The 53,604-nt window shown below is 70.6% G+C and carries 64 protein-coding genes (1 of these 64 only partly in view); 26 read left to right on the top strand and 38 right to left on the bottom strand.

What is annotated here, in order from left to right:
* The 5 genes from ACTOWY_RS29710 to ACTOWY_RS29690 form a co-directional block, all read left to right on the top strand.
* A protein-coding gene (locus tag ACTOWY_RS29710) for a hypothetical protein (RefSeq protein ID WP_441312909.1) crosses the window boundary here: on the top strand, positions 1-215 show its 3' portion. The gene continues 199 nt to the left of window position 1, outside the view; 215 of the gene's 414 nt are visible here — the last part of the coding sequence; its start codon lies beyond the left edge, outside the window; the stop codon is at positions 213-215.
* 3 nt (positions 216-218) lie between these two features.
* On the top strand, positions 219-896 hold the full coding sequence (locus ACTOWY_RS29705; RefSeq protein ID WP_441312908.1) for a hypothetical protein: 678 nt from the start codon (positions 219-221) through the stop codon (positions 894-896).
* 76 nt (positions 897-972) lie between these two features.
* Complete coding sequence (locus ACTOWY_RS29700; protein ID WP_441312907.1) at positions 973-1,335, top strand: hypothetical protein; 363 nt, start codon at positions 973-975, stop codon at positions 1,333-1,335.
* A 129-nt stretch (positions 1,336-1,464) separates the two neighbouring features.
* Entirely contained in the window at positions 1,465-1,779 is a 315-nt protein-coding gene (locus tag ACTOWY_RS29695; RefSeq protein ID WP_441312906.1) for a hypothetical protein, read from the top strand.
* Positions 1,776-2,513: a hypothetical protein gene (locus ACTOWY_RS29690; RefSeq protein ID WP_441312905.1), complete on the top strand. Its 738-nt coding sequence runs from the start codon at positions 1,776-1,778 to the stop codon at positions 2,511-2,513. The genes ACTOWY_RS29695 and ACTOWY_RS29690 overlap by 4 nt, the downstream gene beginning before the upstream one ends.
* Positions 2,514-2,575: 62 nt before the next feature.
* On the opposite strand, the gene ACTOWY_RS29685 is transcribed toward ACTOWY_RS29690, so the two are convergent.
* Positions 2,576-2,821, bottom strand: a complete 246-nt coding sequence (locus ACTOWY_RS29685) for a hypothetical protein (protein WP_441312904.1) — start codon at positions 2,819-2,821, stop codon at positions 2,576-2,578.
* A complete protein-coding gene (locus ACTOWY_RS29680; RefSeq protein ID WP_441312903.1) occupies positions 2,806-3,165 on the bottom strand; it encodes a DUF6247 family protein in 360 nt (119 codons plus the stop codon). The genes ACTOWY_RS29685 and ACTOWY_RS29680 overlap by 16 nt, the downstream gene beginning before the upstream one ends.
* 104 nt (positions 3,166-3,269) lie before the next feature.
* Here ACTOWY_RS29680 and ACTOWY_RS29675 point away from each other — a divergent pair, with 104 nt between their 5' ends.
* Positions 3,270-4,031 carry a phage antirepressor KilAC domain-containing protein gene (locus ACTOWY_RS29675; RefSeq protein ID WP_441312902.1) on the top strand — a complete coding sequence of 254 codons (762 nt, stop codon included), beginning with the start codon at positions 3,270-3,272 and terminating at the stop codon, positions 4,029-4,031.
* A 91-nt stretch (positions 4,032-4,122) separates the two neighbouring features.
* On the opposite strand, the gene ACTOWY_RS29670 is transcribed toward ACTOWY_RS29675, so the two are convergent.
* From ACTOWY_RS29670 to ACTOWY_RS29630, 9 genes are all read right to left on the bottom strand, one after another.
* Positions 4,123-4,488 (bottom strand): hypothetical protein, encoded by a 366-nt coding sequence (locus ACTOWY_RS29670; RefSeq protein WP_441312901.1) that lies wholly within the window; start codon positions 4,486-4,488, stop codon positions 4,123-4,125.
* Positions 4,489-4,491: 3 nt separating this feature from the next.
* Positions 4,492-4,818, bottom strand: coding sequence for a hypothetical protein (locus ACTOWY_RS29665; RefSeq protein ID WP_441312900.1), 327 nt, complete (start codon positions 4,816-4,818; stop codon positions 4,492-4,494).
* 138 nt (positions 4,819-4,956) lie between these two features.
* The gene (locus ACTOWY_RS29660; RefSeq protein WP_441312899.1) at positions 4,957-5,238 is read right to left on the bottom strand and encodes a hypothetical protein; all 282 of its coding nucleotides are present in this window, start codon (positions 5,236-5,238) and stop codon (positions 4,957-4,959) included.
* Positions 5,235-5,822, bottom strand: coding sequence for a hypothetical protein (locus ACTOWY_RS29655; RefSeq protein ID WP_441312898.1), 588 nt, complete (start codon positions 5,820-5,822; stop codon positions 5,235-5,237). Before ACTOWY_RS29655 ends, ACTOWY_RS29660 begins: the two co-directional genes overlap by 4 nt.
* On the bottom strand, positions 5,819-5,944 hold the full coding sequence (locus tag ACTOWY_RS29650; RefSeq protein WP_441312897.1) for a hypothetical protein: 126 nt from the start codon (positions 5,942-5,944) through the stop codon (positions 5,819-5,821). The genes ACTOWY_RS29655 and ACTOWY_RS29650 overlap by 4 nt, the downstream gene beginning before the upstream one ends.
* Positions 5,941-6,168 carry a hypothetical protein gene (locus ACTOWY_RS29645; protein WP_441312896.1) on the bottom strand — a complete coding sequence of 76 codons (228 nt, stop codon included), beginning with the start codon at positions 6,166-6,168 and terminating at the stop codon, positions 5,941-5,943. Before ACTOWY_RS29645 ends, ACTOWY_RS29650 begins: the two co-directional genes overlap by 4 nt.
* A 90-nt stretch (positions 6,169-6,258) precedes the next feature.
* Complete coding sequence (locus tag ACTOWY_RS29640; protein ID WP_441312895.1) at positions 6,259-7,488, bottom strand: helix-turn-helix domain-containing protein; 1,230 nt, start codon at positions 7,486-7,488, stop codon at positions 6,259-6,261.
* 393 nt (positions 7,489-7,881) lie between these two features.
* Complete coding sequence (locus ACTOWY_RS29635) at positions 7,882-8,133, bottom strand: hypothetical protein (RefSeq protein WP_441312894.1); 252 nt, start codon at positions 8,131-8,133, stop codon at positions 7,882-7,884.
* Between the two features lie 94 nt (positions 8,134-8,227).
* The gene (locus tag ACTOWY_RS29630; protein WP_441312893.1) at positions 8,228-9,418 is read right to left on the bottom strand and encodes a helix-turn-helix domain-containing protein; all 1,191 of its coding nucleotides are present in this window, start codon (positions 9,416-9,418) and stop codon (positions 8,228-8,230) included.
* Positions 9,419-9,568: 150 nt separating this feature from the next.
* Here ACTOWY_RS29630 and ACTOWY_RS29625 point away from each other — a divergent pair, with 150 nt between their 5' ends.
* Positions 9,569-10,165: an acid phosphatase gene (locus ACTOWY_RS29625; protein WP_441312892.1), complete on the top strand. Its 597-nt coding sequence runs from the start codon at positions 9,569-9,571 to the stop codon at positions 10,163-10,165.
* Between the two features lie 18 nt (positions 10,166-10,183).
* Positions 10,184-10,669, top strand: a complete 486-nt coding sequence (locus ACTOWY_RS29620) for a GNAT family N-acetyltransferase (protein WP_441312891.1) — start codon at positions 10,184-10,186, stop codon at positions 10,667-10,669.
* Between the two features lies 1 nt (position 10,670).
* Here the strand turns inward: ACTOWY_RS29620 and ACTOWY_RS29615 are convergent, their stop codons facing one another.
* The gene (locus tag ACTOWY_RS29615) at positions 10,671-10,868 is read right to left on the bottom strand and encodes a hypothetical protein (RefSeq protein ID WP_441312890.1); all 198 of its coding nucleotides are present in this window, start codon (positions 10,866-10,868) and stop codon (positions 10,671-10,673) included.
* Positions 10,869-10,884: 16 nt separating this feature from the next.
* Between ACTOWY_RS29615 and ACTOWY_RS29610 the strand changes: the two genes are divergently transcribed.
* The gene (locus ACTOWY_RS29610; RefSeq protein ID WP_441312889.1) at positions 10,885-11,181 is read left to right on the top strand and encodes a DUF2695 domain-containing protein; all 297 of its coding nucleotides are present in this window, start codon (positions 10,885-10,887) and stop codon (positions 11,179-11,181) included.
* Here ACTOWY_RS29610 and ACTOWY_RS29605 read toward each other — a convergent pair.
* Together ACTOWY_RS29605 and ACTOWY_RS29600 are read right to left on the bottom strand one after the other, a co-directional pair.
* Positions 11,124-11,834: a tRNA-dependent cyclodipeptide synthase gene (locus ACTOWY_RS29605; protein WP_441312888.1), complete on the bottom strand. Its 711-nt coding sequence runs from the start codon at positions 11,832-11,834 to the stop codon at positions 11,124-11,126. The genes ACTOWY_RS29610 and ACTOWY_RS29605 overlap by 58 nt on opposite strands.
* A gap of 53 nt (positions 11,835-11,887) precedes the next feature.
* Positions 11,888-12,811: a LysR family transcriptional regulator gene (locus tag ACTOWY_RS29600; RefSeq protein ID WP_441312887.1), complete on the bottom strand. Its 924-nt coding sequence runs from the start codon at positions 12,809-12,811 to the stop codon at positions 11,888-11,890.
* A gap of 72 nt (positions 12,812-12,883) precedes the next feature.
* Here ACTOWY_RS29600 and ACTOWY_RS29595 point away from each other — a divergent pair, with 72 nt between their 5' ends.
* Positions 12,884-13,813 carry an EamA family transporter gene (locus tag ACTOWY_RS29595; RefSeq protein ID WP_441312886.1) on the top strand — a complete coding sequence of 310 codons (930 nt, stop codon included), beginning with the start codon at positions 12,884-12,886 and terminating at the stop codon, positions 13,811-13,813.
* Here the strand turns inward: ACTOWY_RS29595 and ACTOWY_RS29590 are convergent.
* Positions 13,779-14,555 carry a DUF2382 domain-containing protein gene (locus tag ACTOWY_RS29590; RefSeq protein ID WP_441312885.1) on the bottom strand — a complete coding sequence of 259 codons (777 nt, stop codon included), beginning with the start codon at positions 14,553-14,555 and terminating at the stop codon, positions 13,779-13,781. The two genes, ACTOWY_RS29595 and ACTOWY_RS29590, sit on opposite strands and share 35 nt — an antisense overlap.
* A 130-nt stretch (positions 14,556-14,685) precedes the next feature.
* Positions 14,686-15,105, bottom strand: coding sequence for a hypothetical protein (locus ACTOWY_RS29585; RefSeq protein ID WP_441312884.1), 420 nt, complete (start codon positions 15,103-15,105; stop codon positions 14,686-14,688).
* Positions 15,106-15,268: 163 nt separating this feature from the next.
* On the opposite strand from ACTOWY_RS29585, the gene ACTOWY_RS29580 reads away from it, so the two are divergent.
* Together ACTOWY_RS29580 and ACTOWY_RS29575 are read left to right on the top strand one after the other, a co-directional pair.
* Positions 15,269-16,183, top strand: a complete 915-nt coding sequence (locus ACTOWY_RS29580; RefSeq protein WP_441312883.1) for a diacylglycerol/lipid kinase family protein — start codon at positions 15,269-15,271, stop codon at positions 16,181-16,183.
* A 231-nt stretch (positions 16,184-16,414) separates the two neighbouring features.
* Entirely contained in the window at positions 16,415-16,669 is a 255-nt protein-coding gene (locus ACTOWY_RS29575) for a WhiB family transcriptional regulator (protein ID WP_185001773.1), read from the top strand.
* Positions 16,670-16,809: 140 nt separating this feature from the next.
* On the opposite strand, the gene ACTOWY_RS29570 is transcribed toward ACTOWY_RS29575, so the two are convergent.
* Both ACTOWY_RS29570 and ACTOWY_RS29565 read right to left on the bottom strand, forming a co-directional pair.
* Positions 16,810-18,312 carry a sensor histidine kinase gene (locus ACTOWY_RS29570; protein WP_441312882.1) on the bottom strand — a complete coding sequence of 501 codons (1,503 nt, stop codon included), beginning with the start codon at positions 18,310-18,312 and terminating at the stop codon, positions 16,810-16,812.
* Positions 18,300-18,539 (bottom strand): biotin/lipoyl-binding carrier protein, encoded by a 240-nt coding sequence (locus ACTOWY_RS29565; protein ID WP_441312881.1) that lies wholly within the window; start codon positions 18,537-18,539, stop codon positions 18,300-18,302. The genes ACTOWY_RS29570 and ACTOWY_RS29565 overlap by 13 nt, the downstream gene beginning before the upstream one ends.
* A 93-nt stretch (positions 18,540-18,632) precedes the next feature.
* On the opposite strand from ACTOWY_RS29565, the gene ACTOWY_RS29560 reads away from it, so the two are divergent.
* Entirely contained in the window at positions 18,633-18,707 is a 75-nt protein-coding gene (locus ACTOWY_RS29560; RefSeq protein ID WP_143174383.1) for a 50S ribosomal protein bL37, read from the top strand.
* A gap of 83 nt (positions 18,708-18,790) precedes the next feature.
* On the opposite strand, the gene rsrA is transcribed toward ACTOWY_RS29560, so the two are convergent.
* Positions 18,791-19,150, bottom strand: coding sequence for a mycothiol system anti-sigma-R factor (gene rsrA, locus ACTOWY_RS29555; RefSeq protein ID WP_441312880.1), 360 nt, complete (start codon positions 19,148-19,150; stop codon positions 18,791-18,793).
* Positions 19,147-19,845 (bottom strand): sigma-70 family RNA polymerase sigma factor, encoded by a 699-nt coding sequence (locus ACTOWY_RS29550; RefSeq protein WP_247764216.1) that lies wholly within the window; start codon positions 19,843-19,845, stop codon positions 19,147-19,149. The genes rsrA and ACTOWY_RS29550 overlap by 4 nt, the downstream gene beginning before the upstream one ends.
* A gap of 184 nt (positions 19,846-20,029) precedes the next feature.
* Here ACTOWY_RS29550 and ybaK point away from each other — a divergent pair, with 184 nt between their 5' ends.
* Positions 20,030-20,509 carry a Cys-tRNA(Pro) deacylase gene (gene ybaK, locus ACTOWY_RS29545; protein ID WP_441312879.1) on the top strand — a complete coding sequence of 160 codons (480 nt, stop codon included), beginning with the start codon at positions 20,030-20,032 and terminating at the stop codon, positions 20,507-20,509.
* A 36-nt stretch (positions 20,510-20,545) separates the two neighbouring features.
* The gene (locus ACTOWY_RS29540; protein WP_441312878.1) at positions 20,546-21,376 is read left to right on the top strand and encodes a PPK2 family polyphosphate kinase; all 831 of its coding nucleotides are present in this window, start codon (positions 20,546-20,548) and stop codon (positions 21,374-21,376) included.
* Here ACTOWY_RS29540 and ACTOWY_RS29535 read toward each other — a convergent pair.
* From ACTOWY_RS29535 to ACTOWY_RS29520, 4 genes are read right to left on the bottom strand one after another with little or no spacing between them, the layout of a single operon-like run.
* Entirely contained in the window at positions 21,373-21,984 is a 612-nt protein-coding gene (locus ACTOWY_RS29535) for an alpha/beta hydrolase family protein (RefSeq protein ID WP_441312877.1), read from the bottom strand. The two genes, ACTOWY_RS29540 and ACTOWY_RS29535, sit on opposite strands and share 4 nt — an antisense overlap.
* Positions 21,981-22,796: an SOS response-associated peptidase gene (locus ACTOWY_RS29530; RefSeq protein ID WP_441312876.1), complete on the bottom strand. Its 816-nt coding sequence runs from the start codon at positions 22,794-22,796 to the stop codon at positions 21,981-21,983. The genes ACTOWY_RS29535 and ACTOWY_RS29530 overlap by 4 nt, the downstream gene beginning before the upstream one ends.
* Positions 22,797-22,822: 26 nt before the next feature.
* Positions 22,823-23,971: an HAAS signaling domain-containing protein gene (locus tag ACTOWY_RS29525; RefSeq protein ID WP_441312875.1), complete on the bottom strand. Its 1,149-nt coding sequence runs from the start codon at positions 23,969-23,971 to the stop codon at positions 22,823-22,825.
* The gene (locus ACTOWY_RS29520) at positions 23,968-24,306 is read right to left on the bottom strand and encodes a PadR family transcriptional regulator (protein ID WP_441312874.1); all 339 of its coding nucleotides are present in this window, start codon (positions 24,304-24,306) and stop codon (positions 23,968-23,970) included. Before ACTOWY_RS29520 ends, ACTOWY_RS29525 begins: the two co-directional genes overlap by 4 nt.
* 94 nt (positions 24,307-24,400) lie before the next feature.
* On the opposite strand from ACTOWY_RS29520, the gene aroA reads away from it, so the two are divergent.
* From aroA to ACTOWY_RS29495, 5 genes are all read left to right on the top strand, one after another.
* Positions 24,401-25,696, top strand: a complete 1,296-nt coding sequence (aroA, locus tag ACTOWY_RS29515; protein ID WP_441312873.1) for a 3-phosphoshikimate 1-carboxyvinyltransferase — start codon at positions 24,401-24,403, stop codon at positions 25,694-25,696.
* A 13-nt stretch (positions 25,697-25,709) separates the two neighbouring features.
* On the top strand, positions 25,710-26,726 hold the full coding sequence (gene rsgA, locus ACTOWY_RS29510) for a ribosome small subunit-dependent GTPase A (protein WP_441312872.1): 1,017 nt from the start codon (positions 25,710-25,712) through the stop codon (positions 26,724-26,726).
* 118 nt (positions 26,727-26,844) lie between these two features.
* Positions 26,845-27,693 (top strand): hypothetical protein, encoded by an 849-nt coding sequence (locus tag ACTOWY_RS29505; RefSeq protein WP_441312871.1) that lies wholly within the window; start codon positions 26,845-26,847, stop codon positions 27,691-27,693.
* Positions 27,694-27,952: 259 nt separating this feature from the next.
* The gene (locus tag ACTOWY_RS29500) at positions 27,953-28,741 is read left to right on the top strand and encodes a hypothetical protein (RefSeq protein ID WP_441312870.1); all 789 of its coding nucleotides are present in this window, start codon (positions 27,953-27,955) and stop codon (positions 28,739-28,741) included.
* Positions 28,742-28,773: 32 nt separating this feature from the next.
* Positions 28,774-29,607, top strand: coding sequence for a hypothetical protein (locus tag ACTOWY_RS29495; protein WP_441312869.1), 834 nt, complete (start codon positions 28,774-28,776; stop codon positions 29,605-29,607).
* A gap of 66 nt (positions 29,608-29,673) precedes the next feature.
* Here the strand turns inward: ACTOWY_RS29495 and pruA are convergent, their stop codons facing one another.
* The 3 genes from pruA to ACTOWY_RS29480 form a co-directional block, all read right to left on the bottom strand.
* Positions 29,674-31,302 (bottom strand): L-glutamate gamma-semialdehyde dehydrogenase, encoded by a 1,629-nt coding sequence (gene pruA, locus ACTOWY_RS29490; protein ID WP_441312868.1) that lies wholly within the window; start codon positions 31,300-31,302, stop codon positions 29,674-29,676.
* A 105-nt stretch (positions 31,303-31,407) separates the two neighbouring features.
* Complete coding sequence (locus ACTOWY_RS29485; protein ID WP_441312867.1) at positions 31,408-31,911, bottom strand: DUF6912 family protein; 504 nt, start codon at positions 31,909-31,911, stop codon at positions 31,408-31,410.
* Positions 31,908-33,320 (bottom strand): WS/DGAT/MGAT family O-acyltransferase, encoded by a 1,413-nt coding sequence (locus tag ACTOWY_RS29480; RefSeq protein WP_185001757.1) that lies wholly within the window; start codon positions 33,318-33,320, stop codon positions 31,908-31,910. Before ACTOWY_RS29480 ends, ACTOWY_RS29485 begins: the two co-directional genes overlap by 4 nt.
* Positions 33,321-33,395: 75 nt before the next feature.
* Between ACTOWY_RS29480 and ACTOWY_RS29475 the strand changes: the two genes are divergently transcribed.
* Both ACTOWY_RS29475 and ACTOWY_RS29470 read left to right on the top strand, forming a co-directional pair.
* Complete coding sequence (locus ACTOWY_RS29475; protein WP_441312866.1) at positions 33,396-34,154, top strand: TrmH family RNA methyltransferase; 759 nt, start codon at positions 33,396-33,398, stop codon at positions 34,152-34,154.
* A gap of 21 nt (positions 34,155-34,175) precedes the next feature.
* Positions 34,176-34,808 (top strand): hypothetical protein, encoded by a 633-nt coding sequence (locus ACTOWY_RS29470; protein ID WP_441312865.1) that lies wholly within the window; start codon positions 34,176-34,178, stop codon positions 34,806-34,808.
* Here the strand turns inward: ACTOWY_RS29470 and ACTOWY_RS29465 are convergent.
* The gene (locus ACTOWY_RS29465) at positions 34,797-35,216 is read right to left on the bottom strand and encodes an HAD-IA family hydrolase (RefSeq protein ID WP_441312864.1); all 420 of its coding nucleotides are present in this window, start codon (positions 35,214-35,216) and stop codon (positions 34,797-34,799) included. The two genes, ACTOWY_RS29470 and ACTOWY_RS29465, sit on opposite strands and share 12 nt — an antisense overlap.
* A 72-nt stretch (positions 35,217-35,288) precedes the next feature.
* Between ACTOWY_RS29465 and ACTOWY_RS29460 the strand changes: the two genes are divergently transcribed.
* On the top strand, positions 35,289-35,714 hold the full coding sequence (locus ACTOWY_RS29460) for an Rv3235 family protein (protein ID WP_441312863.1): 426 nt from the start codon (positions 35,289-35,291) through the stop codon (positions 35,712-35,714).
* A gap of 71 nt (positions 35,715-35,785) precedes the next feature.
* On the opposite strand, the gene secA is transcribed toward ACTOWY_RS29460, so the two are convergent.
* From secA to mtrA, 6 genes are all read right to left on the bottom strand, one after another.
* The gene (gene secA / locus ACTOWY_RS29455; RefSeq protein WP_441312862.1) at positions 35,786-38,596 is read right to left on the bottom strand and encodes a preprotein translocase subunit SecA; all 2,811 of its coding nucleotides are present in this window, start codon (positions 38,594-38,596) and stop codon (positions 35,786-35,788) included.
* Positions 38,597-38,996: 400 nt separating this feature from the next.
* Complete coding sequence (gene hpf / locus ACTOWY_RS29450) at positions 38,997-39,680, bottom strand: ribosome hibernation-promoting factor, HPF/YfiA family (RefSeq protein WP_247764236.1); 684 nt, start codon at positions 39,678-39,680, stop codon at positions 38,997-38,999.
* Between the two features lie 299 nt (positions 39,681-39,979).
* A complete protein-coding gene (locus ACTOWY_RS29445) occupies positions 39,980-40,801 on the bottom strand; it encodes a ComF family protein (protein WP_441312861.1) in 822 nt (273 codons plus the stop codon).
* A 107-nt stretch (positions 40,802-40,908) separates the two neighbouring features.
* A complete protein-coding gene (locus ACTOWY_RS29440) occupies positions 40,909-42,636 on the bottom strand; it encodes an LpqB family beta-propeller domain-containing protein (RefSeq protein WP_441312860.1) in 1,728 nt (575 codons plus the stop codon).
* Positions 42,633-44,333: an MtrAB system histidine kinase MtrB gene (mtrB, locus tag ACTOWY_RS29435; RefSeq protein ID WP_441312859.1), complete on the bottom strand. Its 1,701-nt coding sequence runs from the start codon at positions 44,331-44,333 to the stop codon at positions 42,633-42,635. The genes ACTOWY_RS29440 and mtrB overlap by 4 nt, the downstream gene beginning before the upstream one ends.
* A gap of 34 nt (positions 44,334-44,367) precedes the next feature.
* Positions 44,368-45,045: an MtrAB system response regulator MtrA gene (mtrA, locus tag ACTOWY_RS29430; protein WP_221489828.1), complete on the bottom strand. Its 678-nt coding sequence runs from the start codon at positions 45,043-45,045 to the stop codon at positions 44,368-44,370.
* Positions 45,046-45,357: 312 nt separating this feature from the next.
* Between mtrA and ACTOWY_RS29425 the strand changes: the two genes are divergently transcribed.
* Entirely contained in the window at positions 45,358-45,846 is a 489-nt protein-coding gene (locus ACTOWY_RS29425; protein ID WP_441312858.1) for a VOC family protein, read from the top strand.
* Between the two features lie 241 nt (positions 45,847-46,087).
* Here the strand turns inward: ACTOWY_RS29425 and ACTOWY_RS29420 are convergent, their stop codons facing one another.
* The 3 genes from ACTOWY_RS29420 to ACTOWY_RS29410 all read right to left on the bottom strand — a co-directional run bounded on the left by ACTOWY_RS29420 (position 46,088) and on the right by ACTOWY_RS29410 (position 48,184).
* Positions 46,088-46,726, bottom strand: coding sequence for a dTMP kinase (locus ACTOWY_RS29420; RefSeq protein ID WP_441312857.1), 639 nt, complete (start codon positions 46,724-46,726; stop codon positions 46,088-46,090).
* 85 nt (positions 46,727-46,811) lie between these two features.
* On the bottom strand, positions 46,812-47,585 hold the full coding sequence (locus ACTOWY_RS29415; RefSeq protein ID WP_441313047.1) for a hypothetical protein: 774 nt from the start codon (positions 47,583-47,585) through the stop codon (positions 46,812-46,814).
* Positions 47,586-47,590: 5 nt separating this feature from the next.
* A complete protein-coding gene (locus ACTOWY_RS29410; protein ID WP_441313046.1) occupies positions 47,591-48,184 on the bottom strand; it encodes a papain-like cysteine protease family protein in 594 nt (197 codons plus the stop codon).
* Between the two features lie 332 nt (positions 48,185-48,516).
* Here ACTOWY_RS29410 and ACTOWY_RS29405 point away from each other — a divergent pair, with 332 nt between their 5' ends.
* Positions 48,517-49,461 (top strand): hypothetical protein, encoded by a 945-nt coding sequence (locus ACTOWY_RS29405; protein ID WP_441312856.1) that lies wholly within the window; start codon positions 48,517-48,519, stop codon positions 49,459-49,461.
* 64 nt (positions 49,462-49,525) lie between these two features.
* Here the strand turns inward: ACTOWY_RS29405 and ahcY are convergent, their stop codons facing one another.
* Positions 49,526-50,989, bottom strand: a complete 1,464-nt coding sequence (ahcY, locus tag ACTOWY_RS29400) for an adenosylhomocysteinase (RefSeq protein ID WP_441312855.1) — start codon at positions 50,987-50,989, stop codon at positions 49,526-49,528.
* A gap of 173 nt (positions 50,990-51,162) precedes the next feature.
* Between ahcY and ACTOWY_RS29395 the strand changes: the two genes are divergently transcribed.
* Complete coding sequence (locus ACTOWY_RS29395; RefSeq protein ID WP_441312854.1) at positions 51,163-53,475, top strand: hypothetical protein; 2,313 nt, start codon at positions 51,163-51,165, stop codon at positions 53,473-53,475.
* Positions 53,476-53,604 lie beyond the last annotated feature (129 nt).

The raw sequence follows: 53,604 nt of genomic DNA, 5'->3' as shown, positions 1-53,604 counted from the left end.
CCGCGTACGGACACCTCACGCGGACATCCGCGGACATCGGCACATCCTCAGCACCAGCGCCACCCCTGGTCACCACGGCAGAGCTAGCCGCTCGGCTCGGTGTCAGCGAACGCCACGCCCGGCGCCTGGCGCACGCCGAAGGCATCACTCCCGCCGCACGCGGGAGCTGGACGGCAGAAGACGCCGCCGCGCTGGCGGCCCACCGAAGGAGATGATCCATGTCCCCAGCATTGGGACCGGTCCGCGACGACCCCGCGGTTCAGGCCGGATACGCCGCCCAGGACGCCTACCTGACCTGCATCCAGGAGATCCGCGAGAACTGGTCCGGCGACCTGGACGAACTGGCCCAGGCCGAGCAGATCGTCACCGCGTATGAGGCGCTGCTGGCCGAACTCGACCGCCTGCGCACGGATCTGCACGACCGGCGCCGCGCCCGCCTGACCGAGCTGGAGACACTCGTACCGGTCGGCGCAGGGGTCCCCGAGGACGCCTCTGCGGCAGATGCCGCGGTTCTGAACGCCGCGTTCCGCACCGCGCTGGAAAAGGCCCGCGACGCTGGCGGCAGCAAGGCCCGCCGTGAGCTGCTCGCGGAGGCCGAACGCTACAACGACGACACCCTGCGCCGTGGCGTGCTCACGGCCGCGTTCGAGGCCGGCGAACTCGACACCCTCAACGACTGGGCACGCGCGCACACCGACCTGGACGAAGGCTTCGCCACCGAACTCCGCACACTTCGCGGCCAACTGGCCGGTACAATCCGGGCTGACGCAGCCTGGGAACAGCAGGCGCTGCGTGCGCCGCGCCGACCACAGGAAGTGTTCAGCCTTCCCACCCTGCGCTCCGCCCGCGAAGCCACGGACAAGGCTCGACGTGCCGAGATCATCCGCCGCCGCTGATCGGCCACCCGACCAGCCCGATCCGGTGCGACTGCCCGTACCAGATCGGGCTGGGCTGCTTCGGCCGGACGGGTCGGTGACCGTGCCCGCCTCGGTCGCGGCCGAGGTGCTCCGCCGCCTGGTCCGCGACATCGTGACCGAGGCACGCGGCAACGGCGGTCAGCCCTCCCCCACCGCCCGCCGACTGCTGCACGCCCTCTACGAGGCCGCCCAGCTCCATCGCCACGCCAGCGCAACTCGACCAGGGCAGCGCGGCACCGTCCCCGGCGAACCGGGCCTATCCGTCCGTGAGACCGCCGATCTGATGGGCTGCTCGCCCCAGTGGGTGCGCCATCTACTGGCCACGGGTCGCCTCACCGGCCGCCGTAGCGGTGGCGTGTGGGTGGTCCACCCGAACCGTCCACTTGCGACACCGCAAGCCGATCTGCCGGTTGCATGATCCTGGCCTCGGCCGGTCAACGCCAGGCGCGGACACCGGCGCAACCACCGCCCCGCCTGATGCGAGGCCCCCACCGCGCGCAGGACGCGCACACCGCAACCGTCCACATCGGACGAAGGGAGGCGGCCAGTGCAGGCCGACACCGACCGCAACGTCTACCGCATCCAGTCCCCCCACCTCACCACCTACTGCGACGGCAACGAGCCTCATGACGAGCGCACCTCCGTGTGGTTCGTCGAAGGCGTCGCTTACCTCCCCCTCGGCCACCCCAAGGCCCGCTACTACAGCGAACACAGCAGCTACACCGTTGAGCGCGTGCCCGTCATGCCAGTCCACTACCCAGCCGCGGCGCAGGCCCTGCGCCAGGCTCCAGCCCGGATCGGCCTGCCGCTGCTCGACGCCGCCGACCCCGCGTTCCGCACCCGAGAGGCAGGCCGAGCATGAACGGCGTACTCGCGAACTGGTCCAGCGACCCGAAACCCAACCAGCGCATCCTCCGCGCACTTCAGACCCTCAACGACGCCTCGGGGGAGCTGCGGACGCTGCGGATGGAGCACAGCAAGGCCGTCAGCGAAGCGCGGCTGGCCGTCTCCCACGATCCGAACCTCTCCGCCGAGGGACGCGCGAACGCACTGCTGGAGCGGACCGCGGCTGTGGGCGAGCGGTTCATGCGGTCCCTGACCGAGTTGAAGGACAACGTGGACTCGGCCTACAGCACGATCGTGCGGACGATCGAAAAGAGCTGGCCGACGCCCGCGGCCGGGGTGGAAGGGATGCTCGGCCGGCAGGCCGCGTGGGCACGGAGCCGCTCACTGCTCGACGGCGGGATCAGGCCAGGCCAGGTGATCGAGGAGACCACCGACGTGGAAACCCTGTTCGCTCTGCGCGAGGAGTTGCCGACCTGGCTGCGCTCCAAGGGCGCCGACCTGTCCGCCGCAGAGGCTGCGACCCACCACATCGACGCCCAGATCAGCCGTGTGGCCTCCGATCCGTCCATCGTGGACCTGAGCGCCAAGTTCGAGGCACGCACGATCCTGGCCGCCCTACAGCCGATGCTGGACCACACCGAGGCCGAGTTCACCGGCCGAGGGACCCCAGCCGCAGGTATCCATGCCGCGGTCGCTGCCCAACTGGCCCGGCAGAGTCCAATCGGCACGCGCATCGCCTACGAGGTGTAGCCCGCCCCGCAGACCGCGCCTCGCCTCCTGACGAGGAGTCCGGGCGCGGTCTGCTGTCTGTCCTAGCCCCAGGGCAACACGATGTCCCAGACCAGCACGGTAATCACGCCATGCTCGATGGAGTAGCGGATGCTGCCGTGATCACCCACGTTGGCATACCAAGCCCCGTCCTTCGGGTTGAACCGGCCAGCCGACTCCGGATCAGAGGCCAACTGTCGGCGCTTGCGCTCGAACGCGGCCTGCGCCGGAGGTGCGGCGGCGGCCAGAGTCACTTCAGCCCTGGTCGTCAGGATCACCGTGTAGGCCATCGTGGTTCCTTCTCTCCCAGCACGGGCGCTGGAACCACGCCCGACCTGTCACCTGAGCGATAGCGCTCCAGGTCGGCCTGGGCCTGCTCCGAGGCAGGGTTGACCGTGCCGAACGCGACCGGCCACCACGCCTCCACTACGGCGGCCAACCGGGCAACGTCGAAGTCCTCCGCGGTCTTGGCAAGCGCCTCGCGGAACTCGTCCTCGAATCCTGTGCGCGCCTCGCCCTCCAGCGCAGCCCAGACGGCTGGTCCCGTCCTGTCGACGTTCACATACTGCGGAGCACCCTCAACCGGCTTCACGTGCTCTGTGGGCGTCCCTGCGTCCCGGTCGCGCTGCTGCATCCCCTGCTCCCACGCCTTGTACGTTCTCGGCCAGGTCTACGACTGGCCATCCGTTGCACCCCAACGGTAGGACGCAACCAGGCGCAGCCCGTCCGATTACCCCAGTGAGTGCCACACAACAACCCGAACGGCGCGCGCCATTGCTAACCGTCACCGCCGACGAGTGGCTGACCATCACTGCCTTCTACGAGGTCGACCGGAAGACGGTCGAGAAGCTTGTTGAGCGCAACCGCAGCGAACTCGGCAGTGACGGGTACCGCCTGCTTGAAGGCGAAGAACTGATGTCCTTGAAGGACATCAGTTCCGTTGGACGCCGAGCACGGGCCTTGGCCGTGCTGCCGCGCCGCGCCGTCCTCCGGGTGGGGATGCTGCTGCGAGACTCCGCCGTCGCGCGCGCCGTGCGGGACCACTTACTCAACGCTGAACGACCGGCCGCGATGCCCACTCACCCCGAGGCTCTGCGCGGATGGGCCGACGCACTGGACCGGACCGAGGCCGCCGAGCAGCGCGCCGCCGAACTGGAACCCGACGCGGCGCGGGCACGTCGAACGATGGACGCCGACGGGCTCGCACTCGTCGGCACCGTCGCCAAGCGCTTCGGCATCACGGAGAAGGCACTGCGGCAGTTCCTCTACGCCGAGGGCCTGCTGATCCGCGGCGGGGAACGGCACAACGAGCCGATGGCCCGCTACGTCCAGTCCGGGCACTTCGAACTCAAGATCCGTCTCGTCGGTGACCACCTGCTGGAGCGCAACACCACCTTCGTCACCCCCAAGGGCGAGGCGTTGATCTGGAAACGCCTCTACGACGCCGGATACGTCAGGTCGCCACAGGCGCCACCTGTCCAGTTACAGCTCTCGCCCTGACCAGGGGTACTCACCAGCCGAGTACCCCTGGTCAGCACTGCGCCCCCACCCTTCCCGCGCCGGGAGGGTGGGGGCGCTTTGTCGTGGGGTCCTACGGCCAGCGGCACTGTTCGTAGAGCTGGTGCCCGCGCGCGCAGTTCGGGCACTTCAGCACCTCGTCGAAGCGGCCAGCCCACACTCCCCGCCAGGTCGGCAGCGGCCAGCGTTGCTCACCGGCGAGGTCTTTGCGGTCCAGGGCACCCTCGGTCCGGAGCAGCAGGTCGCGCAGCTCGCCGAGGCCGACGTCCCCGATCGCGTCGTGAAGCGGGTCGTCAGCCTGGTAGTCCGGGTCCTGCATGGTCTTCACGATCGCCAGGTAGACCTCGGCGATCCGGCGGAGGCCGGCCAGTGCCTCTCTGTCGAAGTCCTGCATGTCGCTCTCCCCTTCGTCGGTCAGCGTGTGCTGCGTCTTCGACACCGGTCACGGCCACCGCCAGGTCAACCCATCCCACAAGGCACCGCCGGTGCGCCCAAGCCACCGAGCGGCGTCAAGGCCCGCTTGCCCGGCGCCTGCCGCGGCGTCCGGCCCGAACTGCCAGAGCACCGCGGCGACCACCGCCACCAGCAGCACCAGCGCGCCTTGCTTCATGGTCCGCACCCTTCCCCGGTCGGCCTGGTAGGTCTCGCGTGGTGTGGCCAAGATCCAGGCCAGCCTTGCGGCTTTCACATCCTGGTCGATCGGGGCCGCGGCCAGTGCTCCCCGCAGATCGTCAAGGCCCTGTTTGAGCCTGTTCGCCGGCGAACTCACCTCAGCCCTCTGCGGGAAGCTGGCCGGTTCCTTTGCAGGTGCCGCACAGGTCCCTCTCCCCCCTCCCTCCCCACCCCTGGCAGGTCGGGCAGTCCTTGAAGTCGTTCTCGCTCATCGTCGCTCCGCTGTCGGTGTTGGTCACCGGCCGCTGGGTAGCTGCCGGTCGTCCGGGACGATCTCGCCGTCGACGACTATGGGGGGCTTCGGCTTCCGCAGCTCCAGGTGCTGGGCCAGCAGCCGCGCGAGGTTGGCTGACGCGCTGGCCAACTCGTGTTCCTCCCGCACGGTCAAGGCCGCGCCCACGGCGTCGCGTCGCTTCTTGCGCGTCTCGGCGAGCACCCGGTTGCCTGCTTCGACGATGTCCTCCAGGGACATCACGATCGCCCCGACCAGCAGGTCACGTTCCTGCCCGTCGGTCACCGCGGTACCGCCAGCGTCTCGACGGCGAGGGCGGGCGCCACCGCTGCATCGGCGTGCTGCACCGCCCCCGCCGTCGTGGCCCGGCTCTCGGGGGGAGCGGCGCGTTCCGCGCGCGCCGTGGCCGGGCTGGTGTGCACCGGCGGCCGGACTGCGACCGGCGGCCGGTGTCGAAGGTCTGCGGGGGCCGGTATGAGCACGCCGATGCTGGCGAGGAAGTCAGCGCGCGGTTCTGGGGTGGGGGCGGCGGTCAGCTCATTGCCCGCCGCCCCCACGGTTCCGATCGGACGTCCCGAACGCGCCGATGCGGAACCGGTCGCCCGGCGTAGAGCCGGGCTGAGCGTGTCGCCGTCGGGTGTGGAGTCGACGGGGACACGCTGCTGGTGGGCGGTGGCGGCGACCGTGGGTGAGTTGGGGGTCGCCGCCACCGTGTCCCGGCGGACCGGCCGCGCTGCACTCGACGCGCGGTGGGGGGTCCGGTCAGGCCGGGGGTCTCGGTGGTGTGGTCGGAGCAGGTCGTACAGCGGCAGCAGGATGAGCAGGCTCCACACCAGCGTGGTTGCCCACCACGGGATGCCGGGGATCATCGCCAGTCCTTCGGGTCCTGGCGGTCATCGGAGGACCAGCGGCCGCGGCGGAACCACGCGACCAGGAACGCCGTCGTGACCACCACGGCGGCCACGGCCATGACCCACGCCTGCGTGCTCACGGCCGGGCCTTCGGGGTCTTGCTCCACCGGTCGGCCAGCTCGTTGTCCTCGATGAGGTGCCGGGAGAGCTTCGCGGCGTCCGCGGCGTCGAGCAGCGCGATCAGGCCGCCGGCGACCTGGACGAACACCTCGCCGTCCGCGGTGACGCCGGTGTGCACGGACAGCGCGCGGCCTTTCCGGCCACGAGCGGGGACCGACCGGTCCTGTTTGTGTCGACCTGCCACGCGTGCCTCCCACTTGCCTACGTTCAGCAGCGGGAATGACGCTAAGAGTGATCAAGTAGCGGAAGGGGCACAAACTGTGCCCCCACCCGATCAGGCCATCAGGCCGACCTTCTCGGCCAGGTCATCGGCGCGGCGGCGCATCCGCGTCGCCCCGTCGCGGACGTCGAGCACGATCTGCCGCGCGTAGCCGTTGAACCGGGCGGTCTCGGGCGCTGTGGCCACGGCATCGTCCAGGGCGGCCAGCGCGGCGGCAGGCTCGCCCCGCAGGTGGTGCGCGCGAGCAACCTCAATCAGGTGGCGGCTCCGCCGCGGCCGTGACGGGATCGACTTCGGGTCCAGCTTCGCCGCCTGCTGTGCGGCCTCGCCGCCTCGCCGGAGTTCGACGCTCACGGTCACGGCGTGCGCGGTCATGATCGGCTGGGAGAACGAGGTCATCGGCTGGTAGTAGCCGCTCGGCAGCTTCTTCGCTGCCCTGTCCGCCTCGTCCAGGTGCCGCATGGCGGTACCCGCTTCGCCACTCCGGGCCGCCGTGAACGCGGCCTCGAATTGCAGGCTCCCCCACAAGCCGAGCAGTTCGGCGGAGCCCTCTGGCAGCAACGGCCGCAGCAGCGCCAAAGCGTCGAACGTGACTGCCTGCGCCTCGTCCCAGTCCCCGGTGTCCCGGTGCGCCTGAGCGACCGACCAGGCAGCCATGGCGACCGCGCGCGCGTCTCCGGAGTCCTGCGCGGCGGACATGGCCCGCTCGGTGGCCCGCCACAGGAGCGCGGCGGCCGGTTGGTAGGCCACGTAGAAGGTCGAGAGGTTCAGCACCTCGGCGAGCAGGGCTTGTGCGTGCCGCCGCTGGGCACCTTCGTGCGCGCGGGCGGCAAGTTGTGCCTCCTGGATCAGGGTTGGCAGCAGGTCACCGAGGGTGGTCCGGTGCATTGCCGAGGCGTGCCTTGCCTTCCACGCGAAGGAGATCCGCTCGCGCAGGTGGTCAAGATCCGGCGGCTCGCTGTCGGTGTGGGCCAGGGCGTACGAGCTGAGCGCCGAGCGGACCGCAGGCAGCGCCGGATGGGCACGCATGGTAAGGGCGTCGGTCGGAAGGGGGAACGAATCGCCGGTCAGGTCGGCGAGGTCCCGCACGCCGAGGATCTCGGCAATGCGAACGAGCACGGGTAGTCGCGGCGGGAGCAGGCGCCCCGTCTCCACCGCCTTGAGCCAGCCCGGTGACTTGCCGAGCAGCCCGGCAACCACCGGGCGAGTCTTGCCCGCCCGCTCGCGGAAGTACTGGATGCGCTTGCCGACCGGCAGACCGGGGTCAAGCGGACTTGCGGCCATGTGCTGCCCGCCCATCTTCGCCGAGTGGCCTCTCCGCCGATGCCCCCGGTCCGTCGACCGGGGGCGCACCTCTCGGCGAAGAGGATGTGTTCAGGTTAGCCGCGCCACGGACGGGTGACACGGGTCAGCCTGGGGGTAGCTGAGCGGCCACGCGACGCACGGGCACAGGCAGCAAGATCAACGGGCACAACGTGGGCACAACTCAGGGCGAGAAACAGCGAAACACGATGAAACACCGTGAACGCCCTAGCGCCAGGTCAGACGGCGTTTCGGCCGGATCGCCCCAGGTCGGGAAACCGCAGGTGGTTCTGGGAGACCAAGAAGGCGGCCTGATTCGCTGTGCTGGGACGCCCCAGTCACCCGGGTGGTGGCTGGGGCGTCTCGCTATCCGGGTCAGGAAGGTGACTCGAACTCGTCCGCGACCTCCGCGGACTCCCGGCCCTGCAGGTGCAGCGTGAACAGCCGCTGCAGGTTGGCCAGCTGGCTCACGAACAGCAGCTCCTGGTGCTCGCTGAGCGTGACGCGAATCGGATCCCGCACCCTGGTGCTCTTGCTGACCTGACGACCGTTGATCTCCCTGGCCTTCTCCGCGATGTCGTCGAGACCCATGAGGATCGCGGCGACGACGTCCGGTGTACCGCCCACAAGTGCCTCCCCACAGTCCTGATCAGCGGTGCACAGCACGCTAGGAACACCAGGGGTCAGGTTGTTGTCACCAGGACAAGGACACCTGATCGGGCTACGCCGGCAGACCTGCCCGGTAGGCCATGCCGCGGAGTTCCCTGCCGACCGCGTCCCGCTTGGCCTTCACCACCAGCTCGGCCAGCACTGACCGCATGAACGGGTGCCTGCGCACACGTGCCGGAGAGATCAGTTCCGCCCGCCGGATCGCCAGCACCGCGTCGTCCTGCCGCCTCGGCAGCCGCGCCAGCGCCCTGCCGTACTCCCGCCAGTAGGCCGCCTGTCTGGTCCGCGAAGGCAGCACCCCGGGGTTGATCGTCTCCGCGATCTTGGCCGCTTCCAGGTGCTCGCCTGCCTCCAGCGCGACCGACATCCGCCACACCCCGACGTTGCCCGGACCGAACCCGAACCACAACGCGTTGCCCTCGCCGGTACGTTCGGCCAGCTCGGCCGCGTGCGCCAGCGCCGCGGTCCGCCCGGCCTGATCGCCACCGGCCGCCGCCACCAGCGATCGGGTCAGGGCCAGCATGCCGGACACCTGCAACTCGACCGCGCGGGCAGTGCCGACCTCAGCCTCCGCGAGCGCCCGCTCGGCCAGGGCGAACGCACCCGCGCCGAGCAGGCCGAACGCGGTGCCGAAGGCGCTCAGCGCGAGGGCGAGGGGCTGGTCGAGGCGCTCGGCGGCCTGCCTGGCCAGCGTCGCGGCCTGCCAGCCGAGGTCGAGTGGCGCGCCGATGTCCATCAGCCAGGCCTGGGTGCCCTGGACATGCGTCAGGGCCAGGAGCCGCAGCACTTCGGCTTCGCCCCGGCCGGTGGCCAGGGTCGTGTGCAGGTCCCGGATGAGGTCGGGGAGCGCCGCGCCGACCTGCTCGTACTGACAGTCCCGCTGCGCTGTCAGCACTTCGTCGACCCGCGCGGAGAGCACCGCGGGCGGCACCACCTGCCCGCCTGCCTGGTGCATGCTCACCGCCAGCATGGCCAGCCGGACAGCGTTGAGGAAGCGGTCCTCGGCAAGCTCGCCCGGCGCGATGGCGGCCGGCGACAAGGTCAGCTCCCCTGGCGCGACCTCCAGTGCCTCGGCCAGCTTCACGATCAGGGAACGCCGGTCGAGCGCTCGCTCGCCGTTCTCCAGCCGGGACAGGTGCGCGGCCGAGATTCCGGCCAACCCCGCGATCACGGCCAGCGACTTGCCACGAGCGTGCCGGATCTGCCGCAACCTGCGGCCGATCTCCGAATGCTCAGCTTTCACCAGGGCCACCTGACTCTTCGCCGAGTTGCACCTCCAGGTTAACCGCCGGGCTGACCGGCTGGGTGCGCGGAATGTGGGCATGCCAAGCGCGGTTGACCCCGACGGCACAGAATCAGCGGTGGCACCGGCCCCGGAGGAGAAGACGCGCGCATGACCCACGACGAGCACCGGGAGCCCACCGTCTACCTGCTGCGGCACGGTGAGACCGAGTGGTCCCGCTCCGGTCAGCACACCGGCCGCACCGACATCCCGCTCACCCCCCAGGGCCGCGCCCAGGCCGAGGCCGCTGGCCGCACCCTGACCGCGCTCGGCGTCAAAGGCCGGGTCCTGGCCAGTCCACGCGACCGCGCCCAGGTGACCGCCGAACTCGCCGGGCTCAGCGTCGACGAGGTCACCGAGGACCTGTCGGAGTGGGACTACGGCGACTACGAGGGCCTGACCACGCCGCGGATCCGCGAGTCCGTGCCCGGTTGGACCGTCTGGACGCACCCGGTCCCCGGTGGTGAATCCGCCGACCAGGTCAGCGCCCGCGCCGACCGGCTGCTGGACCGGGTCCGGGCGTTGTTGCCGGAGACCGACGTGGTGCTGGTCGGGCATGGGCACTTCAGCCGGGTGCTGGTGGCGCGGTGGCTGGAGCTGCCTGCCACGGCCGGGGTGCGATTCGGGTTGGGCACGGCGGGGATCGCTGTGCTGGGATTCGAGCGGGGTGTGCCGCAACTCGTGCGGCTCAACCTGCCGACCGCCTGAGCACTGGGGAGGAAACCCGTGACTGACGAACGCGTTCGCCGGGTCCGGCCGTCCGATGTGGACGCCGTGATCGGACTGATCGAGGGGCTCGCGGAGTACGAGCGCGCGCCGGAGTCCTGCACGATCACCGCCGACCAGCTGCGCACCGCCCTGTTCGGGGACAGCCCGGCGTTGTTCGGGCACGTCGCCGAAGCCGACGGCGTGGTGGTCGGCTGTGCCCTGTGGTTCCTGAACTTCTCCACCTGGGAGGGCAAGCACGGCATCTACCTGGAGGACCTGTTCGTACTGCCCGAGCACCGGGGTTCGGGGCTGGGCAAGGCGTTGCTGGTCGAGCTGGCGCAGGAGTGCGTGCGCCGCGGGTACGCCCGGTTCGAGTGGTCGGTGCTGGACTGGAACACGCCGGCGATCGACTTCTACAAGGCCCTTGGCGCGGTGGCCCTGGACGAGTGGACGGTGTACCGGATCGACGGGGCCGCCCTGGCGGAGCTGGGCAAGCCGGCCTGACTCAGGTGATCAGCGGGTCCCCGGCGGCCGCGACCAGCCCGAAGGCGGTCGCGCCGTCCAGGGACTCGCGCAGCAGGTCCTCGGTGCGGGCGGCGACCTCGGCGAGTTCGGCCAGGGCCTGGGCCACGGCGGGGACTCCTTCGGTGGGAACGCCGTCCTGCTCGCCGCGGCGGACCGGGCTCGCGACCGGTTTCGCCACGGGTGAAACTGGGCGGATGAGCCAGGACAAGGCGCGGCGGAAGCAGTTGCGCGAGGCCCACAAGGCCGCGGAGCGGGACAAACGCATCGCGCTGTGCCCGCTCAGCGAGCAGGAGCTGGCCGACCTCGTGGCGGAGCTGGAGGCCGCGGTCGAGCTGCACGGCTGCGACCACTCCACCCGGTTCGCGCAGGCCTGGGCCGCCGCGCACGGGCGGGGCTGGGCCGAGCTGGACGAGGGACTGGCCGAGCTGGGCGGTTACTGCGACTGCGAGATCTCGGTCAACTGCGATCCGGACACCGTGTTCGGCCGCTGAGCGGGCGCCGGGTGCAGGGTCAGTGCGAGCTGGCCGGGTCGCGGGCACAGTTCGGGTGGGGCGGCGGCGAGCAGCTCGGTGAGTTCCAGCGGGCGGGGCTGGCAGCGGGTGGACTCGGGCACGCCCAGGATCCCGGCGCCGTCCAGCGCGAGGGGCAGTTCGGCCAGCAGGGAGTGCGCGGCGATCTGGACCTGGCCGCGCGAGCAGAGCGCGCCCGGCACCCGGTCGGCGAGCATGGTCGCGGTGGCCCGCAGGCAGGCCGCGCGGAAGGCCGGGCTGCTCTCGTAGGCGTGCCGGACCTGGTCGTAGAGCACCTGGTAGCGGTAGCGGGCGGCCAGTTCGGCCCAGGGCACCACCAGCGAGCCGGGCAGGCCGAGCGCGGCCAGTGCGCGCCGGGCCCTGGTCTGCAGGCGTTTGCCCTCGCTGCGGGCCTTGTGCAGGGCGCGGTGGGTTTTGTAGCCGACGGCCCGGTAGGTGTGCACCGCGGGCAGGTCGACCAGCGCCACCTGCACCGCGGTGAAGTTGCGGGCGGCCCAGCCCGCGTAGCCGAGCAGATCCTCCTCGGCGTGGTCGAACAGGCCAAGGGCGAGCAGCGCGTGGCCGCCCCGGCCAACGGACGTACGCGGTCGCGGGATCTGACCGTCAGGCGTCACATCTCGATTGGAGCACGACACGCGCGGGCGCTCCCAGTCCCTTCTTTGAGTGATCAACCCATCGGAGCAGAAGCGGTGTCCCGATCGGCCCAGTGCGCACGCAGCGCGGCCACCGTCACCGAGATCGCCGGACGCCGGGTGGCCTGCTGCCGCCACACCGCGAACAGCCGCCGGGTCGGCGTCGGGACCAGCGGCCGGACCACCACGTGCGCCGGCACCGGACCGCGGCCGAGCCGGGGCAGCAGGCACACGCCCAGGCCCTGGGCGGCCAGCGCGAGCTGGGACTGGTACTCGGTGACCTGGTGCGCGAGCACCGGTTCGACCCCGCCGCCGCGCAGGGTGCGGATCAGCCAGTCGTGGCAGATCGAGCCGGGCGGCTGGCAGATCCAGCGCGCGCCGGTGAGTTCCAGCGGGCTCAGCTCGGCCCGCGCGGCCAGCGGATGGCTCTCGTGCAGCAGCACATCGGCCACGTCCACGCCGATGTCGGCTCTGGCCAGGCCCTCGGGCACGGCCAGCGGGGTGTTCTCCCAGTCGTGCACCACGGCCAGGTCCAGCTCGCCCCTGGCGACCAGGTCCATCGACAGGTGCGGGTCCAGTTCGGTCAGCCGCAGGTCCAGCTCCGGGTACTCCCGCGCCAGTTCGGCCAGCGGTCCTGGCAGCAGGCCGCGGGCGGCGGTGGCGAAGGTGGCCAGGGTGAGCCGCCCGACCGGCAGGCCGCGCTGTTCCTCCAGCCGCACCTCGGCCTGTTCGACCAGGGCCAGGATCTCCTTGGCGGTGCCTGCCAGCTCGGTGGCCGCGTCGGTGAGCGCGATGCCCCGGCCCCGGCGTTCCAGCAGCGTGGTGCCGGTCTCGCGTTCCAGTTTGGCCAGCTGCTGGGACACCGCGGAGGGGGTGTAGCCGAGCGCGGCGGCGGCCGCGTTGACCGAGCCGTGCACGGCCACGGCGTGCAGCGCGCGCAGTCTGCCGATATCGAGCATGAAGCAATACTAAACGGATCCCCGTAGATAGTTTCGCTGGTGCTTAACTCTCCGCCGGGTGAGGCTGAGCGGGTGAAGCCCGCACACGTCGCCCTCGCCGTCCTGGTCGCGCTGATCTGGGGACTCAACTTCGTGGTCATCCAGGTCGGACTGGCCGAGGTCCCGCCCTTCCTGTTCTCCGCGCTGCGCTTCACCGTGGCCGCACTGCCCGCGCTGTTCTTCGTCGGCTCGCCCCGGGTGGCCTGGCGCTGGGTGCTGCTGATGGGCCTGACCCTGGGCGTGGTGAAGTTCGGGCTGCTCTTCGGCGGCATGTACGCCGGCGCGCCGGCCGGGCTGTCCTCGCTGGTGCTGCAGAGCCAGGTGCTGTTCACCGTGCTCTTCGCCGCGCTGCTGCTCAAGGAGCGGCCCACCCCGCTGCGACTGGCCGGGACCGGGATCGCGCTGGCAGGCATGGTCCTGGTGGTGCTCGACTACGGCGCGGGCAGTCCGCTGGGCGCGTTGCTGATGGTGGTGGCCGCGGCCGCGGTGTGGAGCCTGACCAACATCATCACCCGCTACGCCGCCCCGCCGGACATGCTGCGCTTCATGGTCTGGGTCAGCGCGGTGCCGATCCTGCCGCTGTTCGCCCTCTCGGCGACCTTCGAGGGCGTAGACACCGGCCTGACCGCGTTGGCGCACCTGGACTTCGCCGGCGTCGGCGCGGTGCTCTACGTGGGCTGGGCTGCCACCCTGGCCGGCTTCGGCATCTGGGGTTTCCTGCTGCGCAGCTACCCGGCCACCGCGGTCGCGCCGTTCTCGTTGCTGGTGCCGGTGTTCGGCATGTCCTCGGCCGCGTTGCTGCTGAACGAGCGGCTGACCACGCTGCGGCTGGCCGCCGCCGTGCTGGTCATCATCGGCGTCGCACTGGCTTCGGGCGTGGTCAAGCCCAGGGCGCGACGGACCACGCCGCACCCCGGGCTCGAACCGGTCAGCCTCGCCGGTCCCGCGCCTGTTCCTCGGTGACCTCGATCTGCTCCTTGCGCACCTGGCCGGAGACGGTCTGCTCCTCGGTGACCGTCTCCTTGGCCAGCCGCACCCGTTCCACCGGCACCGCCTCGGTCCGCACCACCGGCTGCTCCGCGTGCAGGGTGACCTCGTGCTCGGCCTCGCGGATCTCCGCACCCGACATCGCCTGGTCCCGGTTGGCCTCGGTGATCGGCTCCCGTTCGACCCGCACTTCCTCATGCCGCACCGGCACGCTGACCTGCTGTTCCTCGGTCACCACGTACTTGCGCAGCCGGACCCGCCCGGTCTCCTGGGTCTCCGCGCCGACCTTGAGCCGCTCCTCGGACCGGGTCATCGCCTCGTGGTCCCGGCCGCCGTGGTCCGCCGCCATCCGGCCGTCCTTCGCCCGGCCGCCCTGGCGGTCCTGGCGCGGGCCGGGCACCTCCGGGTAGCGCAGGCCGTAGTAGGCGTAGAGCTGCTGCTCCTCCGCCGAGGACAACCGGCCGGCGGCGTCCATCCGGGGCGCGTCGCCGACCTGGTCCTTGGTCACCGCCACCCGCAGCGTCTCCCCGTCCACGCTGGCGCCTTCCAGCGGGACGAAGCTCTCCTTCAGGCCGAACAGACCGGTGCGCACGGTGGCCCACACCGGCTTCCCGGTCTTCTCATCCAGATAGACCTGGCCGACCTTGCCGATCTTGGCGCCGTCCCGGTCGCAGACCTCGTCGCCGAACAACTGCGGCACCATCTGCTCGCTGATCATCGCCTTCGTCCTCCCGGTCTCCCGTTCGCGTCACGCTGGACGGAGCAGGAACTGCCCGGGAGAAGCCGGGGCAACCAGGAATTCCGCCGGACCACCGGGCCGGGTTACCGCAGGCCACCCCTTCGTGGCACTAACCGGGCTGGTCCGCCGAGTCGTCGTAGGGCCCGATGCCCAGCACCCAGGCCCGCGCGTGCGTGCTGAACAGCAGCACCAGCACGGCCAGGCAGTAGATCGCGGCCAGCGAGCCGATCAGCCAGCGCCCGGACGGCCCGAGGGTATACCAGGCCACGCCCAGCAACAGGATCTCCACCACCACCGCGGGCGAACGCGCCCAGCGCTTGCCGCGCAGCAGCCCGATCGCGGCCGCGAGCACCCCGGCGGTCAGCACCGCGAAGTAGGCGGCCTCACCGAAGACGTTGCCCGGCTTGGGCGCGCCGTCGAGCGCGCGCACCAGCAGGGCGAGCACCAGCACCACCCCCGCCAGGCCCTGCAACCCGACCAGGAGACCCGCCACACGCACCGCTCGCGGCGCACCCAGGGCTTGCGACATGCGGACAAGGCTAGCCATCCCCTGATCGGGGCGATCTGGCAGCTCACGGACGTGACTTGCGCCGCATATCAGTGATCACCCAGGCACAACGCCGCTGCTCGGCAGCCACCATCGGGTCAGGGGTGGAGCGCGGGGCGTCACGGGCTGTCATACGCTTCAGTGCGTGCGCGCACTCCTCGTGGTCAATCCCCAGGCCACCGCCACCTCGGCGGCGGGGCGCGATGTCATCGCGCACGCACTGGCCAGCGACGTGAAACTGGACGTCGTCGAGACCAGTTACCGGGGGCACGCGGCGGATGCCGCGGCCGAGGCCGCGCACGACGGTTTTGACCTCGTGGTGGCGCACGGCGGGGATGGCACGGTCAACGAGGTCGTGAACGGACTGCTCTCTGACGGCGTCCGGGACGATGTGCCGATGCTGGGTGTGGTGCCGGGCGGATCCGCGAATGTCTTCGCGCGCGCACTGGGACTGCCGGTTGATCCGGTGGAGGCCACCCACCGGTTGCTGCAGGCGATCGAGGCAGGCGCGAGTCGCCGGGTCGGGCTGGGCCGGGCGGATGACCGCTGGTTCACCTTCAACGCCGGGCTGGGCTGGGACGCCGACGTGGTCGCCGGGGTCGAACGGCACCGGGTCAAGAAGGCCACCCCGATGCTCTACGCGCGAATGGCCGCCACCAGCTACTTCAAGCTGGACCACGGGCACCCGAAGCTCACCGTGCAGCTGCCCGACGGCGAACCGGAGACCGGGCTGCACCTGGCCTTCGTGTCCAACACCGATCCGTGGACCTACCTGGGTGAGCGGCCGCTGCGGATCAATCCGGGCTCCTCCTTCGAGGACGGATTGGGCGTGTTTGCTCTCCGTAACGTCGGGGTACCCACCGTCGTGAAGCACGTGTGGCAGATTCTGCGGCCCGGTGGAAGTCCGCAGGGCGGGAATTTGTTGCGGCGGGATGACGTTGAGTGGATTAGAGTGACCTGCGCGGAACCGGTCCGGCTCCAGGTAGACGGCGATCTTCTTGGCGAGCGGACCGATGTGCGGTTCATGTCCGTGCCGGCGGCACTGTCCGTCGCGGTGTGACCTGTGCGTGATCGGGTCGTCACCTGGGCGTGACCTTCGCCAGCGCGCGGAATGTCACCCTTTGAAACCGCCAAGCAAGTGCGTGTCGATCTTTCGGGTGAGTTGCCTCACCGGATTGGATCGGGCCTCTTGACTTTGCCGTAGTTCGTGAAAGCATTCACAAGCACCCACAAACACCCCCGAAACCACTATCGGCACTATTGCTATGTGCCTAGCGAGGAGCAAGGAACCATGGACTGGCGCCACCGCGCGACCTGCCGCGACGAGGACCCCGAGCTGTTCTTCCCCGTTGGGAACAGCGGTCCTGCGTTGCTCCAGATCGCCGAGGCGAAGACCGTCTGCCGCCGGTGCCCCGTGATGTCCGACTGCCTGACCTGGGCGCTGGAGTCTGGACAGGACGCGGGAGTCTGGGGCGGTATGAGCGAGGACGAGCGACGCGCGCTGAAGCGACGCAACGCCCGCACCCGGGCTCGCACTGGAGCCTGAGAGGGTCGCAACCTCCGAACGGCCGACTGACCGGCACTCGCGCGAACGAGTGCCGGTCAGTTGCTTTTTCTGCCTCTCCGGCGAAAACCCCGGTCCGCACTGGCAGAAACATGACTAGATAAACCCGGATCTCTAATGGTCTAACGGCGGCGTTGCAGTGGAACCCGCAGTACCGCCTCGGTGCCCTTGGTCCCCTGCCGACTGCGCAGGCTGAGCGAACCCCGCAGTTCGGACTCGACCAGGGTGCGCACGATCTGCAGGCCGAGCCGGTCGGTGCGCTCCAGTGAGAAGCCCTGCGGCAGGCCACGGCCATCGTCGGTGATGACCACGTCCAACCACTTCGCCGAGCGTTCCGCGTGCACCACCACCTCGCCGCGCTGGCCCGGGGTGTAGGCGTGCTCGAAGGCGTTCTGCACCAGCTCGGTCAGCACCATCACCAAGGGTGTGGCCAGTTCTGCCTGTACCACCCCGAATTTGCCCTCGCGGCGGACCACCACCCTGGTCTCGGCGGTGGCGACATCGCTCATCATCGGGATGACCTGGTCCACCACGTCGTCCAGGGACACCCGCTCGTCCACCGACATGGACAGCGTCTCGTGCACCAGCGCGATCGAGGTGACCCGGCGGACCGATTCGGCCAGCACCTGCCGGGCCTCGGTGTTGTTGGTCCGGCGGGATTGCAGCCGCAGCAGCGCGGCCACCGTCTGCAGGTTGTTCTTGACCCGGTGGTGGATCTCCCGGATGGTCGCGTCCTTGGACATCAGCGCCCGGTCCCGCCTGGTCACCTCGGTGACGTCGCGGACAAGCACCAGCGCGCCTGCCGCCTTGCCGCGCGGGCGCAGCGGCAGCGCGCGGAAGAGCACGGTGGCGCCGCGGGCCTCGGCCTCCACCCTGGTGCTGGGGTTGCCGTCCAGCGCGGTGCGCATCCGCTGGGCGACCTCGGTGGCGTCGAAGGGATCGGAGACCAGCGAGCGGGTCAGCGGCGCGAGCGCCACCCCCACCAGGTCGGCGGCGTGGCCCATCCGGTGGTAGGCCGAGAGCGCGTTCGGGCTGGCGAAGACCACCGTACCGGCGGCGTCCAGCCTGATCAGGCCGTCGCCGACGCGCGGACTGGTGTGCGCACCCGGCGAGGGCTCGGGCGCGGGGAAGGTGCCGTCGGCGATCATCTGGCAGAGATCGGCCGCACTACCCAGGTAGGCGATCTCCAGTGGGCTGGGCACCCTGGGCACGGCCAGGTTGATGTCCCGGCTGAGCACCGCGACCACCTTGCCGCCGAAGCGGACCGGGATGGTCTCCCGGCGCACCGGCACACCGAGGTGCCAGCGCGGGTCCTCCTCCCGGCAGATCCGCTCCTCGACCACGGCCCGGCGCAGCTGCGGGTGGTCCGGCGCGGCGACCACCGTGCTGACCATGTCCTCGGGGTGCGCGGTGGGCGCGGTCTGCGGGCGGGCCTGGGCCACGCACAGGAACCGCTCCTCGGCGACCCCCTCCGCGGTGGCCGCCTCCAGTGGCACCCACATCAGGAAGTCGGCGAAGGACAGGTCGGAGAGCAGCTGCCACTCCCCCACCACCAGTTGCAGGTGGTCGACGGCGGCCCCGGGCAGGCGGGTGTGTTCGGCGAGCAACTCACTCAGGGTGGACACGGTGGTCCATTGTGCTCGACCACCGCGAGCAGATCGCCCGCGCGCACCAGCGCGCCGGGTTCGACCACCAGCCTGGTGACCGTGCCGTCCCGCTCGGTGAGCACCGGGATCTCCATTTTCATCGACTCCAGCACCACCAGCGTGTCGCCGGGGGCCACCACGTCACCCTCGCCGACGACCACCTCACCCACGGTCGCCACCAGCTCCGCCCTGATCTCCTCGGCCATCCACCGATGCAAGCACGAAGCGGCCCGGTACCGCTGTCGGCCATCGGGCGTGACAGACTGAGTGGAAGCAAGCCCCGGACCAAGGAGAACGCGATGTCCAAGCGCGCCCGCAAGAAGCGCGACCGCAAGAAGCGCGGCGCCAACCACGGCAAGCGTCCCAACGCCTGATCGTGGTCTTGCCGGATCTACCGGCAGAACAAAGCCCCCGGGACCGCTAGGTCTTCCGGGGGCTTCGTGCTTCTGCGGGCTGGTCAGTCGTCCTGGTGGACCGGCTCGTGCAGTTCGATCCGCTCGGCGCGCAGGGAGACCTCGACGGTCTTGCCGTCCGGGCCGCACTCCACGGTCACCTCGGCCTGTTCCAGCACGGTGCGGCGGATGGAGGCGCGCAACCGCTGTTTCAGCGTGTCCGGGGCGGCCTCACCACCGCATTTCCGGGCCAGCAGGGCCTTGAGGTACTCGTCGATGCCGTACTGCTCCAGGCACGGGCTGCATTCGTCCAGGTGCTGGCGCAGCAGGTCACGGCGGGTCTTGTCGCACTCCTGGTCCAGGAACATCCAGACCTCGGCGAGCACGTCCTTGCAGTTGGTCTCGGCGGATTCGTCGCAGCTCATGACCCGGCCACCTCCTGGGCGGCGCGACCACGCAGGAAACCGCGGTCCTTGGCCACGTCGGTGAGCAGTTCCTTGAGCTGGCGCCGGCCGCGGTGCAGCCGGGACATGACGGTGCCGATGGGCGTGCCCATGATGTCGGCGATCTCCTTGTACGCGAACCCCTCGACGTCGGCGAGGTAGACCGCCATCCGGAAGTCCTCCGGCAGCTGCTGCAGCGCGGCCTTGACATCGCTGTCCGGCAGCCGGTCCAGCGCCTCCACCTCGGCCGAGCGCAGACCGGTGCTGCTGTGCCGTTCGGCCTGGGCCAGCTGCCAGTCGGCGATCTCATCGGTCGGCGACTGCTGCGGCTGCCGCTGCTTGCGCCGGTACCCGTTGATGTAGGTGTTGGTCAGGATGCGGTACAGCCAGGCCTTGAGATTGGTGCCCTCGGCGAAGGAGGAGAAGGCCGAGTACGCCTTCAGGAAGGTCTCCTGCACGAGGTCTTCGGCGTCGGCCGGGTTGCGGGTCATCCGCAGCGCGGCCGCGTAGAGCTGGTCGAGCAACGGCATCGCGTCCCGCTCGAAGCGGGCCGCGCGGTCATCCGTTGTCTCGTCCCCGGTTCTGGTCTCTGGTGCGGTGCCTGGCACCTGGCTCCCTTCCCGCACGCCGGAGCGTGGGCTTGGGCTTGTGGTAACAACCGCAGGCAGCTCCACCATCGGAAATGCCGGCGATGGTGCTGAGGATACGCCGCGCAGCGCGCCTCGGCCGGGCCGCGCGGCGGCCGGGCGGAGCGGGCAGGTCATCTCGGTTCCCACGATTCGCACAACGCGGCACAGTGCGCACGCATTCCGGGATAGCGAGCGGCTTACGCCACAAAGGCAGGATCTAAGCTCCCGGGTCATGGCGGGACGAGGCACTCCGGCGACAGCGCTGCTGGTCAAGCAGCGGATCGCGCACACCCTGCACTCCTACGAGCATGATCCACGGCACGACTCCTACGGCCTGGAAGCGGCGCAGGCGCTGGGCATCGCGCCGGAGCGGGTGTTCAAGACCCTGGTGGCCGAGGTGGACGGCGCGCTCGCGGTGGGTGTGGTGCCGGTCACCACGCAGCTGGACCTCAAGGCGCTGGCCGCGGCGCTGGGCGGCAAGAAGGCGAAGATGGCCGCGGTTCCCGACGCGGAGCGGGCCACCGGCTACGTGGCGGGCGGGATCTCGCCGCTGGGGCAGAAGAAACGGCTGCCGCTGGTCCTGGATGACTCCGCCCAGGGCTTCGAGACGATCTTCTGCAGTGCCGGGCGGCGCGGGCTGGAAGTGGAACTCGCCGCTGCCGACCTCGCCACCCTGACCAAGGCCGTGCTGGCGCCGATCGCGGCCGCCTGACCAGCGGGATCGACTGAGCCTGGCTACGCTGCGCGGATGGCCAGGAAGTCGGTTCGGGACGTGCTTCGGCTGGACTCGGTTGACCTCGCGACGCTGGATCCCGCGGGCCGCCCGATCGGTCCGAAGAGCAAGCGGGAGGCCGCGGCCGACCTGGTCGCCACCGGCGCCGAGCTGGAGGACCTGCAGGAGGCGCTCTACGCCGAGAACGCCCGCGCGGTGCTGCTGGTGTTGCAGGGCATGGACACCTCCGGCAAGGGCGGCACCATCCGGCATGTGCTCGGGCTGGTGAACCCGCAGGGCGTGCACATCGCCTCGTTCAAGAAGCCGACCCGCGCCGAGGCCCGGCACCACTTCCTGTGGCGGGTGCGCAAGCTGCTGCCGGAGCCGGGGCGGATCGGCGTGTTCGACCGCTCGCACTACGAGGACGTGCTGGTGCCCAAGGTCGAGGGCCTGCGCTCCGCGGCCGAGCTGCGCATCCGGTACCGGGAGATCAACGAGTTCGAGTGCGAGCTGGCCGAGGCGGGCGTCGCGGTGCTCAAGTGCTTCCTGCACATCTCGCCGGAGGTGCAGCGGGAACGGCTGCTGGCCCGGCTGGACGATCCGCGCAAGCACTGGAAGTACACCCCGGCCGATATCGACGCCCGGTCGAAGTGGTCGAAGTACCAGCAGGCCTACACCGCGGCGCTGAAGAACTGCTCGGCCACGCCCTGGTACGCGGTGCCGGCGGACCGGAAGTGGTACCGGAACTGGGCGGTGAGCAGGCTGCTGCTGGAGACCCTGCGTGAGCTGGACCCGAAGTTCCCGCCCGCCGCCTATGACATCGAGGCGGAGCAGGTCAGGCTGCGCACCGCGGATCCGCTGGCCTAATCCAGGGGGCGCAGCACCCGGGGCAGCCAGTCGGCGACCGCGCGGTAGACACCCTCGACGTCGGCCTTGAGGTTGTGGTCCCCGGCCAGCGTGACCAACTCGCGGTGGTGGCCGGGCCCTGGCATGCCGAAGGGGTCCTTCTCGCCCTGCACGACCAGCGCGGGCACCTCGATGCCGTCCAGTTCGGGCATCCGGGACTTCTCCGGCTTGCCCGGCGGGTGCACCGGGAAGGCCAGGCACAGCACGGCCGCCGCCTGACCCGGCGTCGCGGTGCGGCAGGCCACCCTGGCCCCGGAGGACCGGCCGCCGAAGATCATCGGCAGGCCGTCGCACCAGCTGGTCGCGAGTTCGCCGACCACGGCCAGCCAGGCCGCGTCGAGTTGTTTGGCCGGGGCTGGCGCGCGGCGGCCGGCCACCCGGTAGGGCTGTTCGACCAGCACCACGTGCACCCCGGCCGCGGTGGCGGCCCTGGTCGCGGCGACCAGGTCGGGCGCGTCGATGCCGCCGCCCGCGCCGTGGCCGAGCAGCAGCGCGGCCCTGCCCTCGGTGGCGCAGTGCAGTTCGGCCCTGGCCGGGCCGTGTGGGGTGGCCAGTTCCATCCTGGTCATGGCAGCTCGAAGAGGGCCTGGCCGTCCTCGGCAGGCTGCTTCTTCTTCGCGGGCGCCTTGCGCTTGGGCGCGGGGTCGAGCTGGACCGAGCCGGGTTCGACCCGGTCCAGCAGCTCGGCGCTGTTGTTGCGGACGTTGTTGACCGCGGTGGACACCGGCCGCAGTTCCAGGGCCTCGATCAGCTCGGGCGCGGGCGGGGCGAGCAGGTCGGCGACCTCGCCGCGGTCCGGGTCCAGCCAGTCGGCCCACTTCTCCGGCGGCAGCAGCAGCGGCATCCGGTGGTGGATGCCGGCCAGTGGGCCGAAGGCGTCGGTGGTGAGCACCGCGCAGGTGACCAGCGGGGCCTCATCGGGCGCGCCCGGCCGGCGCCAGGTGGCCCACAGCGCGGCCATGGCCAGGCTGGAGCCGTCCGGGTTGGTCACGTAGAAGGGCTGCTTGGTGCCGCCCTCCTGCTGCCACTCGTACCAGCCGTCGGCGGGCATCAGGCAGCGGTAGTGCTTGACCGAGGTGCGGTAGGCGGGTTTCTCGGCCGCGGTCTCGGACCGGGCGTTGATCATCTTCGCCGCGATGCCGGGATCCTTGGCCCACTTGGGCACCAGCCCCCAGCGCATGACGCGCAGGGTGCGTTCGGTGGTGTCCGGATCGGGGTTGCCCTCGGCGTCGCGCGGGTGCCGCTGCACCACGGCGAGCACCGGTTTGGTCGGCGCCACGTTGTAGTCCGGCCCGTTGATCAGGCCGCCGGTCGCGTCCGCCGCGCCGAACTCCTCCACCAGCCGAGCCGGATCCTTCACCGCCGAGTACCGCCCGCACATGGTGCCTACGGTACGCCGCTGGACCGTCACTGCCTGGCGACGCCGGTGCGCCAGGCGGCCAGCAGCGGCAGTGCCAGCACGAACAGCAGGCCAAGGCCCAGCCGCACATTCCGGTCAGCCGGCACCCAGGCCGGGCCAGGCGCGTAGGCCGCGGCCGGAATGACCTGGGTCTGGTCCTCGTCGTACCAGGCGGAGGCCACCCGGCGGCGCTCCTCGGCGTCCGCGGGCAGCGGGTGCAGCGCGGTCTGCCGGATGATGCCGTTGTTGCCGGTGTTGTGCTGGGCGAGCAGCACCACCCCGATCGGCGCGGTGACCACGGCCAGCGCGATGAGCGCCTTGGCGGTCAGGGCCAGGCCGGGCCTGGTCACCAGCAGCGCGCCCACGGCCAGCAGCAACACCCCGAGCACCGCGGCCAGCACGATCAGCGGGGTGCTCACCAGCGTGCCGACCTCGCCGCCGCGCCGGGCGCCGGAGAGCAGCAGCGCGGTGGCCAGGCCGACCGGCGCGGTGACCAGCAGCGCCAGTGCGCCCAGGAACAGCCGGGAGTCGGCGGCGGCCGGGCGGCGCAGTCGCAGGCCGGCCAGCACCGGCAGGCCGAGGCCGAGCGCCAGCAACGCGATCTGCCCGAGTCCGGCCAGCCACGGATCGGTGTGCCAGGACACGGACAGTTCCTTGCCCGGCCCCAGCGGCAGGTTCACCCCGGGGTTGACGCCGGCCTGGAAGACCTTGTCCAGGATGCCGCCCAGTCCGGCCAGCGGCGGGGCGAGCGCGCCAAGCACGCCGAGTGCCCTGGCCTGCGCCGTCGCGCCGGAACGCAGCACCAGGACGAGCACGGTGCTGGCGGCGAGCAGGATCACCGCCATGCTCAGCAGGCCCGGCGGCAGGGCCGGGACCAGGAAGAGCAGGCCGGTCAACGGCAACAGCAGCAGGCCGGTGGCCGCGTGGGACTGGGCAGCGGAGACCGTGGGCACGCCCTCGGCGGCCACGATCTCGGCCGGATCGCCCAGCCTGGCCACCGCGGCGGCCAGATCGGGCTCGCCCTCGGCGATCAACGCTTCCAGGTGTTCGACCAGCTCGGCGCGCAGTTCGGCGCGGCGAGGCTGGGGCAGTGCGGCGGCGGCGCGGTCGAAGCGCGCCAGCCAGTTCTCGGCGATCGGATGGCTCAGGGCGTTCATTCGTCTCCCTCAAGAACTTGGTCCACCGCGGCGCGGAAACTGCGCCAGTGGCGGTGGAATCCCGCCAGTGCGGTCCGGCCCGGCCCGGTCAGCTCGTAGTAGCGACGCGGCGGACCCTGGTCCGAGGGCTGCCAGCTGGTCTCCAGCAGCCCGTCCTTCCGCAGCCGGGACAGCAGTGGGTAGATCGTGCCCTCGGTGGTGCCCAGGCCCTCAACCGCGGCCAGCTCGCGCACCAGGTCGAAGCCGTAGCGGGGACCCCTGGACAGCAGGGCCAGCACACAGTGCTCGATCACGCCCCTGCGGAGCTGGGCGAGCAACTGCGGATCTTGCGTCATGACCGCAAGGTACCTTGCTCAACAAGGTAGTGGCAAACCGGAACGAATCGAGGCTGTTCAGAGGCTGTTCAGCGGGATAGGGGACGATGTGCGGGTGAACGCCACCGTCAGCACTCCGTGGTCCGCACCGGTCGCCGAGGGTCCAGTGCGCGCGACCGTCCCGGTCCCCGGTTCGAAGTCGATCACCAACCGGGCCCTGGTCATCGCCGCGCTGGCCGAGGACGTCAGCACCCTGCACGCGCCACTGCGCAGCCGGGACACCCTGCTGATGGCCCAGGCCCTGCGCGCGCTGGGTACCGGGGTGGCCGACAACCCGGCCGACGGCTCCTGGACGATCACCCCCGCCCCCCTCTCCGGTCCGGCCGAGGTGGACTGCGGGCTGGCAGGCACGGTGATGCGCTTCCTGCCGCCGGTCTCGGCGCTGGCCGACGGTGAGATCCGCTTCGACGGCGACCCGCACGCCCGGCTGCGCCCAATGGGCACCGTGCTGGACGCGCTGCGCGCGCTCGGCGCGGAGATCACCGGCGACGCGCTGCCGTTCACCGTGCACGGGCAGGGCGGCCTGGGCGGTGGCGAGGTCACCATCGACGCCTCCGGCTCCTCCCAGTTCGTCTCCGGGCTGCTGCTCTCCGGCGCCCGCTACGACCGCGGCGTGATCGTCCGGCACGACGGCAAGCCGGTGCCCTCGCTGCCGCACATCGAGATGACCGTGGCGATGCTGCGGGCGGCCGGGGTCATCGTGGACACCGCCCAGGCCAATGTCTGGACCGTGCTGCCCGGCCCGATCGCCGCGCACGACGTGGTGATCGAGCCGGACCTGTCCAACGCCACCCCGTTCCTGGCCGCGGCCGCGGTCACCGGCGGCGAGGTCACCGTGCCGCACTGGCCCGCCGAGACCACCCAGGCCGGGGACGGCATCCGCGAACTGCTGACCCGGATGGGCTGCCAGGTCGAGCTGACCGCCGACGGCCTGACCGTGCGCGGACCGGACCGGCTGCGGGGCATCGACGCCGACCTGCGCGATGTCTCCGAGCTGACCCCGACCGTGGCCGCGCTGTGCGCGCTGGCCGAAGGGCCATCGCGGCTGCGCGGGGTGGCGCACATCCGCGGCCACGAGACCGACCGGCTGGCCGCGCTGCGCACCGAACTGGGCAACCTGGGCGCGGGGGTCGAGGAGACCGAGGACGGCCTGCGCATCCAGCCGCGCCCGCTCACCGGCGGCCCGTGGCAGGCCTACGCCGACCACCGGATGGCCACCGCGGGCGCCATCCTCGGCCTGCGGGTGCCAGACGTGGTGGTCGACGACATCCTCAGCACCACCAAGACCATCCCGGACTTCCGCGGGATGTGGACCGCCATGCTCGGCCAGCCGGTCGGGGTCGCCGGGTGATCGGGGTTCCGCGGTGAAGCAAGGCTGGCGCAACCTGGACGAGTCCGATGTGCGGGTGCGCCCCACCAAGGGCACCCGGCCGCGCAGCAAGCAGCGACCCAAGCACGCCGACGCCGAGCAGGCCATGGTGATCACCGTGGACCGTGGCCGGTGGACCTGCGCGGTCGGCGACGACCCGGACCGCAAGGTCACCGCGATGCGCGCCCGCGAACTGGGCCGCACGCCGATCGTGGTCGGCGACCGGGTCGACCTGGTCGGCGACATCTCGGGGCAGACCGACACCCTGGCCAGGATCGTGCGGGTGGCCGAGCGCAGCAGCGTGCTGCGCCGCACCGCCGATGACACCGACGCGTTCGAGCGGGTGGTGGTGGCCAACGCGAGTCAGCTGGTGATCGTGGTCGCGCTGGCCGATCCGCCGCCCCGGCCGGGCTTCATCGACCGCTGCCTGGTCGCGGCCTACGCTGGTGGCCTGGCCCCGGTGTTGTGCCTGACCAAGGCCGACCTGGCCGGCGCGGAGACCCTGCTCGCCGCCTACTCCGGCCTGGACTTCAACGTGGTGGTGACCCGCTTCGACGAGGAGCCCGCCGAACTGCGCAGGCTGCTGTCCGGGCAGGTCTCCGCGCTGGTCGGACACTCCGGCGTGGGCAAGTCCACCCTGGTCAACAAGCTGCTGCCGGGCGTGGACCGGGCCACCGGCGCGGTCAGCGGGGTGGGCAAGGGCAGGCACACCTCCACCTCCACGCTGGCCCTGCCACTGCCGGTGGAGGTGGGCGGCTGGGTGATCGACACCCCCGGCATCCGCTCCTTCGGCCTGGCGCACGTGAAGCCGGACGACCTGGTCAAGCACTTCGACGACCTGGCCGAGACCGCCGAGGAATGCCCGGTCAACTGCGGCCACCTCGGCCCGCCGGCCGACCCGGACTGCGCGCTGGAGACCCTGCTCGCCAAGGGCGGCCCGACCGCGGACCGGATCATCTCGCTGCGCAGGCTGCTCGTTTCCCGCTCCGGCAAGGAAGAGCTGATCGACTGAGGGGGCTCTCAGAAACCCGGGCATACCGGGCCGGGCGCGCGTACGGTGGCGGACACGACGTCGACGGTGACCACTGGGGGAGGCCGGACGTCGTGATGCGCATTCACTGGGGGACACCTTGCGTAGAACGCTGCCCGCTGTCTCGGGCCTGGTGCTGCTGACCGCTCTGGCCGCCTGCACCTCCGGCACCACCACACCACCACCGGCGCCGGCGCCGTCCAGCACCACGGCGGCCACCTCCGCCGCGCCGCCGGTGGCCAAGCCCGCCGACGCCACCGCGCTGGCCACCGCCATCACCACCGCGATCCGCGGCAAGAAGACCGCCGCCGCGGGCACCACCGTGGACACCCAGATCGTGAACGCCCCGACCAAGGCGACCGCGGCGGTGCGCTTCGAGGACGAGCAGGTCTCGTTCACGGTGACCGGCGAGAACCCCAAGCGCGCCGAGGTCGCCCTCAGCGCGGTGGTGCTGGGTGAGACCACCTACGCCAAGAACCAGGAGTCGGCCAAGAAGGATCCGGCCAAGCCGTGGCGGCTGCTCAGCGAGAAGTCCAGCCGGGACCGCCAGACCAGTGGCGAACTGCTTGAGGTGAGCAGCCTGGCCGACACCGCGCTGCCCAGCAGGCAGCTGGCCTGGTTCCGCCAGGGCGGCAAGCTGGAGGCCACCGCCGAGGAAACCGTCGACGGCACCGCCACCACCCGGTACACGGTCACCATCGACCTGGCCAAGGTCGCCGCGGCCACCACCGACATCCAGCAGCAGGTCCAGCTGGAGTCCGACGTGAAGTCCGGCGTCACCAGCATCAAGCACGAGATCTGGCTGACCGCGGACAACCTGCCGCTGCGCTGGCAGCGCACCAGGCCCACGCCCGGTGGCGGCAAGCCCACCGTCGGGGACACCCGGTTCACCGACTGGGGCAAGCCGGCCGAGATCGCCGCGCCGCCCGCCGCGCAGATTCAGAAGTGACCCGATCCCCCAGCTAACCGGCCCGCGTTCGCCGCGGCTAGTGCGGCGACAGCGAGGCGTCAGCGGGTTTGTTTAGGTTCTTATCCAGGGGGGAACACCAGCAGGCTCGCCGGCCTTGACCGGTCGGCTGCTGGGGGGAGGGCAGCGGTACGACGCCTGCGGCGACCAGGGGGGACGTCGTGGCGTCGTACTGCGAGCCCGGGGTTGTCTTCAGGGGGATTCCACAGGGGGGATCTCTCGCCCAGCGCGAGGAAACATCATGCGTCGACTGCTGCTCGCCACCGTGAGCGCACTGCTCCTGACCGGTTGCGCGAGCACCCCGGCCGCCCCGGTGGTGCCTGAGCTGCCCAAGTTCGGCAATCCGGCGGAGTTCATCAGCAAGGTCAGCGCCGCGATGCAGGAGAAGAAGACGGCCAGTCTCTCCGGCGCGATCACCGACCCGGACAGCGAGTACGCGCACTCCGTCCGTCCTCGGATGCTGCTCCGCCACGAGCCAGGCGACCGGTTGTCCACCCTTTACGACGACACGGCCACCAGCAGCAACCCCATGATCATCGTCAGCGTGCCAGAGGGAACCTACGCCAAATCCAAGGGCTCCGAGGAGGACCACCCTGGCAAGCCGTGGAAGCGGATCCGCGTTGATGACGACCCGGAACTCGAGTACATCTCCAAGGTCATCAAGGGCGGGGTGACCTGGCTGGCCGAGCCGAGCAGGCACATCGGCCTGCTGGCTCAGGCCAAGCTGGACAGCGCGACCCAGGACGAACTGAACAACATCAAGGCAGTCAAGTACGTCTTCTTCGTCTACCTGGACAAGGCCGTCACCGCCGACATCGACAAGGCGACGAAGGACTGGCTGAAGAAGCGGATCGCCGCGGGCCGGACCTTTACCCAGCACGAGATCTGGCTCAGCGCGGACAATCTGCCGCTGCGCTGGTCGACGCTGGAGCAGCGCCCCAACGGCCAGCCCGCCAGCACCGACATGGTCTACCAGGACTGGGGAAAGCCGGTCGAGATCGCCGCGCCGCCCGCCAAACAGGTCCGCTGACCCGGTTCACGGAAACAACAAAGGGAAACATCATGCGCCGACCCCTGCTCGCCACGACCAGCGTCCTGCTGCTGACCGCGCTGGGCGCCTGCTCCGGCGGCGCCGCACCGTCCACCGCTCCCCCGCCCACCTCTTCGGCGGCGACCTCCGCCGCAGCGGCCAAGCTGACCAGCGCCACCGAGTTCGTCACCGCGGTCAACGCGGCCATGCTGGCGAAGAAGACGGTCCACCTGAGCACCGCCGCCGCCGATTCGCGCAAGCCCGGCGAGGCCGCCACGACCAAGAGCCAGCTCCGGTTCGAGGAGGGGGGCAAGGTCTCCTCGCTGATGGTCGCCGAGGGCGGCGCGGACAAGACCACTGTCCTGCAGCTGCCCACGGAGGCCTACCTGCAGACCGCGGAGAACGAGAAGGAGACCCCCGGCAAGCCGTGGCGGCAGGTCAAGCCCGGCGGCGACGACCTCTTCTCGAAGGTGATGACGCCGCTGGTGGTGCGTATGACCGAGGCGAGTGACCCGAGCCGGGGCAGCGTGCACTTCGGCACTGCCGGGCAGTTCGACGCCCCGGTCACCGAGCAGGTCGACGGCGTGGCCGCGACCAGGTACACTATCACCGTCGACTACGCCAAGGTCGCGGCGGCCGCGACCGACAAGCTGGTCAAGGGCAACTTCGAGTCGAAGATCAAGCTCAACCGCAGTGCGCTCAAGCACGAGATCTGGCTGGACGCGAACAACCTGCCGCTGCGCTGGCGGGCCACCGAATCCGGCAAGGTCGAGTTCACCACCACGGTGGACGCCAAGTTCCAGGACTGGGGCAAGCCGGTGGAGATCGCCGCGCCGCCGGCCGCGCAGGTCGGCCAGCCCAGCTGAACCAACGGAAAACGGCCCCGCCGCGAGTGGATCGCGGCGGGGCCGTTTCGCGTGGTGCCAGGAACCTCAGCCCATGTGCGGGTAGCCGGTCGAGGTCGGCGGCACGAAGGTCTCCTTGATGGAGCGCGGGCTGGTCCAGCGCAGCAGGTTCAGCACCGAACCGGCCTTGTCGTTGGTGCCAGAGCCGCGGCTGCCGCCGAAGGGCTGCTGACCGACGACCGCGCCGGTCGGCTTGTCGTTGACGTAGAAGTTGCCAGCGCTGAAGCGCAGCGCCTGGTGCGCCTGCTCGATCGCGACCCGGTCGGTGGCGAAGATCGCGCCGGTGAGCGCGTACGGGGTGCTGTTGTCGGCGAGTTCGAGCACCTTGGCGTAGTCGGCGTCCTCGTAGACGTGCACCGCGATGATCGGCCCGAAGTACTCGGTGGTGAACACCTCGTTGAGCGGATCGGTGCCCACCAGCACGGTCGGCTGCACGAAGTAGCCCACCGAGTCATCGCAGGTGCCACCGGCGAGGACCTCGATGCTCGGGTCAGCTGCGGCCTTGGTCAGCGCGGCCTTGTGCTTGGCGAAGGCGCGGGCGTCGATCACCGCGCCGCCGAAGAAGCCGAAGTCGGTGACGTCGCCGTAGCTGATCTGCTTGGTCAGGTCGGCGATCTGCTCGCGCAGGCCGTTGTCCCACAGCGAACGCGGCAGGTAGGCGCGGCTGGCCGCCGAGCACTTCTGACCCTGGTACTCGAACGCGCCGCGGACCACGCCCACGGCCACCGCGGCCGGGTCGGCCGAGGGGTGCGCGACGATGAAGTCCTTGCCGCCGGTCTCACCGACCAGGCGCGGGTAGCTGCGGTAGTTGTCCAGGTTGCCCGCGATGTTCTTCCACAGCGCCTTGAAGGTCGCGGTGGAGCCGGTGAAGTGCAGCCCGGCCAGCTCGGGGTCGGTCAGCGCGACCTCGCTCACCGCGTGCCCGTCGCCGGTGACCAGGTTGATCACGCCGGCGGGCAGGCCCGCGGCCTCCAGCAGCCGCATGGTGTGGTGCGCGGCCAGCTGCTGGGTCGGCGAGGGCTTCCACACCACGGTGTTGCCCATCAGCGCCGGGGACAGCGGCAGGTTGCCCGCGATGGCGGTGAAGTTGAACGGGGTGATGGCCACCGTGAAGCCGTCCAGCGGCCGGTGGTCGAACCGGTTCCACATGCCCGGCGCGGAGATCGGCTGCTCGGCGATGAGCTGGCGGCCGAACTGCACGTTGAAGCGCAGGAAGTCGATGAACTCGCAGGCGGCGTCGATCTCGGCCTGCTGGGCCGACTTGGACTGGCCCAGCATGGTGGCCGCGTTGATCGTGTCCCGCCACGGTCCGGCCAGCAGGTCGGCGGCCCGCAGCAGCACCGCGGCCCGCTCGTCGAAGGGCAGGTCCCGCCAGGCCGGGGCGGCGTCCTTGGCCGCGGCGACAGCCTGCGCGACATCGTCGTTGGTGGCCTGGCCGGTCACGCCCAGCACGTGCTGGTGGTCGTGCGGCTGGACCACGTTGATCCGGTCGCCACCGGCCATCCGCTGCTGACCGCCGATGGTCATGGTCAGCTCAAGCTGCTCGGCCTCCAGCTCGGCGATCCGCCGCTGGAGCGAGGCCCGCTCGGGAGAGCCGGGCGCGTAGCCGCGCACGGGCTCGTTGACCGGGGCCGGGACGGACGTGATGGCGTCCATGGTGAGGCGCCTCCTTGCGCGAGACATGGGACGGGTCGGTACGGCCCATCCTCGCATCCGTACCGGCAGGTAGCCGACCAGCGCGCAGTGAGATTGGCCGCCCGGCTACATCAGCTCCAGCAGGAACGGCAGCTCCTGGGTGGCGTACCACTGCAACTCGTGGTCCTCGGCCTCGCCGAGCAGGAACTCGGCGTCCGGATCACCCAGATCGGCCGCGTCCACCACCCCGGAGGCGTCCCGGACCGCGTCCTCGGCGTCCGGACCGTCCACGTGCACCGCGGCCACCGCCGAGAGCGGCACCACGCCGGGCAGCTTCACCACCGCGTAGTCCAGGTCGGGCCGCAGTGTGACGCCCTCGATGTCGGCGGAGATCACCGCGCGGCGCAGCGGCGGCTTGTCCCCGTTCTCCAACTCGGCCGCGATCAGGCGCAGCGAGGCGCGGGAGGCCTCGGTCATCGCCGCGTACTCCAGCTCCTCGGTGTCCCCGGCCGCGTAGGACTCCCGCAGCATCGGGGTGAGCGCGAAGGCCGTGCCGCCGATCGCGGTGAACTCGCCGCTGTCGACCAGCTTGCGCAACATCGGCACTGTCGCCGGAAGATAGACCCTCATGCCGAGACCGCTCCCACAAGTTCCTCCAAGGACTCCTCGACCATGCTGGCGAGCACGTCCACATCCGACATGGCGTCCCGGTCGGCGTTGAGTCCGAAGTAGACACCGCCGTCGTAGGAGGTGACCCCGATGGACAGTGCCTGGTTCATCGCCAACGGGACGACCGGGAACATCTCCATCATCCTCGCTCCAGCGGCGTAGAGCGGTAACTGCGGCCCCGGCACGTTGGTGACCACCAGGTTGAAGATCCGCCGGGAGAAGGAACTGGCCGCGCGGGCGCCCAGCGCGTGCAGGGTGGGCGGGGCGAACCCGGACAGCCGGACGATCGCGTCGGCGGCCACGGACTGGCCGGATTCCTGGTGCGCGCGCATGGCGTGGCTGACGTGGTGCAGCCGGACCACCGCGTTCGGCTCGCCCACCGGCAGGTCCACCAGGTACGAGGAGACCGCGTTGCCGCCCACGCTGCTGCCCGCGCCGTTGACGCCGCCCTCGGTCTCCCGGACCGAGAGCGGGACCATGGCCCGGATGGTGGTCGAGGAGGTCACCGCCTCGCCGCGGGAGAGCAGCCAGGTGCGCAGCGCGCCGGTGAGCACGGTGAGGATCACGTCGTTGACCGTGCCGCCGTGGCGGCGCCGGACCGCGCGGTAGTCCTCCAGCTGGGTGCGGGCCACCGCGTACCGGCGCTGGGTGCCGATCCGGGCGTTGAGCGGGCTGCCAGGGGCGGGCCGGTAGGCGGTGCCGACCGCGGAGGCCAGGCCGCCGACCGCGTCGGTGACCTTGCGCACGGTGGCCGCGGCGTCCAGCGCGGCCGCCCGCATGTTCTCCACCAATTCGCCGGGGCGCTGCACGATCTCGGCCATCGCGTCCAGCACCAGCTGGGCGGTGCTCGGCTCGGGCTGCGGCATCCACAGCTCCTCGCCCGCCTGCCGGGGCGAGGGCGAGACGTCCAGGATCACCTGGGTCAGGTCGATCGCGGCCGCGCCGTCGACCATGGCCTGGTGCGTCTTGGTGATCACCGCGGCCCGGTTCTTGGCCAGGCCCTCGACCAGGTAGACCTCCCACAGCGGGCGGGTGTGGTCCAGCGGCCGGGACATCAGCCGGGCGACCAGCTCGTGCAGCTGGGCCTCGCTGCCCGGTTTGGGCAGGGCCGATCGGCGCACGTGGTAGGTGATGTCGAATTCCGGGTCGTCGGTCCACACCGGACGGGCCAGCCTGCCCGGCACCTGGGTGACCCGCTGCCGGTACCGCGGCACCAGGCCGAGCCGCTGCTCGATCAGACCGACCAGCCGGTCGTAGTCGAAGCCCGAACGGGGGCGGCGGAAGACCGCGACACCACCGACGTGCATGGGCGTCGTCGAGTCCTCCAGGTAGAGGAAGGACGCGTCCAGGGCAGACAACCGGTCCGGCATGTCAGCGATCCTGGCACACCAACGGGCGGGTGCGGACCGGTGATCGGATCTGCTGAACGCGTAACCTGTGCCTTCGTGCAGGAAGCTGTGTCCCCGAAAGATCGGTTCGTCACCGTCTACGGCCGCAAGCCGGTGCTGGAGGCCCTGGCCGACGACCGGCTCGAGGTCGACAAGGTCATGCTCGCCGACAACGCCCGCGGCCCGGCCGCCCAGGAGATCCTCAACGCCGCGGCCCGGCGCGGGGTGCCGGTGCAGCGGGCCAGCGGGCAGCGGGTCAAGGTGCTGGCGGGCAACGGCAAGCAGGACCAGGGCGTGCTGGCCGATGTGGTGGCCACCCGGATGCGCACGCTGACCTCGGCGCTGAGCACCGGCAGGCTGCCCGACTCGGTGCTGCTGCTGGACGGGATCACCACCCCGGCGAACGTGGGCATGATCCTGCGCGCGGCGACCGCGGCAGGCATCGGCGGCATTGTGGTACCGCGCCGGGGCGTGGCCAGCATTGACCCGCTGGTGGTCAAGGCATCGGCCGGAGTGGCCTTCCACGCGCCGATCCTCAAGGCGGTCACCGCGGGCGAGGCAGCCGGTGACCTGCGCTCGGCCGGGTACCGGCTCTTCGGCATGGACGCCGGGGCCAGGGACACCCTGTTCACCGCGAACTTCCCGCGCCGGGTCGCCTTCGTCATGGGCGGGGAGACCGCCGGCCTGTCCCCGGAGGTCGCCAAGCAGGTGCACGGCTGGGTGTCGATCCCGATGGCGGGCGGGGTGGAATCGCTCAACGTGGCCACCGCGGCGGCGGTGCTGTGTTTCGAGCTGGTCAGACGGGGATCTCACTGAACCTCGCCTACCGTGGGAGGCGTGCGTGCGAGCCGTGAACTGCTGACCGCCCTGGTACCGCTGGCGGTGGCCGGTGTGGTCCTCGCGGGATGCATGAACGTCATCCCTGGCACTGCCGAGCTGCCGGACAACATGGCGCTGGGCTCCACCAGGAGCACCGGCACCGTGCCGCCGGACACCGCGCCGCCGGGTTCGGTCTCCCCGCAGACGCTGAGTTCGGTCCCGCTGGTGACCGGGGTGGTGGCGGATGAGTGCCTGCTCAGCGCCGAGGAATTCACCGCCATGATCGACAAGCCGACCCGGACCGGCCGCAACGCCCTGATCGAGCTGGAGGGCCAGGGCCCGGCGCGCAGCTGCTACTACGACGCCGCCGACGGCGACCGGTACAGCGGCTGGATCAACATCTACGGCTCGGCCGGCCCCAGCACCCCGGACCTGATCACCCGGATCAACCAGAACGTGCTGATCAGCCGCAAGCTGGAGGGCGTGGGCCTGTCCGCCGTCTACCACCCGGCCGCGCAGATCGTCGACGGCGGCACGATCTACGTGGCCACCCAGAAGTACCTGGTGGAGATCAGGCTGAAGACGGTGATCGCGGACGACCAGAAGCTGGTGGACGCGGCCAAAGCGGCCCTGGCCCGGCTACCCGCCTAGCTTGCGCTCGAACAGCGTCTCCAGCTCCTCGACCGTGCGGGCCACGCTGGTGTGGTGCACGCCGACCATCCCGGTGGCCGCGGCCGCCCGGACGTTGCCCGGCAGATCGTCGACGAACACGCACTGGCCGGGTGCCAGCCCCAGCCGGTCCGCGGTCAGCAGGTAGACCCGCTCGTCGGGTTTGGCGATGCCCACCTCGCCGGAGAGCACCATGGTGTCGAACAGCGCGCCGAACGGACTGTCCGGATCCGGCCCCGGCCCCTCGGCGTTGGACAGCAGCGCGGTGCGCAGTCCGGCGGCCCTGGCCCGGCGGAGCACCCCGAGCAACGGCGGCTCGGCCGCGGCGGGGTCATCGCCCCAGTCGGTGAGCACGCCGCCGTAGTCGACCAGCAGTGCGACAAGGTCCACGGCACCAGCTTAGGTCGATCACCTCATCGGGTGCCCGGGGTATCAGCGAGGTCGCTCGCGGCTCTGTTCGGCATGCGCTGTGAGGAACTGCCCCGCCCCCGCCTGCACAAGCTGAGCATGATCATCCCGATCCCACGCGCCCACGACCCGGCCCAGCTCACCCTGGACCTGTGGCGCAAGACGTCGGCTCCGCCCCCGGATCCGCGGCGGGAGATGGTCTGGCGGTTGTTCGTGGTCGCGCTGGAGGTGCTGGGCGGGCACCGGCCGCTGTGGCAGTTGCGCCCGCTGGTCAGCCGGCGGGTGTTCGAGTCGTTCCTGGCCCGGCGGCCGGGCGGGCCGGTGAGTTACCGGCTGCGCACGGTGCACGTGCACTCGCCGAAGTGGCGGGTCATCGAGGCCAACGGCACGGCCACCCGCGGCGGCCGGGTGCGGGCGATCGCGGGGCGGCTGGAGTGCCGGGACGAGGACTGGGTGGCCACGGCCCTGGCGTTGCTGTGAGCCGGGCCCCGGTATGACGAACGCGGCGCCCGGTCCATGGTGGACCGAGCGCCGCGTTCAGGCGCCCTGGATCAGCGGCGGCGCTTCTTGTTGGCGGCGCGGGCGGCGGCGCGGCGTTCGCGGCGGGTGCCGCCGGCCTCGTCGTCCTCGGCGTCGCCGTGGGACTCCACGCCACCGTCCTCGGTCGGACCCGAGTAGGTCAGGTGCTGCTGGCCCGGACCGCCGAGACCCTTGCCTCGCAGGGCGGGCGGGATCTGGGTGCCGGCGTCCAGCTGGCTCATGGCCGGGCCCGCGGGGGCCTCCATGGGCTGGATGATCGGCAGGATGGTGGTTGGTGGACCGTTGTCGATCTCCGGCTCCGGCTCGGGCTCGGGCGCGTCCTCCGGCTCCACCGCCTCGACCTGCAGGTTGAACAGGAAGCCGACCGACTCCTCCTTCAACGCCTCCAGCATGGCGTTGAACATGTCGAAGCCCTCGCGCTGGTACTCGATCAGCGGGTCGCGCTGGGCCATCGCGCGCAGGCCGATGCCCTCCTTGAGGTAGTCCATCTCGTAGAGGTGCTCGCGCCACTTGCGGTCCAGCACGGAGAGCAGCACCCGGCGTTCCAGCTCGCGCATGGCGCCCTCGCCGACCCGGCTGTCGATCTCGGCCTCGCGGTCCCGGTAGGCCTGGACGATGTCGTCGACGACAAGCTGGGTCAGCTTCTCCTTGTCGACGTCCTCCTCCTCTTCCAGGATCTTCTTCCAGTCCAGCGTGATCGGGTACAGGGTGCGCAGCGCGGTCCAGAGCTGCTCAAGGTCCCAGTCCTCGGAGTAGCCGCCCGCGGTGGCGCCCTCGACGTAGGCGGTGGCCGTGTCGGTGATCATGTTCGAGATCTGCTCCTGGAGGTCCTCGCCCTCCAGCACCCGGCGGCGCTCGGCGTAGATCACCGTGCGCTGCTTGTTCATGACCTCGTCGTACTTGAGGACGTTCTTGCGGATCTCGAAGTTCTGCTGCTCGACCTGGGTCTGCGCGCTCTGGATGGCCTTGCTGACCATCTTGGCCTCGATCGGCACGTCCTCCGGCACCTTCAGCCGGGTCATCACCATCTCGACCATGCTGGCGTTGAACCGCCGCATCAGCTCATCGCCGAGGGAGAGGTAGAACCGGGACTCGCCGGGGTCGCCCTGCCGGCCGGAGCGGCCACGCAGCTGGTTGTCGATCCGGCGGGACTCGTGCCGCTCGGTGCCCAGCACGTACAGGCCACCGGCGTCGATGACCTCCTCGGCCTCGGCCTTGACCGCGGCCTTGGCCTCCTCGACGGCCTTCGGGTAGAGCTTGTCGTACTCCTCGGCGGTGGTCACCGGGTCCAGGCCGCGGGCGCGCAGCTCCATGTCGGCCATGAACTCGGGGTTGCCGCCGAGCATGATGTCGGTGCCCCGGCCCGCCATGTTGGTGGCCACCGTGACCGCGCCCTTGTGACCGGCCAGCGCGATGATCGCCGCTTCCCGCTCGTGGTGCTTGGCGTTGAGCACCTCGTGCGGGATGCCCTTCTTCACCAGCAGCTTGGACAGGTACTCCGAGCGCTCCACGCTGGTGGTGCCGACCAGCACCGGCTGGCCGTTCTCGTGCCGCTCGGCGATGTCCTCGGCGACCGCCTCGAACTTGGCGGGCTCGGTCTTGTAGATCAGGTCGCCCTGGTCCTTGCGCTGCATCGGCCGGTTGGTCGGGATGGGCACCACGCCGAGCTTGTAGATCTGGTGCAGCTCGGCCGCTTCGGTCTGCGCGGTGCCGGTCATGCCGGAGAGCTTGTCGTAGAGCCGGAAGTAGTTCTGCAGGGTGATCGTGGCCAGGGTCTGGTTCTCGGCCTTGATCTCCACCTTCTCCTTGGCCTCGATGGCCTGGTGCATGCCCTCGTTGTAGCGACGGCCCGCTAGCACGCGGCCGGTGAACTCATCGACGATGAGCACCTCGCCGTCGCGGACGATGTAGTCCTTGTCCCGGAGGAACAGCTCCTTGGCCTTGATCGCGTTGTTGAGGTAGCCCACCAGCGGGGTGTTGGCCGCCTCGTACAGGTTCTCGATGCCGAGCTGGTCCTCGACGAAGGTGACGCCCTCCTCCGAGACGCCGACGGTGCGCTTGCGCTCGTCGACCTCGTAGTGGGTGTCCTTCTTCATCAGCGGGATGATCCGGGCGAACTCCTGGTACCAGCGCGAGGACTGGTCGGCCGGACCCGAGATGATCAGCGGCGTCCTGGCCTCGTCGACCAGGATCGAGTCCACCTCGTCGACGATGGCGTAGTTGTGGCCGCGCTGGACACACTCGTCCAGGCTCCAGGCCATGTTGTCGCGCAGGTAGTCGAAGCCGAACTCGTTGTTCGTGCCGTAGGTGATGTCCGCGTGGTAGGCGGTGCGGCGCTGGTCCGGGGTCATCGAGGACAGGATCGCCCCGACCTCCAGGCCCAGGAAGCGGTGCACCCGGCCCATCCACTCCGCGTCGCGCTTGGCCAGGTAGTCGTTGACCGTGACCACGTGCACGCCGTCACCGGAGAGCGCGTTGAGGTAGGCGGGCGGCACACAGGTCAGGGTCTTGCCCTCACCGGTCTTCATCTCCGAGATCTGGCCGAGGTGCAGCGCGGCGCCGCCCATGAGCTGGACGGTGTAGTGCCGCTGGCCGAGCACCCGCTTCGCTGCTTCCCTGGCGACCGCGAAGGCCTCCGGGAGCAGCTGGTCCAGTGTCTCGCCGTCGGTGTACCGCTTCTTGAACTCCTCGGTTTTCCCGCGCAGCTCAGCGTCGGACAACTCGACCACATCGTCCTCAAGGGAGTCGATGTGCGTCGCGATCGAGCGGAGTCGCTTGAGCGTCTTGCCTTCTCCGGCGCGGAGCAGTCGGGACAGGACCATCCGAGGTCGACCTCACTAGCTGATCGGATGCGCCCCTGGACAGGACGCCTTGACGTCATCGTAGGCAACCAGCCAACACCGGCTGCCATGAACTCCAGAAAACCAGAAACCCGGCAGCCTGCCCAGAGTGCGGCAATACGGTGTTCGACAACCTCCGCCCGGGGGTGGACAGCGGACGGCCCCCGTGCGGCATTCAGCCGAACGGGGGCCATCGGATGGCTAGGGGTAGGTCGTGTCCTCCGGGTCGCGTTGGCGAGAGTCGTGATCGGATCGGTCGCTGGTGGTGCGGCCGGGACGCCCTCATACCGGGCGTATTCGGGTGTTCCGGCCGTGCCGCCAGCGGCCGATATGGCGCGGCTATCGCTGGCGTGACCCGGTGGACAGGACCTGGGGAGGGAGGTCAGGCGAGGCGGATGACGCCGTAGTCGAAGCCGCGACGGCGGTAGACGACGCTGGGTCGTCCGCTGTCGGCGCAGGCGAACAGGTAGAAGTCGTGTCCGACCAGTTCCATCTCATAGAGGGCCTGGTCAACAGTCATGGGCTTGGCCGGGTGCTCCTTCTCCCTGACCACTCGGCCAGGCAGGTAGTCCTCGTACTGGTCGCTGTCCCAGCGCTGTTCAGGCACCTGGGCGTCACCGGAGGGGAGGTCGGTGGCTTCGAGCAGCGCGGTCCGAGACCGCTGCGGCTGGCCGTTTCCGGCGGAGTGGTCGATCTCGTGCACGAGGTTGGCGGCGGTGGCCGCGGTCGCCTCGGCAACGGACTTCGGGGCATGCCGGCCGTGGTGCACACGGCGTCGGTCATGCGCCTTGCGGAGTCGGCCCTCCAGCTTGCTGACGGCCGCGTCGAGGGCGGCGTAGAAGTCGCCTGCGCATGCTTCGGCCCGGATGACGGGGCCTCGACCCTTTCCGGTAATCTCCACTCGCTGGCAGTTCTTCATCTGCCTGCGGTTGGGTTCGTGGAAGAGTTCGACGTCGAAGCTGATGACTTTCCTGTCGTAACGTCCAAGTCGGGAGAGCTTGTCGGTGACGTGCTCCCGGTAGTGATCAGGCACCTCGACGTTACGGCCCTTGACGACGATGTCCATACACGACCTCCCTTGCGTCGCGCGGTGTTGCCAGAAAAGTGGTCATTGCGGCGCCGATAACTGACGGAGGTAGTCAGCTCCCTGCCGGCGCCAGGTCCATGGGCTGTTCGCCTCCTCCCCAAAGCCCGGAGTCGCTGATAGCGGAGCACGTTAGCCCGGCTTCTCCGAAGGCAACAGCCCCCTGTACGGAGGACGTCAATCCCCCGCACGCCGTGACTGTGCGCGACCGAACAGGGGCCAGAGCTGGCCTGCGGCTCTCCTCGAAGATCACCCAAGTGATCGTCAAACCCTCCTCACCATCACTCGATCGGGGGATGGGATTGCAGACCGTTGTCTGAAGTCCCGATACTCCGAACGGGGGTTTGCGCGGGCTCATACTCGGCGAACGGCCCACGCCGTCCAGACGTTCCCCGACCCGCCGACCTGCGGGTTTTTCTCAGGGTTTTCTTGGTGTCCAGCTCTGGTTCAAGCCGTCCGGCCGGTCCGGTCAGGGCCAGCATCCCGATCACCCGCAGCCCCGCGGCGCGCAGCACCGAGCTGCAGACGGCCGCGGTGGCGCCGGTGGTGACAACGTCGTCAACCAGCAGCACCGGCGTGCCCGGCGGCAGCCGCCATCGCCCGCTCAGGTGTACCCGGCCCCCCAGGTTGGCCAACCTCTCGCCGGGGCCGAGCCCAACAGAGTCTGTGGCCGTTCTGTCGAGCCCCAGGATGGGGATGCTGCTCGCTCGTTCGAGGTGCGTGGCAATGCTCGCGGTGAGCCTGAGCGTGTGCGAGCCACCCCTGGCACGGGCCGCCGGGCGCCGGGAGGGTGCGGGCACCAGCCACCAGCGCCCCGCCGGATCCGGACTGCCGCGGGGTAGCCGGGGGATCGCGGCGGCCAGCGCCCGGCCGAGTCCGGCGGCCAGATCACGGCGGCGGCGTTCCTTGTAGGCCAGCACGGTTGCCCGCGCCGCCCCGGAATATTCCGTCAGCACGTGCACCGGCGGCAGCCTGGGCAAACCGAGCCGGACCCGGTAGAGAGAGTCGAAGCGGGCGCGGCACGGCACGCACCAGGGCGTGCCTGCCCGGGAGCAGCCGGCGCACAGCCGTGGGAGCAGGAGGTCGAGCAGGGCGGTCAGCACCCGTTCAGCCTGCCGCGGATCGGCGGCTCACCCCAGCCGGCCATCCACAGGCCCCGAGTTGTGCACAGATCTCCGGACAGCACCCCGGGTTGTCCACAAAAGCCAGGTCAGCCGGGATAGAACGGAACCACGCCCGAGGGCAGCGTCGGGGAGACCTGGTTCCACAGCTCCTCCGGGCCCTGGGTGGTCCAGAGCCCGCGCCGGTCCGCGACCAGGATGGCCCGGCCGGGGGCCGCGGTGATCGCGGTGAACTCGGGCGAGAGGTTGGTGGACTGGAACCGCTGCCAGCTCTGCCCGTCCGCCTGCACCCGGACGACCTGGCCGGAGGAGCCCGCGGTGGCCACCACCAGCTGGTCGGACTGCGCCCAGTCCACCCCGATCACGGTGGCCAGCGCCCCGGCCGCGAGCTGGCGCACCGAGCGGATGCTGGCCGCCTCGCCGCCCTCCCGGACCACCGAGCCGACCATCAGCTTGCCGCCGACCACCGCCGCGATCCGGATGCCGTCCCTGGACAGCCGCAGGTCGGTGATGGGCTCGCCGAGTTTGGCCAGCTCCTCCGCGTTGACCCGCAGTGCCTTCCAGGCGCCGCCCTGCTCCACCACCTGCATGACCATGCTGTGATCGGCCACCGTCCACAGTTCGGCCCCGTCCGGCCGCCAGGTCGGCCGGGACAGCTCGTCCGCGGCCAGGTTCACCAGCTTCAGGTTGCCCGGCGGGCCCACCCGCAGCGTCACCTTGCTGCCCGAGCGGGACACCACCGCGATCCGGTCACCCTTGATCGACTGGGCCGCGGTCACCACGGACAGCGCGCCGTCGCCCGCCTGCCCTGGGAAGGGCTCCCCGCCGGGCAGGTACCGGAGCACGCCGTTGACCACGGCCAGGTCCTTGGCCTCGGGGCTGAGCGCGAAGGTGTTCTCGTACCGGGACACATCGCCCGGCCGCCACTCGTGCTTCTCCGGGAACATCGGCACGCCGTCGGTCTTGAGCCGGATCCGGCTGTTGGACACCGCCTGCAGCGAGATCACCACCTGCGCGGCCACCAGCTGCCGGTCCTCCTTGGACAGCTCGTTGAGCCCGGAGAGGTTGACCTCCATCGCGCCGGTGTTGTCCTCGGTGACGTTGGTGACCAGGTTCGCCCCGCCGGGCAGCGCGGTGCGCACCGCGTTGCGCAGGGCGGCGGCCGGCCCGAGGATGAGCAGCTCCATCGTGCGCTGCGGCATGGAACTGTTGGGGCGCAACGGGATGTACCGGGTGTCCCGGACGATCGCGGGCCCGCCGGGGTCGAGGAAGGCCAGCCGGACCTGCTTGTAGTTGGCGTCCAGGTCCTCGCGGGCGACCAGGATCTCCGCGGGCGGCTCCTGGATCCGCCACTGGCCGTCCTTCTGCTTGGCCACCTTCACGGTCAGTTCGAGGTCGAGCGAGTCGGCGTTGGCGGTGAACACGCTGTCGGTGCCGAGCTGGCCGATCCGGCGGCCCCGCACGGTCACCAGCTGGCTGTCCCCGCTGCCCGCGTCGGCCAGCACCTGGGTGCTGAAGTTGTCCTCGATCACCGTCAGCGCCCGGTTGCCGTCCCAGGAGTTGTTCAGCGGCGGCACCAGGTACTGCCGGGCCTCGGCCCGCTTGCCCTCGGGCTTGGCCGAGGCGCCGATGAAGTTGCGGACCAGGGCGGCCGCGTCGTCCGCGCCCTTGGGACCGGCCGGTTCCGGGGTGCGCGCGGTGTCGCCGGTGGTGGCGTTGATCGGCTTGGGGTTGCCGGACTCCGGGATGGCGGCGCAGCCGGTGAACAGCAGCACACCGCCGATGGCGCAGGCCGCCAACAGCACTCGCCGGGTCATTCGCGCTGGTCCTCGTCTCCTCCGGGTCCCGCGGTCACCGCGACCGCGGCCGGCGGGCGGCCCGCGTTCGGGATCGGCGGGGGCAGCGGCAGCGGAGAGCCACCGTGCAGCTCGACGTCCTGGATGCGAGGCAGGGTCAGCCGGAAGCAGGCGCCCTCCCCCAGCTCGCCCCACGCGTCCAGTCTGCCACCGTGCAGGTGCGCGTCCTCGATGCTGATCGAGAGTCCGAGTCCGGTTCCGCCGGTCTGCCGGTCCCGGGAGGGGTCGGCCCGCCAGAACCGGGTGAAGACCAGCTCGGCCTCGCCGGGCCGCAGCCCGACGCCGAAGTCCCGGACGGTGAAGGCCACCGCGTGCCGGTCGGCGGCCAGCTGGAGCTGGACCGGGCGGCCCTCGCCGTGGTCGATCGCGTTGGCCAGCAGGTTGCGCAGGATGCGTTCCAGCCTGCGCGCGTCCACCTCGGCGGTGACCTCGGTCGGCGGCAGGTACAGCTCGACCGGGACGCCTGCCTTGCCGGAGATCACCCGGACCGAGTCGACCGCGCGCTGCACGATGCTGCGCACGTCCATGGCGTCCACGGACAGGTCGGCCACGCCTGCGTCCAGCCTGCTGATCTCCAGCAGGTCGCCCAGCAGCGCCTCGAACCGGTCCAGTTCGGCCACCAGCAACTCGGTGGAGCGGGCCAGGCCCTGCGGGAACTGCTCCCGGGAGGCGTGCAGCACGTCGGCGGCCATCCGGACCGTGGTCAGCGGGGTGCGCAGCTCGTGCGAGACGTCGGAGGTGAACCGGCGCTGGAGCTGGCCGAACTCCTCCAGCTGCTGGATCTGGCGTTGCAGGCTGGCGGCCATCTCGTTGAAGGAGTCGGCCAGTCTGGCCACGTCGTCCTCGCCGACGACGTCCATCCGCTCGTCCAGCTTGCCGTCGGCGAAGCGCTCGGCGACCTCGGCGGCGTGCCGCACCGGGCGGACCACCTGTCTGGTCACCAGGTTGGTGATGCCGGCCAGCAGGAACAGCAGCACCAGGCCGCCGATGCCCAGGGTGGACTGCACCACCCCGACGGTGCGCTGCTCGGCGGTGAGCGGGAAGAGCAGGTAGAGCTGCAGCGCGCGACCGGCACTGGCCACCGGCAGGCCGACCACGAGCAGGGTGACCTTGCCGGAGTCCCTGGTCACCGTGACGATCTGGGTGGCCTTCTTGTCCTGCTGGACGTCGTTGCGGAGCTGGAGGGGCACGTCGTTGTAGGGACCGGCGAAGGCCGGGCGGGCGCCAGGGGTGACCGGGGTGGCCGCGCCGTCGACCAGCACCGGCTCGAACGCGCCCGCGGCCGGGTTGGCCACGTCGCGTTCCAGGTTCGGGCTGGTCAGCTTGGCCAGCGCGCCGGCCAGCCTGGCCGAGATGGCCTCCGTGCTGGCCGGGTCGATGGCCAGCAGCTCCCGCTGCACCACGTCGGCGCTGCGGAAGGCCTGCGCGATGGCCGCGGCCTCTTTGGCGTTCATCAGCCGGTCGGTGACCTGCGTCTGCAGCACGATGCCCAGCACGAAGACCACGGCAGAGGACAGCGCGAGGGTGCTCACCACGACCCGCAGCTGCAGCGATCGGCGCCACAGCGCGGCGAAGGCCAGCCAGCGTCGCCGACCCTGGTACACCAGCCGCTTGCACCGGCGGACCAGGGTCGGGAACCGACGTTGGAGGGCCGTCACGACCGTCCACTCAGGACAGTCACGGCGGCGCGCCTCACGGCGGACCGGCCTTGTACCCCACGCCGCGGACGGTCAGCACGACCTCCGGACGTTCCGGGTCCTTCTCCACCTTCGAGCGCAGTCGCTGGACGTGCACGTTCACCAGCCGGGTGTCCGCCGCGTGCCGATAGCCCCACACCTGTTCCAGGAGCACCTCGCGGGTGAACACCTGGCGTGGCTTGCGGGCCAGCGCGACCAGGAGGTCGAATTCCAGGGGGGTCAGCTGGATCGCCTTCCCCTCCCTGGTGACCTCGTGACCTGGCACGTCGATGGTCAGATCGCCGATAGCGAGCACCTCGGCCGGTTCGGCCTCGGTGCGGCGGAGCCGGGCCCGGATGCGGGCGACCAGCTCCTTCGGCTTGAACGGCTTCACCACGTAGTCGTCGGCCCCGGATTCCAGGCCGAGCACGATGTCCACGGTGTCGCTCTTGGCTGTGAGCATGACGATGGGGATGCCTGATTCGGACCTGATGGCCTTGCAGACGTCGATGCCGTTCATTCCTGGCAGCATCAGGTCCAGCAGGACAAGGTCCGGTTTGAGCTCGCGGAGTGCGGGCAATGCCCGCGTCCCGTCCCCGACGACGGCGGTGTCGAAGCCTTCCCCGCGGAGCACGATGGTCAACATCTCCGCCAGCGCAGGGTCGTCATCCACCACGAGTACGCGCGCCTTCATTGGCCACATGTTTCCACTGCCCGCTACCCGGGTGCGAACCACCCGTTGACCATTGCCGCCGTTTGCAGACCCGTTCGTTATCGATTGAGCCCCCAGCGGGCTCATCGGCTGCCCGATCGGGCGGTTACCCAGAGTTATTCGCGTGTGCCTGTCCATCACGACCTCCCGCCCGACGGCCCCGGCAACGTTGCCGTTCACCGCCTACAGCGCTCGCCCATTGCCCCGCGTTACCGATTTGCGACCAATCGAGTCAACTTTGTCAACCTATCCAGCGGTAAGTTGAACATTGAACTACCAGTGGAGGGAACCCCGATGGCCATCCGGCGTCTCAACCACGCTGTCCTCTACGTCCGCGACGTGACCCGCAGTCTGGCCTTCTACCAGGACATTCTCGGTTTCCGGGTGGTGCACCAGTTCCCCGGCGCGGCCTTCCTGCAGGCCGCGGGATCCGACAACGACCACGATCTCGGCCTGTTCCAGATCGGCGACCACGCCGGCCCCTCCACCGCGGGCCGGGACAGCGTCGGGCTGTACCACCTGGCCTGGTCGGTAGGCACGCTGCGCGAGCTGGCCGAGTACGCCAACCGATTGCGCACGGCCGGCGCACTGGTGGGGGCCTCGGACCACATCACCACCAAGGCGCTCTACGCCAAGGACCCGGACGGGCTGGAATTCGAGGTTTCCTGGCTGGTTCCGTTGCCCAAGGTGACACCGGAGATGCGGGCCAACCCCAAGACGTTGCCACTGGACCTGGATGCGGAAATCACCCGATGGGGTGGAGATTTGGTGGGCGCGCTGTAGCCCACAGCCCTGCCATCGGCTCGCGGGAGGACGTGTCCAGGCACCCACCGAGCCGCCCGCCCCTCGTTGCGAAAGAGGCGTGGCGCGCAGCGACACGGCGAGCCTGTCACCAGTGGCGGGGTGCCGATTTTTCGCGTTGCCTTGTCGTGCGTCCGACGCATCCGAAGCTTGCTTCGCGTGCGGCGGATGCGCGACGAGGCGACTCAAGAGCGAAAAATCCAGCGTGCGGAGCACGCCAATGTCACAGCGTGCGGGCGGCCAGGCGGGTGAAATCGACCTCGGTGACGCCGTCGACCACGTGCCAGTCGGCCAGCCAGTGCTCGGCGGCCAGCTGCTGGTAGACCTTGGCGCAGCGGGCCTGCAGGCCGGCGTCGGTCTCGTAGGAGTCGCGGGCCCGGTCGGCCTCCACCGTCTCCCGGTGCACCGCGCGGGCCGCGGCCACCTCGACCGGGACCTGCAACAGCAGGTGCAGGTCGGGCACTGGCAGGCCGAAGCGGCGGATCTCCAGCTCGTAGGCCCAGCCGACGAACTCGCCGTGCGCGTCCTGGTGCAGCCGGGCCGCGCAGTAGGCGGCGTTGGAGGCGATGTAGCGGTCCAGCAGGACCACGTCGTGCGCGGCCAGGTCGGCGCGCAGCGAGTCGGCGGCGCCGCGCCGGTCCAGCGCGTAGAGCACGGCCATCGCGTAGACCGAGTCCACGGTGTCGCCAAGGCGGCCCTGCAGCGCGTCCCGGACCAGGTCCGCGTGCACATCCTCGCCGTAGCGGGGGAAGGCCCGCCGGGCCACCGTCTTGCCGAGCCTGGTCAGCTCCGCGGTGAGCGCGTCGGCGAGCGTGCGCTTGCCCGCGCCGTCAAGACCCTCGATGACCACCAGTCGACCCACGCCGTCATCTAACCCGACGCGGGGATGAGTCCCGCGGGGCGGGGGCTTCCGGGCAACGCCCGCCCCGTGGGACTCCTGGTGTCCGCTACGCCTTGCGGCGCAGGAACACCGAGCCGAACCCGATCACCAGCAGGGAGCCCAGCAACACGAGGACCAGCGGCAGGGAGCTGCCCTCGGTGGTGGGAGCGGCATAGCCGTAACCGCCGGCCTGGCCGCGCTGGGCGTAGTTCGAGTCGGCCTGCTTGTCGCCGTACTTGGCGGCGACGGCACGCTGGTAGTCCGCGACGGAGACACTCGCGCCGTCGCCGTCGAGGCGGCGGACGGTGTCGCCGTGCACGGCGTACCAGGCGTCGATCTGCGGTTCCTGCAACAGGTACGCGCCCTGCGGCAGCTTGTCGGCGAACTGGCGTTCCCGGTCACCGGAGGCGATGTTGCCGACCTGCCAGCTCCCGCGTTCGTCCCGCACCGTCCACAGCGTGGCGGTCGCCCCGCAGGCGCCGCAGTTGGCGGGCACCGCGACGTAGGCGAGCGAGCCAGGCGCCTGGCTCTTGCCTGCCACGAAGTCCTTGGCGAGCTGGTAGACCGGCACCGGCCGCGGCGCGACCGCGATCTCCGCGTCCAGGCCGGGCGCGCCACCGGTGGAGGACAGACCACCGGTGGAGGAGTTCTTCGGGTCGGCCTGGAAGAACTTGCCCAGGGTGGCCCGCACCGAGGGGGTGTCCGCGACCTGGGCCGCCGCGGCCAGATCCTGTGCCGAGGGCTCGTTGGCCGCAGGCGCCGCGCTGGCGCCCCAGCCGTTGGCCAGCAGCAGGCCCGCGCCCAGTGCCGCGGTCACGAGTGTCCTGGTGATCCCGCGCATCGCGCTCACCTCCTGATCCCGGTCAGCGTGTGCGTCCAGGTGAAGCTCGAGTTGCTGCGGTAGTAGTTGTAGGTGGCCCAGTTGTAGCGATTGCTGGTCTGCCACGGGTCGCCCCAGTACACCCAGCTCTTGGTGGTGTCGTAGCCGTAGAGCACGTGCATGTGGCCACCGCCGGACTGCCAGCCGATCCGGGTCTCCACCGGCTGGTTGGCCGCGGTCTGCTGCTGGATGGTGGCGTAGCTGAGCGTGTTGCTCAGGTACTGGCCGGGGTTGGTGAAGTTCAGCCTGCGCAGCGCGTTCTGCACCTCGCCGAGGTGGGCCTGGTCGTTGGGGCAGGCCGAGCCGGTGGCCCGGTTCTTGGCCAGCGCGCAGAAGTGGTTCTGGCTGACCGAGAGGCCGTGCCAGGCGGCGATGGTGTTGCCCGCGGCGGCCCAGCACCAGTTGGTCTTCTCCTGGGCCTGCATGGTGATGTTCACCCGGTACGCCGCTGGCAGGGCCGCGATGCTCTGGGTGGACGCCACCTGTTCGATGGCCGGTGCCTCGGCGGCGAAGGCTCCGGGAACGGGGATGAGCAACCAGCTGGCGAGAACCGCGGCCATCCCGGCCACAGCTCTGCGTAGTTCGGACCTCCGTGACACGGTGGTCTCTCCTCTCGCCGGTCCGCCCGGTGACCGCACGCCGCAGGGGGTGGCGTGGGCAGGTCGGGCGGTGGTTGCGGAAGAGTCGGGCGCAATCGGTTGGGGGACAACCGACCTTGGTTGGTGTCCTTGGTCACGCAGGACCGTTCCGGGGTGGGCGATGTCCCGCGAACGCGTGAACGGCCCGCCTGACCAGCCTTGTTTACTCTTGGATCAACCACGTCCGGGTGGTTACCGTGAACGTTCACACCCCGTTCACAGGCCGTGAAAATCGCGGCTGGAAGGTAAGTGGCATGGTGTCCGAACTTCCCGACGGCCTGGTGGACGCACTGCGCTACGGCCCGTTCCACCGCGCCCTGCGCGAGGCCATCAGCTGCCGCGGCCTGTCCCTGGCCCGCATCACCGCGCATCTGGGCCGGCTGGGCATCAACACCGGCCAGTCCACCCTGAGCTACTGGCAACGCGGCATGCGCCACCCTGAGATGCCCGCCTCACTGCCCACGGTGCGCGCGCTGGAGACGGTGCTGCGGCTGCCGTCGGACTCCCTGGTGGTGCTGGTCGGCCCGCAGCACCGGCCACCGGGCTTCGACCGGGAGAAGGCGACCTCCTTCGCCGACCTGGTGGAGGTCGGCAAGATCACCGCGGACCTGCTGGAGGAACTGGACGCCGCGCCGGAGGTGCACCGGTGCAACACCTCGATGCGGGTCCGGATGGTGCAGGAGGTGGTGACCTTCGGCGCGGACCGGGTACAGCGCAGTGTGCGGTCGAAACTGGTGGTCAAGGCGGTGCAGCCGGGTCCGTACCGGTATCTGGCGGTATATCACGGAGATGACGGCGCGGACATGACGCGGGTGGTGGTCCGGGCCGAGGAGGGCTGCCGGCTGGGCCGGGTCCGCTGGCGGGCAGGCGGGCCGGGGGCGCTGGCCATCGAGCTGCTGTTCGACCGGCGGCTGGCCGAGGGGGAGACGCACGTCTTCGAGTACTCGGTGACGGACGGGACCGGGGTGGAGTCGCCGGGGTACCACCGGATGCTGCGCACGCACTGCGCGTCCTACCTGCTGCAGCTGCGGTTCAACCGGAAGGCGCTGCCCGCCCGGTGCACGCGACGGGTGCTCGCCAGGGAGGACGCGTTGCCCGCGGAGTCGGAGGAACTGGTGTGCACGGCCGACGCCCTGGTCAGCGCGTACTTCCCGGACGCGGGGCCGGGACTGGCCGGGATCGCGGTGGACTGGCGCTGAAACCAGCGGCGGGCCCGTCCCGAAGGACGAGCCCGCCGCGAAAAGTCCGAACTGACCGGCAGGATCAGTAGCGGTAGTGGTCCAGCTTGTACGGACCCTCGACGTCCACGTTGATGTACTCGGCCTGCTCCTTGGTGAGCTTGGTCAGCTCGCCGCCGAGGGCCTCAAGGTGGATCTTGGCGACCTTCTCGTCCAGTGCCTTCGGCAGCCGGAAGACCTCCTTGTCGTACTCCTTGTTCTTGGTGAACAGCTCGATCTGCGCGATCACCTGGTTGGAGAAGGAGTTCGACATGACGAAGCTCGGGTGCCCGGTGGCGTTGCCCAGGTTCATCAGGCGGCCCTCGGAGAGCACGATCACGGTGCGGCCGGAGGGGAAGCGCCACTCGTCGACCTGCGGCTTGATGTTGGTGCGGTGGATGCCCGGGTAGCGCTGCAGCCCGGCCATGTCGATCTCGTTGTCGAAGTGGCCGATGTTCGCCACGATCGCCTGGTGCTTCATCTTGGCCATGTGCTCGACGAGCAGCACGTCCTTGTTGCCGGTGGCGGTGATGATGATGTCCGCCTGGTCGATCAGCTTGTCGATGGTGCCGACCTGGTAGCCGTCCATCGCCGCCTGCAGACCACAGATCGGGTCGATCTCGGCCACGATCACCCGGGCGCCCTGGCCGCGGAGGGACTCGGCGCAGCCCTTGCCGACGTCGCCGTAACCCGCGACGAGCGCGACCTTGCCGCCGATGAGCACATCGGTGGCGCGGTTGAGGCCGTCGATCAGGGAGTGCCGGCAGCCGTAGCGGTTGTCGAACTTCGACTTGGTGACCGAGTCGTTGACGTTGATCGCCGGGAACAGCAGCTGCTTGGCCTCGGCCAGCTGGTACAGGCGGAGCACGCCGGTGGTGGTCTCCTCGGTGACGCCGAGGATCTCTTCACCGATCTTGGTCCAGCGGGTGTCGGACTCCTTGAGGGACTGGCGCAGCAGCTCCAGGAAGACCTGGTGCTCCTCCGAGTCGTCCGCCTCGGTGTTCGGCACGACGCCGGCCTTCTCGAACTCAGTGCCCTTGTGCACCAGCATGGTGGCGTCGCCGCCGTCGTCCAGGATCATGTTCGGGCCCTGGCCGTCGGCGAAGTCGAAGAGCTGGCGGGTGCACCACCAGTACTCCTCCAGGCTCTCGCCCTTCCACGCGAACACCGGGACGCCCTTGGGCTCCTCCTCGGTGCCGTAGGGGCCGACGACGACCGCGGCGGCGGCGTGGTCCTGGGTGGAGAAGATGTTGCAGGAGACCCAGCGGACGTCCGCGCCAAGGGACACCAGGGTCTCGATGAGCACGGCGGTCTGCACGGTCATGTGCAGCGAGCCGGCGACCCGCGCGCCGCGCAGCGGATAGACCTCCGCGTACTCACGACGCAGTGCCATCAGGCCCGGCATCTCGTGCTCGGCCAGTCGGATCTCCTTGCGACCGAACTCGGCCAGCGAAAGATCGGCAACGGCAAAGTCGATGCCATTGAGGGTCTGCAGCCTTTCGGCGGTCATGAACCGGCTCCATCCAAGTCTTGGGAATCCGCTGGCCACCCTACAACCAGCCACGCCGGGAACGGCATATGACGTAATTCAACAGCTCGATGTCCGAAGATGACCCCTCGGCTGGATTTCACCGGTTCCGCTGTGAGCCGGGACACCACAAGATCACATGTTCGGAGTCAACTGTGCTTCTCCCCGGTCCCGACACCCGTGTCGTCGAGCTGCGTGTGCCGGGGGTGCTGGGCGCGACTCCGGAGTCGGTCACCGGCTCTGCCAGCGCCGTAGACGTGGCAGGGGACGGACTGGGCCGGGTGGTGCGGCCAGCGGACCGGATGGACCGGCCGGTCGCCGGGCCCTCGCTGTCACTGGGCGGACGGCCGATCTCCCGGGTCATCGAGGGCTACGTCTGGGGCGCGATGACCTCCGGCGGTGTGGCCAAGGCCACCTGGGCGCTGCTGTTCCCGTTCACCCTGGCCAACGTCGCGCACTGGATGCTGCCGCCCGCGCCGCCGGGTTCCCGGGTGGCCAGGGGGCTGGGCACGGTGCTGCGGGCGTTGCTGCGGCTGGCCGCGCTCGGGCTGACCATGCTGTTCATCGGGCAGTTCGCGGTGGTCTCGCTGGACCTGATCGCGGCGCAGTGCCTCTCCCCAGGGCTGGAGTGCGCGGGCGGGCTGACGCCGACCTGGCTGCGCGACTCCCCGACGTTGCGGATGATCTCCGGGCTGCTGCCGGTGCTGCTCGCGATCGGGGTGCTGTTCCGGGTCTCCGGGGTGGACTGGGAGCTGTCCGTGCCGCAGCCGGCCGCGGACCCGCCTGGGCACGCGATGTCGAGCCTGCCGGGCGCGGGTGTGGCCGCCGATCCGGACACCCCGGCACTGCGCGGCCTGCACACCACGGCCGCGCTGGCCACCGTGGCCTGGCTGCTGCTGGGTGGTCCGCTGGGTCCCCTTCGGGCGGATCTGGCGGCCTTGTGGGGCACCACCATGCTGATCCTGGGGCTGTGCGCGCTGGGCGTGCTGCTGCTGGACGACCCCAACGGCAGCCACCCGGACCGGGCCGGGCGCTGGCTGCGGGCCGCGCTGGCGCCCGCGCCACGGCGGATGCTGGTGCTGGCCGCGCTGGTGCTGCTGGGCGCGTCGGCGGCGTTCGCGCCGGAGCTGTCCGGGCCGCTGGCCGCCTCCGACGCCACCGTGCAGGGCATCGCGGTCGGACTCGGACTGTGCTGTGTGCTGTTCGGGCTGCTGCTCATCCCGGCCGCGCTGCTGGCCCGCTCGACCTGGCGGAAGCTGCCCCGTGGGCTGCGGCCGTGGGCAGGCGGCTGGATGGCCGCGCCGGTGCTGGGACTGGCCGGGTTGCTCGGCGGCGGGTTCGGCGCCGGGATCGCGATCACCTTCGAGCAGGTGCTCACCCCGGTGCGGCTGGTGCTGCCCTCCGGCTACCGCTGGGTGACCCTGGTGTGGGGCACCGCGGCCGGGGTGGCGCTGACCGCGGTGCTGCTGTGCGCGCCGGTGCTGGTGCTGCTGGGGCGGATCCGCAAGCGGCGCGGCACCTTCACTCCGCCCGAGGTGGCCCTGCTGCACAAGGACCGGCCGCAGGACGAGGCACGCGCGGCGAAGGCCTGGCGGCGGGCGGAATGGCAGCGCAAGCACGCGCACCAGGTGCTGATCTGCTTCGCCGGGCTGCTCGGCGTTGGCGCGGCGGCCTCGGTGACCGGGCAGGCGCTGGGCGCGCCGCTGCCGACCGGGCTGGCCCCGCTCTCCGGGGCAGGCGTGGTGGCGCTGGCGCTGCTGGGTGGCGGGCTGCTGTACCTGGTGTGGCTGGCCGCGCGGCATCCGGAACGGGCCAAGCAGGTGGGTGTGCTGGCGGATCTGGCCGCGTTCTGGCCGAGGGAGGCGCATCCGACCGTGCCGCCGTGTTACGCGATGAAGGTGGTGCCGGAGCTGGTGGCCCGCGCCGAGGAGCACCTGAAGGCGCCGGGCAACCGGGTGGTGCTGGTCGGGCACAGCCAGGGCAGCTTACTGGCCGCGGTGGCGGTCTCCCGGCTGCTGGAGACCTGCTCGGCGCATGATCGGGAGCGGATCGGCCTGGTCACCGCGGGGTCGCAGTTGCAGTGGGCGTACCCGAGGGCGTTCCCGGCGGTGGTGCCGCACAGCTCGCTGGCCAAGCTGCACGGCGAGCTGGGCGGGCGGTGGCGGTCGCTGTGCCGGGGCACCGATCCGCTCGGCGGCGCGGTGACCACCTGGGCGCGGCAGGTCTACGACGGCCGGATGCTGGGTGTGGGCTTCCGCGCGGACGGCTCCACCGGTCCGCTGCCCGCGGCCAAGGCAGGCCCGCACGGCGCGCTGGTGCTGGGCGGGGACCACTGGCTGCCGGACCCGATGCGCGGGCCGTTCCCGTTGCGCCGCTGGGCGCCCGGGGTGCTGGGGCATGTGGAGTATCAGCCGGATCCGGAGTGGGACCGGGCGGTGAGCATCGCGGCCGGGCTGGAGAAGCCCTAACCCCAATGCCGCGTAGTTAGTGTTTGGGGCTGGTTGTCAAGCCTGGTGAAACAGCCAACGGAGTCCCTGCTAGAACAGAAATCGACCAAGATCACTGTCGGCAGGAACTCCGTTGGACAACCAGTCTGT

Origin of the sequence: Crossiella sp. CA198, from assembly GCF_052078295.1 — a bacterium.
In the GTDB taxonomy this organism is placed as follows: Bacteria; Actinomycetota; Actinomycetes; order Mycobacteriales; family Pseudonocardiaceae; genus Crossiella.
This window is presented reverse-complemented; position numbering and strand designations above follow the sequence as displayed.

Excerpts from the sequence above, each read along its gene's own strand:
- ACTOWY_RS29405 (WP_441312856.1), top strand. The coding sequence starts at position 48,517 with ATGGTGTCCGAACTTCCCGACGGCCTGGTGGACGCACTGCGCTACGGC.
- ACTOWY_RS29640 (WP_441312895.1), bottom strand. The coding sequence starts at position 7,488 with ATGGCCGCAAGTCCGCTTGACCCCGGTCTGCCGGTCGGCAAGCGCATC.
- ACTOWY_RS29680 (WP_441312903.1), bottom strand. The coding sequence starts at position 3,165 with ATGCAGCAGCGCGACCGGGACGCAGGGACGCCCACAGAGCACGTGAAG.
- secA (WP_441312862.1), bottom strand. The coding sequence starts at position 38,596 with ATGGTCCTGTCCCGACTGCTCCGCGCCGGAGAAGGCAAGACGCTCAAG.
- ACTOWY_RS29575 (WP_185001773.1), top strand. The coding sequence starts at position 16,415 with ATGGACTGGCGCCACCGCGCGACCTGCCGCGACGAGGACCCCGAGCTG.
- ACTOWY_RS29655 (WP_441312898.1), bottom strand. The coding sequence starts at position 5,822 with ATGATCCCCGGCATCCCGTGGTGGGCAACCACGCTGGTGTGGAGCCTG.
- pruA (WP_441312868.1), bottom strand. The coding sequence starts at position 31,302 with ATGGACGCCATCACGTCCGTCCCGGCCCCGGTCAACGAGCCCGTGCGC.
- ACTOWY_RS29535 (WP_441312877.1), bottom strand. The coding sequence starts at position 21,984 with ATGACCAGGATGGAACTGGCCACCCCACACGGCCCGGCCAGGGCCGAA.
- ACTOWY_RS29625 (WP_441312892.1), top strand. The coding sequence starts at position 9,569 with ATGACCCACGACGAGCACCGGGAGCCCACCGTCTACCTGCTGCGGCAC.
- rsrA (WP_441312880.1), bottom strand. The coding sequence starts at position 19,150 with ATGAGCTGCGACGAATCCGCCGAGACCAACTGCAAGGACGTGCTCGCC.
- hpf (WP_247764236.1), bottom strand. The coding sequence starts at position 39,680 with ATGGACATCGTCGTCAAGGGCCGTAACGTCGAGGTGCCTGATCACTAC.
- ACTOWY_RS29565 (WP_441312881.1), bottom strand. The coding sequence starts at position 18,539 with ATGGCCGAGGAGATCAGGGCGGAGCTGGTGGCGACCGTGGGTGAGGTG.
- ACTOWY_RS29495 (WP_441312869.1), top strand. The coding sequence starts at position 28,774 with ATGCGCCGACCCCTGCTCGCCACGACCAGCGTCCTGCTGCTGACCGCG.
- ACTOWY_RS29485 (WP_441312867.1), bottom strand. The coding sequence starts at position 31,911 with ATGAGGGTCTATCTTCCGGCGACAGTGCCGATGTTGCGCAAGCTGGTC.
- ACTOWY_RS29410 (WP_441313046.1), bottom strand. The coding sequence starts at position 48,184 with ATGGCCGCGGTTCTCGCCAGCTGGTTGCTCATCCCCGTTCCCGGAGCC.
- ACTOWY_RS29425 (WP_441312858.1), top strand. The coding sequence starts at position 45,358 with ATGGCCATCCGGCGTCTCAACCACGCTGTCCTCTACGTCCGCGACGTG.
- ACTOWY_RS29540 (WP_441312878.1), top strand. The coding sequence starts at position 20,546 with ATGGCCAGGAAGTCGGTTCGGGACGTGCTTCGGCTGGACTCGGTTGAC.
- ACTOWY_RS29550 (WP_247764216.1), bottom strand. The coding sequence starts at position 19,845 with ATGGTGGAGCTGCCTGCGGTTGTTACCACAAGCCCAAGCCCACGCTCC.
- ACTOWY_RS29590 (WP_441312885.1), bottom strand. The coding sequence starts at position 14,555 with ATGATCAGCGAGCAGATGGTGCCGCAGTTGTTCGGCGACGAGGTCTGC.
- mtrA (WP_221489828.1), bottom strand. The coding sequence starts at position 45,045 with ATGAAGGCGCGCGTACTCGTGGTGGATGACGACCCTGCGCTGGCGGAG.
- ACTOWY_RS29610 (WP_441312889.1), top strand. The coding sequence starts at position 10,885 with ATGAGCCAGGACAAGGCGCGGCGGAAGCAGTTGCGCGAGGCCCACAAG.
- ACTOWY_RS29440 (WP_441312860.1), bottom strand. The coding sequence starts at position 42,636 with ATGACCCGGCGAGTGCTGTTGGCGGCCTGCGCCATCGGCGGTGTGCTG.
- ACTOWY_RS29525 (WP_441312875.1), bottom strand. The coding sequence starts at position 23,971 with ATGAACGCCCTGAGCCATCCGATCGCCGAGAACTGGCTGGCGCGCTTC.
- ACTOWY_RS29690 (WP_441312905.1), top strand. The coding sequence starts at position 1,776 with ATGAACGGCGTACTCGCGAACTGGTCCAGCGACCCGAAACCCAACCAG.
- ACTOWY_RS29460 (WP_441312863.1), top strand. The coding sequence starts at position 35,289 with ATGCGCTGTGAGGAACTGCCCCGCCCCCGCCTGCACAAGCTGAGCATG.
- ACTOWY_RS29480 (WP_185001757.1), bottom strand. The coding sequence starts at position 33,320 with ATGCCGGACCGGTTGTCTGCCCTGGACGCGTCCTTCCTCTACCTGGAG.
- ybaK (WP_441312879.1), top strand. The coding sequence starts at position 20,030 with ATGGCGGGACGAGGCACTCCGGCGACAGCGCTGCTGGTCAAGCAGCGG.
- ACTOWY_RS29600 (WP_441312887.1), bottom strand. The coding sequence starts at position 12,811 with ATGCTCGATATCGGCAGACTGCGCGCGCTGCACGCCGTGGCCGTGCAC.
- ACTOWY_RS29415 (WP_441313047.1), bottom strand. The coding sequence starts at position 47,585 with ATGCGCGGGATCACCAGGACACTCGTGACCGCGGCACTGGGCGCGGGC.
- ACTOWY_RS29585 (WP_441312884.1), bottom strand. The coding sequence starts at position 15,105 with ATGTCGCAAGCCCTGGGTGCGCCGCGAGCGGTGCGTGTGGCGGGTCTC.
- ACTOWY_RS29685 (WP_441312904.1), bottom strand. The coding sequence starts at position 2,821 with ATGGCCTACACGGTGATCCTGACGACCAGGGCTGAAGTGACTCTGGCC.
- ahcY (WP_441312855.1), bottom strand. The coding sequence starts at position 50,989 with ATGACCGCCGAAAGGCTGCAGACCCTCAATGGCATCGACTTTGCCGTT.
- ACTOWY_RS29500 (WP_441312870.1), top strand. The coding sequence starts at position 27,953 with ATGCGTCGACTGCTGCTCGCCACCGTGAGCGCACTGCTCCTGACCGGT.
- ACTOWY_RS29530 (WP_441312876.1), bottom strand. The coding sequence starts at position 22,796 with ATGTGCGGGCGGTACTCGGCGGTGAAGGATCCGGCTCGGCTGGTGGAG.
- ACTOWY_RS29520 (WP_441312874.1), bottom strand. The coding sequence starts at position 24,306 with ATGACGCAAGATCCGCAGTTGCTCGCCCAGCTCCGCAGGGGCGTGATC.
- ACTOWY_RS29705 (WP_441312908.1), top strand. The coding sequence starts at position 219 with ATGTCCCCAGCATTGGGACCGGTCCGCGACGACCCCGCGGTTCAGGCC.